The following is a 55,999-nucleotide window of genomic DNA, read 5'->3' as shown; positions in this document are numbered from 1 at the left end:
TGTAGTTTAGAAAAAGTCTAAACTACTGATATTATTGATATTTTTGCCTTCTCTCTCGCTCCGTGTCAATTCCTTGTGCCCTGCGGCAAGTCGCATCAGGGGATTGTCCGCAGTGCAGGCCGGAGCCGTGGCGGGCCTCAGTGGCCAGCTCCGTCCGGCGCGGCCTGACCCGGCTTGCGCATGAAGAGAGCGAGCACGACAAGGGTGGCGAAGACGAAGGTCAGGGCCAGGAAGATGTCGCCGAAGGCCATGACCAGCGCCTGCTTGTGGGCGCGCTGGTTCATCAATGCGAGCGCCATCGACTCGGCCGCGTCGCCATAATCGGCGAAGCGCTGGGTCAGCATGGCGAGGTTCTCCTCCGCCACCTGCCGGCCGGCGGCGACCGCCTCGTGCAGCCGGGCGATGTGCAGGTCTGTGCGGCTGTTGAGGAAGGTGTTGATCAGGGCCAGGCCGACGGCGCCGCCGAGATTGCGGGTCAGATTATAGAGCCCTGAGGCGTTCTTGAGCTGCTGCGGCGGCAAGGTGCCGAGCGCGAGGTTGTTGATCGGCACCATGCACAGCATCAGCGAGCAGCCGCGCAGGATCTGCGGCACGAGCAGCTCGTTGAAATCCCAGTCGGCGGTGACGAAGGAGGCGAGCCAGGTGCCGAGCGCGAAGCCGCCGAAGCCGATCATCATCATGATGCGCGGGTCGAGCTTGGCCGAGAGGCGCCCGGCGATCGGCGCGGTCAGGAACATGGCGAGGCCGGTGACGAACATGGTCTCGCCGATCATCAGCGCGTCATAGCCGCGGATGCGCCCGAGATAGACGGGGTAGAGATAGGTCAGCCCGTAGAGGCCGATGCCCATGGTGAAGGAGAACAGCGAACCGAAGGCGAAGTTGCGGTTCTGGAAGGCGTAGAGGTCGACCAGCGGATCGTCGCGCGTCAGCGCCCGCCAGAAGAACAGCACGCAGCCGACGAGCATCAGCCCGGTGAAGAAGACGATCTCATGACTCTGGAACCAGTCGAGCCTGGTGCCTTCCTCCAGCACGTATTCGAGGCTGCCGAGGAAGGCGGCCATGCTGGCGAGGCCGAGCCAGTCGAAGCGCTTGAGCAGGGAATGGTCGGGCTTGTCGAAGTCGATCAGCGTCCAGGCGGCGATCGAGACGCCGATGCCGGGCACGACATTGATCAGGAAGAGCCAGTGCCAGGAGAAGGCATGGCTGAGATAGCCGCCGATGGTCGGGCCGATGGTCGGGGCGAGCGTCGCGATCAGGCCGATCAGCGGCGAGACGATCGGCCGTTTGGAGGCCGGGAAGATGGTGAAGGCGGCGGCGAAGACGCCGGGGATCATGCCGCCGCCGATGAAGCCCTGCACGGCGCGCCACAGGATCATCTCGTTGATCGAGGTCGACATCGCGCAGAGCACGCTTGCGACGGTGAAACCGGCGGCGGCGATGGTGAAGAAGACGCGGGTGGACAGCGCCCGGCTGAGATAGCCGGACAAGGGGATCATGATCACTTCGGCGATCAGATAGGCGGTCTGGACCCAGGCGATCTCGTCGGCCGAGGCCGAGAGCCCGGCCTGGATCTCGGCGAGCGAGGCCGAGACGATCTGGATGTCCAGGATCGCCATGAACATGCCGAAGACCATGGCGAGGAAGGCGAAGATCCGCCTCGCCGGAATGGCGTCGGAGGCCGGCGGGGTACCGGCGGGGCTGGCAAGGGTCGCGGTGGCCATCAAGGCCTCCCTGGCTTCTTGTTTGCGCAGCCCTCTTCCTGAGGAGCGGCGTCAGCCGCGGCGCGAGGGATGGTTCCAGGGGGCGCTGGAACAGCCTTCGCGACGCCGTCCCTTACGGGACGGCTCCTCAGGATGAGGGCTCGCGGGCTGGCCGGCTCAGTGCGCCTGCGGTCGCGGATCGATCGAGACCACCACCGACATGCCCGGCCGCAGCGTGTGGCGGGCGATCGCCTCGGGCGCCAGCGCGATCCGCACCGGCACGCGCTGGACGATCTTGGTGAAATTGCCGGTCGCATTGTCGGCCGGCAGCAGCGAGAACACCGAGCCGGTGCCCCCGGCGATGCCGCTGACCGTGCCCTGGAAAACCTGGCCGGGCAGGGCGTCGACGGTGATCGTCGCCTTGTCGCCGATCTTCAGCGGGCCGACCTGGGTCTCCTTGAAGTTGGCGTCGACATAGACCTGGTCGAGCGGAACGATCGACATCAGCCGCTTGCCGGCGCTGACGAGGTCGCCGAGCTGGACATTGGTGTTGGCGACGAGGCCGTCGATCGGGGCGGTGATCCTGGTGAAGGAGAGGTCGCGCGCCGCCTTTTCCTCTGCGACCTTGAGCTCGTCGGCCTGGCGGGCGGCCTCGATGCGCTGCGCCTGCAGCACTTCGATATTGGCCTTGGCCTGGGCGACGCCGGCCTGGGCGCTGGCGAGCGCGGCGGCGGCCTGGTCGCGTGCGGCGGTGGCGGCGTCGAGGGTCGCCTGCGAGCCATAGGACTTGGCGGCGAGGCTGTTGGCGCGCTCGAAATCCGCGAGGCTGCGGGTCACCGCCGCCTCGGCCGAGGTCGCCTGTGCCTGTGCCTGCAGCAGGCTGGCCCGAGCCGCCTCGGTCTGGGCGTCGATGCGGGAGAGGGTGGCGGCAGCGGTGGCGCTCTTCGCCTGCGCACTTTCGAGGGCGATGCGCTGGTCGCCATCGTCGAGGCCGACCAGCGGGTCGCCGGCCTTGACCTCCTGGTTCCGGGTCACGGAGACGGTCGCGACATTGGCCGCGAGCTTGGTCGAGATCGTCGCCATCTCCGCCCCGACATAGGCGTCGTCGGTCGAGACGATGAAGCGGCCATTGCGCCACCAGTCGAGCCCGAACCAGCCGCCGGCGGCGAGCACGGTCCCGGCGACGAGGATCAGCGCCATGCGCTTGACCGGCTTGCGGCCGGCTGGGGGCCTGGCTGCGCTCTGCTCGCTACCCGGCGTCGCTTCCTCGGGCTTGCGGGCCTCGGAAGGCGGCTGCGCCGTCTCCAGCCGGGCATCGACCAGCTTCAGTCGGTCGCGACGGGGTTCGGCGTGCTTCTCGATGAGGGTGTCGGCCGACATGTGTTGCCCTGACGATTTCAATTCGAACCGATCGGTTCGATTAGGGCTTGAGATAGCGCCAGGAAAGAGGCATATCAAGGGAAAATCGAACTGCATGGTTCGATTATTTCGCAGGCGCGAAATGCGCCATGGATGGAACGCGATGACTGCCGGCCCGGAAACCCATGTTAAACCACGCTCGCGCAACAGGCGGGTCGCCGGCGCTGACCCCGACAAACGTCATCAGATCCTGGAAGGCGCGCATGCGGTCTTCACGGCGCGCGGCTTCGACGCCGCCAGCATGAGCGACATCGCCGCGGCGGCGAATGTCTCGAAGGGCACGCTCTATGTCTATTTCCAGGACAAGGAGCATCTGTTCATCGCGCTGATCGAGCGCGAGCGCGAAAAGCAGAAGCAGGGCATCTACGAGGCGCTGGCGGATGACCCCGATCTCGCCCATGCGCTGGCAAGCTTCGGTGAAAGACTGGTCAGGCTGATCACTGGCGGTTTTGCGCTCAGCGCCCAGCGCATCGTACTCGGCGTCGCCGAGCGCATGCCGGAACTCGGCCGGGAGTTTTTCGAGCGCGGCCCGATGCAGGGGACGCGGCGTCTCGCCGCTTTCCTGCAGCGGCGCGTCGAGGTCGGCGAACTCGCCATTGCGGATGCCGGGCTCGCAGCCGCACAGTTCATCGATCTCTGCCAGTCGACGCTGACGCGTCCACGACTCTTCAACGCCGTGCCCGTGCCGCCGGATGACGAGGAGATCGCCCGGGTGGTCGGTTCGGCCGTGACGATGTTCCTGGCGCAGTATGGGGTCAGGAAGCCGGGGTAGGCCCGGCTCTCCGTCCCGCGCTCAGCCGCGGCTTAGCGGGCCGCGGGCGCGCAGGCGTTCGCGATGGGCGATATAGAGGCCGGAGCCCGTGATGATGACCGCACCGAGCCAGGTGAAGCGGTCCGGCAGAACGGCGAACATCAGGAAGCCGAAGATCGAGGCCCAGAGCAGCTGCAAATAGGCGAAGGGCGCGAGCAGCGAGGCATCGGCATGCCGGAACGCCAGGATCACGAACCAGTGGCCGATGGTCGAGGCCACGCCGACGAAGACGCCGAGCCAGATCGCCTGCGCCGTCAGCGGCTGCCAGTCGAAGGGCTGCAGCAGGCTGAGCAGCAGGAAGCCGATGATCGCCGACCAGGTCAGGGTGGTCACCGGGTTCTCGGTCGCGCTCATCATCCTGGTGAAAATCAGCGCGAAGGCCCAGGCCGAGGCGGAGAGCATCGGCAGCAGAGCGGCGAGCTGGAAGCCGGCGCCGCCCGGGCGCACGACGATCAGAACGCCGATCAGCCCGATGATCGTCGCCGTCCAGCGCCGCCAGCCGATCTTCTCGCCGAGCAGCGGGATCGAAAGCGCGGTGACGAAGAGCGGCGAGATGAAGCTCGTCGCCGTGGCGTCGGCGATGGGCAGGTATTTCAGGCTCGAGACGAACAGGATCGAGGAGACGGTGACGGCGACGCCGCGCAGCAATTGCAGGCGAAGGCGATTTGGGACCAGCATCGGCCGACCGCCGGGCAGGGCGATGGCGAGCATGATCACGGCGAAGGCGGCATAGCGCAGCCAGGTGATCTGCAGCGGCGGCACGGTCTCGGCCATCAGCTTCGAGACGGCGTCGGCACTGGACAGGAAGGCGCCGCCGAGCAGCACGAGACCGATGCCGCGCAGCGAGTTCTCGCGGCGCGGAGACGGAGGCTGCCCGCCTTGAACGGGCTGCATGTCAGGGGAAGGAGATTGTCGCAAGCCGGCCGCTGCTGCACCAGGGAAGTTCAGGGACCCTAGCAGGTTCGCCGTGGGATGGTCGCGCTAAGAGGGAAAGGCGGGCATGCCCGGCGCGCGAGCTAGGGCGCCCGTCGACCTGCGCGATTGTTACATCATGTTGCAGCAGGGAACCGCGGCAGGCCGAAGGACTTGCCTGGGTAGGGGATAGCCCTTTCTCAGCAAGGAGACTGCTTATGCATACGAGTTCCGGCATGCAGGTTTGCATCGACCACTGCCTGCGTTGCTACCGCATCTGCCTCGACATGGCGTCCTCGCATTGCCTCGAACTCGGCCGGGAGCATACGAAGCCGGCTCATATCCGGCTGATGCTGGCCTGTTCAGAGGTCTGTCGCAGCGCGGCGCATCTGATGCTGCTCGGCACGCCGCATCATCGCGATCTCTGCGCGAAATGCGCCGAGATCTGCGAGGATTGTGCCCGCGACTGCGAGCGGGTCGGTAATATGGAGGAGTGCGTCAAGGCGTGCCGAGCCTGTGCCGAGAGCTGCCGGAAGATGGCCGCTTGAGCCCGGTGCGATCCAGCGCGTCGCGATGGGAGGTGTCGCAACGCGCTGTCTCTGGCAGACGGCCTTAGGCCGCCCGCTTGCGCGGCTGGATCAGCTTGCGGTTGACCAGAACCTCGGCGATCTGGACCGTGTTCAGGGCTGCGCCCTTGCGCAGATTGTCGGACACGCACCAGAAGGCGAGACCGTTCTCGACGGTGTTGTCCTCGCGGATGCGCGAGATATAGGTCGCGTCCTCGCCGGCCGCCTCATGCGGGGTGATGTAGCCACCGGGCTCGTGCTTGTCGATGACGAGGATGCCCGGGGCGGTGCGCAGGATCTCGCGCGCCTCCTCGGCGGTGACCGGCTTCTCGCACTCGATGTTGACGCTCTCGGAATGAGCGATGAAGACCGGCACGCGCACGCAGGTGGCGGTCAGCTTGATCTTCGGATCGAGGATCTTCTTGGTCTCCGCCATCATCTTCCACTCTTCCTTGGTGAAGCCGTCTTCCATGAAGACGTCGATCTGCGGGATGAGGTTGAAGGCGATGCGCTTGGGGAACTTCTTGGCCGCGACCTCGCCGGCCGAGAACACGGCACGGGTCTGGTTGAAGAGCTCGTCCATCGCCTCCTTGCCGGCGCCGGAGACCGACTGATAGGTCGAGACGACGACGCGCTTGATGCCGAAGCGCTCATGCAGCGGCTTCAGCGCCACGACGAGCTGCGCGGTCGAGCAGTTCGGATTGGCGATGATGTTCATCTTGCTGAAGCCGGCGGCCGCAGCGGCGTTGACCTCCGGCACGACCAGCGGCACGTCGGGGTGCATGCGCCAGGTCGAGGAGTTGTCGATGACGACGCAGCCCTGCGCGCCGATCTTCGGCGACCATTCCTTGGACACGGCGCCGCCGGCCGACATCAGGCAGATGTCGGTGTCTGAGAAGTCGTAATGCTCGAGCGCCTTCACCTTCAGCTTCTTGTCGCCGAAGGAGACCTCGGTGCCGACCGAACGCTGCGAGGCGAGCGCCACGACCTCGCTGACGGGGAAAGCCCGCTCGGCGAGGATGTCGAGCATCTCATGGCCCACATTGCCCGTGGCGCCGACTACCGCGACCTTGAAGCTCATGCTGGAATTCCTTCTGGCGAAACCGGTTCATCCTCCCCGGGAGGCCCTCGCCGCGCAGTTCGAGCGCGGTTCCGGCCTTTGACCCCGGCCGGGGGGGAGAACCCGGAATCGAGGCGAAGCGTCAGCGCAGCGTCCGGGTTTTCCCGGTCGCCGTTTTGGTCGTGCATTTCGTCGTCGGACGGAAGGTCACAGAGCCAATCCAGAGCTGAGCATCATCGCGAGGCCGGAAGGATAGCAGCTTCCAGCCGGCTTCCCAAACACCGCCGCCAGCGAAAAGTCAATTGGCGCGCTGCCGGGCAACCGCCCGATCCGCGTTAACCCTGCCTGCTTACCCGGCGTTGACCCTGTTTCGCGATCTCCTGCCATCGGTAACGGGCCGCTGACGGAGCCTGCCGAATCTACCCAGCGGGTGAGGAGCGGAAACGGGCGGCGTCGCGGCTGCCGGTGACCGCAGATTGTCGGGTTCGTGCCGTGTCCGGGGATATCAAGACAGTTGTTCGCGCGTGGCTGCGGAACGCGCTGCCGCGCCTGCAGAGACCGGCGCCGGCCGGTGATACCGGTCGCGTGCCGGCAAGACGGGTCGATCCGGTCGCGCGGCTGATCGATCTTGCGGACGCGCTCGAAGCCGGCTTCGCTGCCGTGGTCCGGACAGGCGGGCGGCTGTTGCGTGCCGGCGGCGCGGGCCTGACCGGCGGCCTGCTCTGGCGCGGCGTCGCGGCGGCCACCGGCATCGGCTTGACCGCGACGCTGGTCGCCGGGCTTTCCTCCGGCACGCCGGAGGAGGCGCTGCCGAGCCTGTCGAGCGTGGTGCCGGCCGAGCCGGTGGCCGCGCCGGCGATCCGCGATGTCCGGATCCAGGCGGTTCCCGCTGCCTTCGGCGAGGAAGGCTGGATCCATGTCGCACGGCCGATCGCGATGTTCGGGCTGGACGCGCCGGAGATCGGCAAGCGTGCCGGCTACGAGGCGCGGCGCAGCCAGGATGGGGGGCGGCGCGAGGACATGCTGAGCTTTGGCGAGTTCGGCGACGGGCAACCCTTCCTGGCACTCAAGTTCCAGGCCAATCGCGAGGCCGCGGAGCAGGGCGCTGCGGTGGGGCTGTCGCAGCCTTTCGTGATCACGCTGGTGCGCGAGAGCGCGGCGCGTGGGCTCTCCGTCGGCCGCAGCGACACCACGACGCTGATCGAAACCAAATTCGGCACGGTCGAGACCGCCGATATCGGCCTGAGCGATGGCAGCGCCGGCCGCGCCTGCATCGGCTTCCGTCATCTCGACGGGGCGGCGCATCTTTCCTTCTCCGGCTGGTTGTGCGGCGGCGAGACCAGGCCGGTCGACCGGACGCAGCTCGCCTGTCTGCTGGACCGGGTCGAGCTGCTCAGCGCCGGCGACGATCCCGGGTTGCGGGCCGTCTTCGCGAAGGCCGAGCCGCAGCGCAGGCCGGGCTGCTCGGTGCCGCGTACGGCTGCGGGCGGACGCAAGGGCGCCGATGCCGAGGCAAAGGCGCCGGCCCTGAAAACCGGCGCCGGAAGGCAAGGCGCCGCAAGGTAATGGCCTCGTTATGTCGCCTTACCTCTGGTAAGGCGCGGCAAAAGCATTAACTCAGTACTTGTATCCTGTTCCCATCGATCAGGCTTCCGCCGTTGACGGAAGTTGTCGCTCCAGGAGACTTCCATGCGTTCGCTTTCGCGTTTTGCCGCCGGCCTCGCCATCTCGCTCGCGGCCACGACCGTCGCCGTCTCGCTTACCGAAGCGCAGGAGCGGCGGCCGCTGCGCATCACCGTGCAGAAGCGCAGCTATTTCGACGCCGGCAACGTCGTCGCGGTCGGTAGCATGAACCGCTACGCGACCCAGAACATCATCGCCAGCCCGGTCTATTCGGCTGCTGGCGACCTCTATGGCGAAGGCACCTTGCCACCGCGCATCGGCGCTGGCCGCAACCCCTTCGCCAACAGCTTCTCGACGCCGGGCTTCTGAAGCGGCGCAAGGCTCCCGAACGAGAAAGGCCCGCCGGAAGGCGGGCCTTTTTGCTTTTCCACGTCATGGCCGGGTTTGACCCGGTCGTCTCGGGTCTCCCTGGGGTCGCCCGAGCATGACGTGCCTGCATCGTCAGCGCACCAGGATGTTGCGGAACTGCCAGGGATCGGACGTGTCGATGTCTTCCGGGAACAGGCCCGGGCGGCCGTCGAGCGGGGTCCAGTCGGTGTAGTAGCCGGCGAGAGGTCCAAGATAGGGCCGCTGGATCTCGAGGCAGCGATTGACGTCCATCTCCTCGACCTCGACGATGCCCGCATTCGGGTTTTCCAGCGCCCAGACCATGCCGGCGAGCACCGACGAGGTCACCTGCAGGCCGGTCGCGGTCTGATACGGGGCGAGCTTGCGCGCCTCCTCGGTCGAGAGCTGCGAGCCGAACCAGTAGGCGCCCTTGGCGTGGCCGTAGAGCAGCACGCCGAGCTCGTCGATGCCGTCGACGACCTCGTTCTCCTCGAGGATGTGGTGCTCGGTCTGGGCGCGGCCGGCATTGCCGAACATTTCGTGCAGCGAGAGCACCGCGTCATTGGCCGGGTGATAGGCGTAGTGGCAGGTCGGCCGATAGATCGCCTTGCCGCTGTCGTCGCGCACGGTGAAGTAGTCGGAGATCGAGATCGCCTCGTTATGCGTGACGAGGAAGCCGTATTGCGGGCCGGGCGTCGGGCACCAGCTCCGGACCTTGGTCTCGGCGCCGGCCTGCATCAGATAGATCGCGGCCTGCGACCCGGTTTCGTGCGTATGGGCGTTGTCAGGCATCCAGCGCTCATGGGTGCCCCAGCCCAGCTCGGAGGGCTGCACGGCTTCGGCGATGAAACCTTCGACCGACCAGGTGTTGACGAAGACGCCCGGCGGCTTGGGATTGCGCGAGCGCTGCGTGTCGCGCTCGGCGATATGAATGCCCTTGACGCCGGCATGTTGCATCAGCGCGGCCCATTCCTCGCGCGTGGTCGGCTCGGGCAGGTTCAGGCGCAGATCGGAGGCGAGGTTGAGCAGGGCCTTCTTGGCCAGCCAGGAGGCCATGCCGGGATTGGCGCCGCAGCAGGAGACGGAGGTCGTCGCGCCGGGCGCGCGGGCGCGCTTGGCGGCGAGCGTCATCTCGCGCAGCGCGTAGTTCGAGCGCTCGGCCGGGCCCTTGCTCTCATCGAAATAGAAGCCGAGCCAGGGCTCGTTGACCGTGTCGATATAGAGGGCACCGAGGCTGGAGCAGAATTCCATCAGGTCGCGCGAGCCGGTGTCGCAGGACAGGTTGACGCAAAAGCCCTGGCCGCCACCCGTGGTCAGCAGGGGCTCGAGCATGGTCTTGTAATTGTCGATCGTCACGGCTTCCTGGATGAAGCGGATGCCGCGTTCGTCCAGCAGGGCCCGGTTGTCGTCGTCGGGTGCGATCACCACGAAGCGGCTCTTGTCGAATTTGAAATGCCGCTCGATCAGCGGCAGCGTCCCGCGGCCGATCGAACCGAAACCGATCATCACGATCGGGCCGCTGATCTCGCCGTGTACGGGCCAATTCGTCATTCTTTTCAACTCCTGGGTCAGGTTTCGAGCCAAGCGTGGCTCGTATGGGGTTGGGGCGTTCACGTCAATGCTGAGTGGCAAAAACCCCGCTTTTGCAGGCGGTTGGCTTCGGTTTCCGGGGGCCGGCGCGTCACTGCTCGCGCATCGAGGTGACGGCCGGATGAAGCCTGACCGGAAACGTCCGGGAGGGCCGATCCCAAACGAAAACGGGCAGGCCTATGGCCTGCCCGTCGACGAGGATTGCGGCTCCCCGGTTTCAGGCGGCGCGACGTCGGAGACCATCCGTTCCCTCGGTCGCGACGAGCCTGCCGGTGGGCTTGAGCACGCCACTGGCGCCGGCGAGGGCGCCGTCGCGCAGTTCGAGGCCGAGGAAGCGCTCGCGCTCGACCGGGCCGGGCATGGCGAGTTCGGCCATCGGCGCGGCCGAGAAGCCGAAGCGCTGGTAATAGGGCGCGTCGCCGACGAGCAGGATGGCGTCGTGGCCGTGACGCGCGGCGCGGGAGATCGCCTCGCGCATCATCATGCCGCCGAGGCCTTCGCCATGCAGTTCAGGGGCGACCGCGAGCGGGCCGAGCAGCAGGGCCTGCCGGCCATCGGCCTCGACATGCCAGAGACGCACGGTCGCGACGAGGGCGCCGTCGCGCTCGGCGGTGAGCGCCAGGCCCGCGGCCGGCAGCCGGCCTTCGCGCAAGCGCTCGCTCGACTTGGCTGTGCGGCGCTCGCCGAAGCAGCGATCGAGCAGGAGCTCGCGGGCCGCGACATCGGCGGCGATTTCCTCGCGAATCGTGATCATGGGGCACCTCCGGCCGGAGCGCCCGCGCCTCCGCGGACCTTCCCGGCGCCGCGCGAACGCGGCTTCTACGTCAGGAAATGGGGAAATTGGGTCCGGCGGGAGCCACGCTTGCGCCCTCCATTCTGGAGGCGCAAGCGCTCCGCCCGGTTTCCCGGGCGGCCTGCCGATCCTGGCAGGGCGCTTCGCCGGACCCGATCCACAAGGGGCGGCGAGGCCGACCCCGGCGCGCTTTCCGTCCGGCTGATTTCAGCCGGACGAGAAGAATTCGCGCTTGCTAGAGTTGAGCATGTTCTGATCGCAAAAGTGGCAGCCACTTTTGCGGAACATGCTCCGCGTCAGATGACGTACTGCTTCAGCGGCGGGAAGCCGTTGAAGGCGACGGCCGAATAGGTCGTCGTATAGGCGCCCGTGCCCTCGATCAGCACCTTGTCGCCGATCTCGAGCGAGAAGGGCAGCATATAGGGCGTCTTCTCGTAGAGCACGTCGACCGAGTCGCAGGTCGGGCCGGCCAGCACGCAAGGCACCGTGGCGTCGCCGTCACGCTCCGTACGGATCGGATAGCGGATCGCCTCGTCCATCGTCTCGGCCAGCCCGTTGAACTTGCCGATGTCGAGATAGACCCAGCGAACCTGGTCGTCCTCGCTCTTCTTCGAGATCAGGACGACCTCGGCCTCGATCATGCCAGCTTCGCCGACCATGCCCCGGCCCGGCTCGATGATGGTCTCCGGCAGGCGGTTGCCGAAATGCTTCGACAGCGCCTGGAAGATCGCATCACCATAGGCCGGAACGCCCGGGATCGGACGCAGATAGCGCGCCGGGAAGCCGCCGCCGAGATTGACCATCGACAGCGAGATGCCGCGGGTGGCGCACTCCTTGAACACCGCCGAGGCCGAGGCCAGGGCGGAATCCCAAGCGTGCACATTCGCCTGCTGCGAGCCGACATGGAACGAGATGCCATAGGCGACGAGCCCGTTGCGATGGCCGTGCTCGAGCACGTCCGCGGCCATTTCGGGCACGCAGCCGAACTTGCGCGAGAGCGGCCAGTCGGCGCCGGCACCGTCGCAGAGGATGCGGCAGAAGATGTTCGCATCCTGCGTGCCGGTCGCCTTGGCGGCGCGGGCGATCTTGTCGGTCTCGGCGATGCAGTCGACGGCGAAGAGGCGCACGCCGAGCTCCATCGCACGGGCGATGTCGCGCTCCTTCTTGATGGTGTTGCCGAAGGAGATGCGGTCCGCCGTGGCGCCGGCCGAGAGCGCGAGCTCGATCTCGACGACCGAGGCGCAATCGAAGCAGGAGCCGAGCTTGGCCAGCAGGCGCAGCACTTCCGGCGCCGGGTTCGCCTTGACCGCGTAGAAGACGCGGGTGTCCGGCAGCGCCCGGGAGAAGGCGACATAGTTCTCGCGCACGACCTCGAGGTCGATCACGACGCAGGGACCATCCTCACGGCGGTCACGCAGAAATGCACGGATGCGCTCGGTCATCGGCGCGACTCCTCTTCGGCGCAAGCGGCGCCGATACGACGTGTAGCCGGTTGAAACGTTCGCGATCCGAGGCGCGATGGAGACGCCAAGGACAGCGGACGTCACGTCCGGACCCGAAAACACCGTCGATTGGGAGATTTATCCCCGCACGGCCGGCAATGAAGGACAAGCCTCTTCGGTGTTGACCTTTGGAGGGTCAACGAGACCAAAAAAGCCCGCTCCGTCGTTGCTTTAAGCTGCGTCCCCCGTGGAGATTCGGGGTTCGCCGGTTTCGCCTCCGGCTGCCAGTCGCTGTTCGGGAGCGGCCCTCTTGCGAGGACCGGGAGCGTGATTTGAGGGGATATCCATCCCCCTCCATCCGTTTCCCATCCCTGGCGGCTGTCCGGCCTCTTGTCCGGATGCCCACCGACCGGCACGCGGCCACAGGCACGTGCGAATTGGGTAAGGCCGATATACGGATGGGTGGCTCCGGCTTCAAGTTTTTTCTTACGCCCGGACGCGGTTTTTTTGGCGAACGCGGCGAGGGATGCGCCGCCGCTATGGCCGCGGCCGTGATGCGGGTGCCTTCCGGCCTCGCCGACGCCCTAGACCGGCCCCATTTCATCCCCTAAGTCATTGCCGGAATGCGCCTTCGCCGCGCGATGAGACTGGGACGAGCTTTCGCCATGATCGTGACCGACCGCCGCCGGGTTCTGGCCGGGCTGAGCGCCGCCCTGTGCGCCGCGGCCGCGCCGCAGGCATTGCTGGCCCAGCAGCCCGAGGCGTCGCCGCCGCAGCCGCGATTCGGCTTCGAGGAGGTGGTGCGCCGCGCCCGCGAGATTTCGATCGCGCCCTATGAGGCGGGGCCGAGCCTGCCGGAGGCGCTGACGCGGCTCGATTTCGACGCCTGGCGCGAGATCCGCTTCCGGCCCGAGCGTTCACTGCTGGCGCAGACCAATTCAGGTTTCCGCCTGCAGATGTTCCATCCCGGCTTCCTGTTCACGCGCCCGGTGACGGTGAACGTCATCCGCGAGGGCGTACCGACGCCGGTGCCCTATGCCACCAATCTCTTCGATTATGGCCGCACCAAGTTCGAGAAACCGCTGCCGGTCAATCTCGGCTTCGCCGGTTTCCGGCTGCATTATCCGCTGAACGATCCACGCGTTTTCGACGAGCTGATCTCCTTCATCGGCGCGAGCTATTTCCGCCTGCTCGGCCGTGGTCAGCGCTATGGGCTCTCGGCGCGCGGGCTCTCGATCGGCGCCGGCGTGCGCGATGGCGAGGAGTTCCCGGTCTTCCGCGAGTTCTGGGTCGAGTCGCCGGCGGCGAATGCCGAGCGCATCACGGTCTACGCCCTGCTCGATTCGCCTTCGGCGACCGGCGCCTATCGCTTCAACATCTATCCCGGCCAGGACAGTGTGATCGATGTCTCGGCGACCCTGTTCGCACGCCGCAAGATCGAGCGGCTCGGGCTGGCGCCGCTGACCTCGATGTTCTTCACCGGCGAGAATGACCGGCGTTTCCACGACGATTTCCGCAGCGAACTGCACGATTCCGACGGGCTGATGATCCATTCCGGCAGCGGCGAGTGGATCTGGCGGCCGCTGCGCAATCCGCGCGAGCAGGCCTCGTCCTATTTCGTCGAGCGCAATGTCCGCGGCTTCGGCCTGATCCAGCGCGACCGCGTCTTCGAGCACTACCAGGATCTCGACCTCGCCTATGAGCTGCGGCCCTCCTACTGGATTGAGCCGGAAGGCGAGTGGGGCGAGGGACATGTCGAGCTGATCGAGCTGCCGACCACCGACGAGACCAACGACAATGTGGTCGCGCTCTGGGCGCCGAAGAACCCGATCGAGCCCGGTCGCGAATTCAGCTTCCGCTACAAGCTCTCAGCCATGCTCGATGCCGACGAGCTGCATCCGGGCGGGCGGGCGATCAACACCTACCAGGCGCGGCCCAAGGCGCTGGGCTCGGGTGAGCCGGTGCCGGACGGGGCGCGGCGCTTCATCATCGACTTCTCCGGCGGCGATCTCGCCTTCCATCTCAACCAGCCGGAAAAGGTCGAGATCGTGCCCTCGATCTCGAACGGGCGGATCGTGCGCGCCTTCATCGTGCCGAACCGCAAGACCGAGGGGTTCCGCGCCTTCTTCGACATTGTGGTCGAGCCCGGCCAGCTCGCCGATCTGCGCGCCTTCCTGCGTTCCGGCGACAAGGCGCTGACCGAGACCTGGACCTATCCCTGGCGGGCGCCTGAGCCGGCCTGAGCCCGGCCCGCGGCCGTCAGAACTTCGGCGCGCTGGTGCTGCGCGCCGTCTTGCGCCGCTTTTCCGGTGCGGCGGCGACGACTTCGATCTCGACCTTGAACTCCGGCAAGGTGAAGCCGGAGACGATCATCAGCGTCGAGGCCGGCGGCGGCGTGCCGACATGGGCGTCGCGCGATTCCATATAGCCTTTCATATGGGCGCGATCGGTGACGTAGGCGTTGACCCGGACGATGTTCGCCAGGGTCATTCCGGCCTCGCCGAGGATCGCGGCGATGTTGGCAAAGCAGAGATCGGCCTGGTCGCGCGGGCTCTCGGGGATCGTGCCGTCGGCGGCGATGCCGAGCTGGCCGGAGCAGAACACCAGCCGCTGCCCGGCCGGCAGCTCGACGCCATGGCTGTAGCGGGCGAAGGGTGGGCGAATCGCGGCGGGGGTGAGCGGCTTCATCTTGTGGTCCCGTTTGTCGACTACAGCCGGTTCTGCCATGCCGCACCGGTCGGCGAAATGGCGGGATCGCTTGACCTGAGCTGCATTTACCGCCTTGAACTTGGTCATGGCGTGTTCAGGCGCCGCATTCACAATGCAGGGGAGGTCGGCCCGGCGATGGCGCCGCCGGCCGCGCGATTGAGATGATGAAGATGAAGCTGAACTATCTTCCTGCGACGCGTCTGCTGCGGCTGGCTGGCCTCGTTCCGCTGCTCGGGCTGGCGGCCTGTGCCGGTTCGCAGCGCTTTTCCGGCCCGGGCTCGGGTCCGGCGCGCGCGCCGGTCTATAGCGAGCCGCTCCAATCCGCGCCGCCGATCTCCTCGGCGCCGGTGATGTCCGAGCCGCTGCCGCCGCCGGGCGGCTACCCCGTCGCCTCCGCGCCCCCGGCCGGGGGTAGCGGCCTGCCGCCGCCGAGTGATCCGTTCTTCGACCCCCAGGCCGCGCCGCAAGGCCAGCAGCCGGTCGAGCGCGTGACCGAGGCGCCGCAGCTGCGCGGACAGGTCGCCAACGCCAATCCCAACCCAGCGCCGGCACCGGCTCGCAGCCCCGGCGCCTCGCGGGATGCCGTCGTCGGCAGCTGGACGGCGCAGGAGGCGACAGGAGGCTCCTGCCGGGTGCAGCTCTCGAGCGCGCCCTCGCTCGACCTCTACCGCGCCAGCGCCAATGGCTGCTCCAACCGCGAATTGCAGCAGGTCAATGCCTGGGATTACCGGGACGGGGAGGTCTATCTCTACCAGCGCGGCGGCTCGGTGGTGGCGCGGCTGCGCGTCTCCGGCGGCGGCGCAATGAACGGCGCCGTCACCAAATCGGGGGCGGCGCTCTCGCTCAATCGCTGAGTGTCGAACCGGGAAGCGGCTTCGCTTCCCGGACGAAGCCGCTGCTTTCACCGAGAGGCGGATCGCCGGCGGAAGTCCGGCGATCGCGTCCGGCTTTCAGTGAGGCCCGCCGGATGTGCTGAAAAGCGCCGGCTGCCAGAGCTTGCGCTGCAAGGCGAGCGACATCGCCGCGAAGCCCTGCGCATGGTTGAGCGCCTCGTCGAGCAAGGTGAACGGCGTCGGGGCGCCGGTGGCGATCCGGCATTCGACGTCATTGTAACCCGAGATCAGCTCGGCCTCGAACTTGCGGGCGAGATTGCGCATCGCGATGTTCTCGGGGAGATAGGTCATGTAGAGCGTCCGGATGCCGCGATTGCGGGCCGCGGTGATCAGGTGCCCGAACAGCGCCGCGCCGATGCCGCGCCGACGCCAGTCCCTTTCGACGCTGAAGGCGGCTTCACCAGTCTGGACGACGAGTTCCTCAAGCCCGCGCAGTTCGGCGGCGCCACGGACTTCGCCGGCCTCGACATAGGCATAGACCAGCCCGCCGATGCCGAAGGTGCTCTCGGCGTAGTCGGTGAGGAATTCGTCGTTGACCGCCGTGCCGAAGCGCTCGCGTCGCGAGGCGGCATCGAGGCGCAGAAGATGGGCGGTGAAGAGGTCGCGCTCGGTGGGCCAGAGACGCCTGACCTCGCCGTGCCTGGCTTTCGCGCCAGGTTTCATCGAACGATTCAATTGCAGCTCCTGATAAAGCGCTGTGACACGCTGCCGACCAGGAGGCGTATTCTTCCCTAACTCGGTCTTCAAAATGCGCTCGCGAGCGCCAATTGCAAGAGCGCGGATTGCGGCAAATTACCGCTAACGCTGCGATATTTGGACAGGTTTTCTCCAATCATACGCCAGCGCGCGGCAAATCTGTCCGGTGCAATCGCCGATCAGGCCGCGCCGTCGCCGTCTCCGGGCCATTGCCGGCCGGCGCTTGCGGGCGGGGCTGGCCTGCAATAACCCTCAGGCGCCTCGTCCCTTGCCTCCAGGTCATGTCCGCTACCCTTCCCGAACGCTATGCCGCCCTTGTCGCAACCGGCGCGATCGAACGCGATCCGGCGCAAGTCGCCGTGGTCAAGCGCCTGCAGGCGCTGACCGAGACGCTCGCCAGCCGTCAGCTTGCCAGGAAGAGCAGCGCGCTCGGCTGGCTGTTCGGCCGCAAGCAGCCGCCGCCGGAGAGCGTCAAGGGCCTCTACATCTGGGGCTCCGTCGGGCGCGGCAAGACCATGCTGATGGACATGTTCTACGAGGCGATGCCGCTGGCCTCGCGCCGGCGCGTGCATTTCCATGCCTTCATGGCCGATGTGCATGAGCGTATCCATGCCTATCGCCAGGATCTGAAAGCCGGCAAGGTCAAGGAGGCCGACCCGATCGGCCCGGTCGCCGCCGCGCTCGCCGCCGAGGCGACGCTGCTCTGCTTCGACGAGTTCACCGTCACCGACATCGCCGATGCGATGATCCTCGGCCGGCTGTTCACGGCGCTCTTCGCCGCGGGCGTCGTCGTGGTCGCGACCTCGAATGTCGAGCCGTCCCGGCTTTATGAGAACGGGCTCAACCGGGCGCTGTTCCTGCCCTTCATCGCCCTGCTGCAAGGCAAGGTCGAGGTCATCCGGCTCGACGCACGCACCGACTTCCGGCTCGAGAAGCTCGGCGGCGCACCGACCTATCACGTCCCGGCCGATGCGGCGGCGCGAGCCGCGCTCGACACGGCCTTCGCGCGCCTGTCCGGCGTCGCCCGGGGCGTGCCCGCGACGATCGCGATCAAGGGGCACGAGCTCAGGCTGCCGCAGGCGGCGGCCGGGGTGGCGCGGGCGAGCTTTTCCGATCTCTGCGCGCAGGCCTATGGCGCTTCCGACTATCTCGCTCTGGCCCAGGATTTCCATACGCTGGTGCTCGACGACATCCCGGTGATGGACATGGACCGGCGCAATGAGGCGAAGCGTTTCATCATTCTGATCGACACGCTCTATGAGAGCCATGTGAAGCTCGTCGCCTCGGCGGCGGCCGAGCCGACCGGGCTTTATGTCGCGCGTTCGGGACGCGAGGCGTTCGAGTTCGACCGCACCGTCTCGCGGCTGATCGAGATGCGCTCGGAGGAATATCTCGCCTTGCCGCATGGCCGTGCCGATTCCGCCGCCAGCGGCGAGACGACAGGGTTGGTGGAAACCTAGGCATGGGCACGCGCGAGCCGAGCGAGACCCGTATCCTCTCGGTCGCCAGCGAGCATCTGCGCCTGCACGGCCTGCGCCGCTTCACCGTCGTGGCGGTGGCGGAGGAGGCGGGCATGACCCATGCCAACGTCTATCGCTACTTCCCGTCGAAGACGGCGCTGATCGATGCGGTCGTCGATGCCTGGCTCAAGGCGACGGAGCGGCGCCTCGCCGACATCGCCGATGGTCCCGATCCGGCCGATGACAAGCTCGAACGGCTGATCCTGGCGCTGGCCAAGGCCAATCGCGACCTGCTGCACGAGGATCCTCATCTCTTCGCAGCCTTGTCGCAGGCGGTGGCGAAGCGCCATGCCATCAGCCGGCGCAACCGGTCCCGGGTCCGCGCCCTGTTCGACCGGGTGATCGACGAAGGCATCGCCGCCGGCGCCTTCGAGCCGCGCGACCGCGACCGGGCGATCGCCTTCGTGATCGACGCGACCCATCGTTTCATCCATCCGGCGGCGCTTGAACTGGAAGGCGATGTGCCGCAGGCTTCGGTCGATGCGCGGCTGGCGACGCTGATCAGGGTCGTGCTGCGGACTCTGGCGACCGGCGTGATCTAAAATCAGAGAAAAATGACATTTTTTGTAAAATGTCATTGTATTGTTCTCCGGTCGTATCGAGGGGTCGTTCCCGCCCTGGCACGGTAATTTGTTGATTTCCTTTGCTATTCGGCCCGAAATGGTTGATTTTGGCGCCGAAATTCACGGATTTGCCATAATTCGACGAGGGTTGAGCGTAAAGCCCGGTTGGGCCAAAGAACCCTCGATTTCCGGTTCACGTATCCAAAGACAAGGACTAGGCAATGGCCCGCAAGAAGATCGCCCTCATCGGCGCCGGACAGATCGGCGGCACCTTGGCTCACCTCGCCGGCCTGAAGGAGCTCGGTGACGTCGTCCTGTTCGACATCGCCGAAGGCACGCCGCAGGGCAAGGGTCTCGACATTGCCGAATCCGCCCCGGTCGACGGCTTCGATGCCGGCTACAAGGGCACCAACAGCTATGAGGACATCAAGGGCGCCGATGTGGTGATCGTCACCGCCGGCGTGCCGCGCAAGCCCGGCATGAGCCGCGACGACCTGATCGGCATCAACCTCAAGGTGATGAAGTCGGTCGGCGAGGGCATCAAGACCTACGCCCCCAAGGCCTTCGTGATCTGCATCACCAACCCGCTCGACGCGATGGTCTGGGCCCTGCAGAAGTTCTCGGGCGTCAAGCCCAACATGATCTGCGGCATGGCCGGCGTGCTCGATTCCGCCCGCTTCCGCCACTTCCTCGCCGATGAGTTCAAGGTCTCGGTCAAGGACGTCTCGGCCTTCGTGCTCGGCGGTCATGGCGACGACATGGTGCCGCTGGTCCGCTATTCCGGCGTCGCCGGCATCCCGCTGCCCGACCTCGTCAAGATGAAGTGGACGACGCAGGAGCGTCTCGACGCCATCGTCGAGCGCACCCGCAAGGGCGGCGGCGAGATCGTCAACCTGCTGAAGACCGGCTCGGCCTTCTACGCCCCGGCCGCCTCGGCGATCGCAATGGCCGAGAGCTATCTCAAGGATCAGAAGCGTGTCCTGCCGGCCGCCGCCGCGCTCAAGGGCCAGTATGGCGTCAAGGACATGTTCGTCGGCGTGCCGGTGGTGATCGGCGCCAAGGGCGTCGAGCGCGTCGTCAAGATCCGTCTCAACGTCGCCGAGAAGGAGATGCTGGCGAAGTCGATCGCGTCCGTGCAGGGCCTCATCGACGCCTGCAAGACCATCGATTCGTCACTGGCGTGAGATAGAGCCGGCGGCGAGGCCGCGAATGGCGGATGACAGGCTCGCCCTGCCGCCCGCCTCTCGGCCTTCCTCGCCCGCCATCTTTGCCATCGACCCCTTCCAGACAGGACATCAGGCATGAACATCCACGAATATCAGGGCAAGGCGGTCCTCAAGGAGTTCGGCGCGCCCGTCTCCGCCGGCTTCCCGGCGCTCACCGTGGCGGAAGCCGTCGCGGCGGCCAAGAAGCTGCCCGGCCCGCTCTATGTGGTGAAGAGCCAGATCCATGCCGGTGGCCGCGGCAAGGGCAAGTTCAAGGAACTGCCGGCTGACGCCAAGGGCGGCGTGCGCCTCGCCAAGTCGGTCGAAGAGGTCGAGGCCCATGCCAAGGAAATGCTCGGCAACACGCTGGTGACCGCGCAGACCGGCGAAGCAGGCAAGCAGGTCAACCGCCTCTATATCGAGGACGGCTCGGACATCGCCAAGGAGTTCTATCTCTCGGCGCTGGTCGACCGCGAGACCTCGCGCGTCGCCTTCGTGGTTTCGACCGAGGGCGGCATGGACATCGAGGCGGTCGCCCATGACACGCCCGAGAAGATCCTGACCTTCTCGGTCGACCCGGCGACCGGCATCATGCCGCATCATGGCCGCACCGTCGCCAAGGCGCTGGGCCTGTCCGGCGACCTCGCCAAGCAGGCGGGCACCGTGCTCAACCAGATCTATGCCGCCTTCGTCGCCAAGGACATGGCGATGCTCGAGATCAACCCGCTGATCGTCACGACGCAGGGGCAGATCAAGTGCCTCGACGCCAAGGTCTCGTTCGACTCGAACTCGCTCTACCGTCATCCCGAGCTGATGGAGCTGCGCGACGAGACCGAGGAGGACCCGAAGGAGATCGAGGCTTCCAAGTATGACCTCGCCTATATCGCGCTCGACGGCACGATCGGCTGCATGGTCAACGGCGCCGGCCTCGCCATGGCGACGCTCGACATCATCCAGCTCTATGGGGAGAGCCCTGCGAACTTCCTCGATGTCGGCGGCGGCGCTTCCGAAGAGAAGGTGACCGCGGCCTTCAAGATCATCACCGCCGACCCGAAGGTGAAGGGCATCCTGGTCAACATCTTCGGCGGCATCATGAAGTGCGACGTCATCGCGCGCGGCGTCATCGCCGCGGTCAAGGCGGTCGGCCTCGAGGTTCCGCTGGTGGTGCGTCTCGAGGGCACCAATGTCGAGGAAGGCAAGCAGATCATTCGCGATTCCGGGCTCAACGTCATCCCGGCTGATGATCTCGACGATGCGGCGCAGAAGATCGTGGCTGCGATCAAGAAGGCTTGAGGAAAACCGATGTCAATCCTGATCGACAAGAACACCAAGGTCATCTGCCAGGGCTTCACCGGCAAGAACGGCACCTTCCATTCCGAGCAGGCGATCGCCTACGGCACCAAGATGGTCGGCGGCACCTCGCCCGGTAAGGGTGGCAGCCTGCATCTCGGCCTGCCGGTCTTCGACACCGTCGCCGAGGCGCGCGACAAGACCGGCGCCGACGCTTCGGTCGTCTACGTGCCGCCCCCGGGCGCCGCGGACGCGATCTGCGAGGCGATCGACGCCGAGATCCCGCTGATCATCTGCATCACCGAGGGCATCCCGGTGCTCGACATGGTCCGCGTCAAGCGCTCGCTCTCGGGTTCGAAGTCGCGGCTGATCGGGCCGAACTGCCCGGGTGTCGTCACCGCCGGTGAGAGCAAGATCGGCATCATGCCGGCCAACATCTTCAAGCCGGGCTCGGTCGGCATCGTCTCGCGCTCGGGCACGCTGACCTATGAGGCGGTGTTCCAGACCACGAATGAGGGCCTCGGCCAGTCGACCGCGGTCGGCATCGGCGGCGACCCGGTCAAGGGCACCGAGTTCATCGACATGCTCGAAATGTTCCTCGCCGACCCCAAGACCGAGTCGATCGTGATGATCGGCGAGATCGGCGGCTCGGCCGAGGAAGACGCGGCGCAGTTCATCAAGGACGAGGCCCGCCGCGGCCGCAAGAAGCCGATGGTCGGCTTCATCGCCGGCCGCACGGCGCCTCCGGGCCGCCGCATGGGCCATGCCGGTGCGATCATCTCCGGCGGCAAGGGCGGCGCGGAAGACAAGATCGCCGCCATGGAAGCCGCCGGCATCCGGGTCTCGCCGTCGCCGGCGCGCCTTGGAAAGACCTTGGTGGACGTGTTGAAGGGCTGAGTGTCGCGATGAGCCGGCCGGGCAGGGGCCCGGCCGGCGCGTTGCGGCGCTGGAACGATCAGAGATGATCGGCTGCGGCCGATCCCGATGTGCTAGGCAGAAGAAGGCAGGACGACATGGCTCGCCAGGACATCAACGAGGCTCTCGCGCAGACGGGGTTCCTCTATGGCGGCAACGCGGCCTATATCGAGGACCTCTATGCCCGCTACCAGGCTGATCCCAAATCGGTCGACGAGCAGTGGCGGGGCTTCTTCGCCGGGCTGAACGACGAGCGCCAGGCGATCATCGACAACGCCAAGGGCGCCTCCTGGAAGCGCCCGAACTGGCCGATCCCGCCCGGCGGCGAGATCGTCTCGGCGCTCGACGGCAACTGGGCCGTGGTCGAGAAGGTGATCGGCGACAAGCTCGGCGCCAAGGCCAAGGCGGCCGGCACGACGCTTTCGGCTTCCGACGTCCAGCAGGCGACGCGCGATTCCGTGCGCGCCATTATGCTGATCCGCGCCTATCGCATGCGCGGCCATCTGCATGCCCAGCTCGACCCGCTGGGGATCGAGGGCATCAAGGATATCGAGGAGCTCTCGCCGGCCGCCTTCGGCTTCACCGAGGCCGATCTCGACCGCAAGATCTTCATCGATAACGTGCTCGGCCTGGAATTCGCCACCATCCGCGAGATGACGGCGATCCTGCAGCGGACCTATTGCGGCACGGTCGGCGTCGAGTTCATGCACATCTCCGACCCCGAGCAGAAGGCCTGGCTGCAGGAGCGCATCGAGGGGCCGGACAAGGAGATCGCCTTCACCCGCGAGGGCAAGCGCGCGATCCTCAACAAGCTCGTCGAGGCCGAGGGCTTCGAGAAGTTCCTCGATCTGAAGTTCACCGGCACCAAGCGCTTCGGCCTTGATGGCGGCGAGTCGCTGGTTCCGGCACTGGAGCAGATCATCAAGCGCGGCGGCGCGCTCGGCGTGCGCGACATCGTCTTCGGTATGGCTCATCGCGGCCGCCTCAACGTGCTGACCCAGGTGCTGGGCAAGCCGCATCGCGCGCTGTTCCACGAGTTCAAGGGCGGCTCCTTCGCGCCCGACGACGTCGAGGGCTCGGGCGACGTGAAGTACCATCTCGGTGCGTCTTCGGACCGCGAGTTCGACGGCAACAACGTCCATATCTCGCTGACCGCCAACCCCTCGCATCTCGAGATCGTCGATCCCGTGGTGCTCGGCAAGGTGCGGGCCAAGCAGGACCAGTTCGGCGACATCGTCGAGCGTTCCAAGGTGCTGCCGCTGCTGATCCATGGCGACGCGGCCTTCGCCGGCCAGGGCGTCGTGGCCGAGTGCCTCGGCCTGTCGGGCCTCAAGGGCCACCGCACCGGCGGCTCGCTGCACTTCATCATCAACAACCAGATCGGCTTCACCACCTATCCGCGCTATTCGCGCTCCTCGCCCTATCCGTCCGATGTGGCGAAGATGGTCGAGGCCCCGGTCTTCCATGTGAACGGCGACGATCCGGAGGCGGTGGTCTTCGCCGCGAAGGTCGCGATCGAGTTCCGGCAGAAATTCCACAAGCCGGTCGTGATCGACATGTTCTGCTATCGCCGCTTCGGCCATAACGAGGGCGACGAGCCGGGCTTCACCCAGCCGCTGATGTACCGCAAGATCCGCGGCCACAAGTCGACGCTCGAGCTCTACAGCACCAAGCTCGAGGCCGAGGGCGTGATCCAGCCGGGCGAGCTCGACCAGATGCGCGCCGCCTGGAAGGACAAGCTTGAGGTCGAGTTCGACGCCGGCCAGTCCTTCAAGCCGAACAAGGCAGACTGGCTCGACGGCCGCTGGGCCGGCATGAAGGCGATGCGCGCCGACGAGGACGATCCGCGCCGCGGCGCGACCGGCGTTCCCGAGGCGGTGCTGAAGGAGATCACGCAGAAGATCACCGAGGTTCCCGCGGGCTTCAACGTCCACAAGACGATCCAGCGCTTCCTCGACAACCGCCGCAAGGCGGTCGAGAGCGGGCAGGGTATCGACTGGGCGACGGCGGAAGCGCTGGCCTTCGGCTCGCTGCTGCTCGACGGCAACCCGGTGCGTCTCTCCGGCCAGGATTGCGAGCGCGGCACCTTCTCGCAGCGCCATTCGGTGCTGATCGACCAGGAGACCGAGGCGCGCCACACCTCGCTGAACCATATCCGCGAGGGCCAGTCGCGCTACGAGGTCATTAACTCGATGCTCTCGGAAGAGGCGGTGCTCGGCTTCGAATACGGCTACACCCTGTCGGAGCCGAACGCGCTGACGATGTGGGAGGCGCAGTTCGGCGATTTCGCCAATGGCGCGCAGGTGGTGTTCGACCAGTTCATCTCCTCGGGCGAGCGCAAATGGCTGCGCATGTCGGGCCTGGTCTGCCTCCTGCCGCACGGCTATGAGGGCCAGGGGCCGGAGCATTCCTCCGCCCGTCTCGAGCGCTTCCTGCAGATGTGCGCCGAGGACAATATGCAGGTGGCGAACTGCTCGACCCCGGCGAGCTATTTCCACATCCTGCGCCGCCAGTTGAAGCGCGACTTCCGCAAGCCGCTGATCCTGATGACGCCGAAGTCGCTGCTGCGCCACAAGCGCTGCGTCTCGACGCTCGACGAACTGGCCGAGGGCTCGACCTTCCACCGCGTGCTGCACGACGATGCCGAGCGTGGCAACTCGACGACCAAACTGGTCAAGGACTCGAAGATCCGCCGGGTCGTGCTCTGCTCCGGCAAGGTCTATTTCGACCTGCTCGAGGAGCGCGAGAAGCGCGGCATCGACGACGTCTATCTGATGCGCGTCGAGCAGCTCTATCCGTTCCCGCTGAAGTCGCTGGCGCAGGAGCTGGCGCGCTTCAAGAGCGCCGACGTGGTCTGGTGCCAGGAGGAACCGAAGAATCAGGGTTCCTGGACCTTCGTCGAGCCCTATCTGGAATGGGTACTGGGCCATGCCGGCTCGAAGTCGAAGCGGCCGCGCTATGTCGGGCGCCCGGCCTCGGCCGCGACGGCGACCGGCCTGATGTCCAAGCATCTCGCCCAGCTCAACGCATTCCTGGATGAGGCCTTCGCGGCCTGATCCGCTCCGCTATCGCCGGAGCCCGGTGTTCCCCGAAGACCGCCCCGTCTTTCGGCACCGGGTTCGAGACCAAGACACGAGAAGAGGCCTGACATGGCGACCGAAATCCGCGTACCCACCCTCGGCGAGTCCGTTTCCGAGGCGACCATCGGCAAGTGGTTCAAGAAGCCCGGCGATGCGGTGAAGGCCGACGAGCCCCTGGTCGAGCTCGAAACCGACAAGGTGACGCTCGAGGTCAACGCGCCGACCGCCGGCGTGCTTGGCGAGATCGTCGCCAAGGAAGGCGAGACGGTCGGCGTCAACGCCCTGCTGGGGTCGATCACCGCCGGCGGCGCTGTCGCCGCTGCGTCGCCGAAGCCGGCTGCCGAAGTTGCCAAGCCGGCTGCTGCCGCGCCCGCGCCGGCCGCTTCGGGCGCCGCGACCAAGGCCGCCGATTCCGGCCCGGCCGTCGCCCGCCTCGCCGCGGAGAGCGGCGTCGATCCGTCGAGCGTCGCGGCCTCGGGCAAGGATGGCCGCGTCACCAAGGGCGACATGCTCGCGGCGATCGCGACGGCTCCGGCCGCCGCTGCGGCCCCGGCGCCTGTCGCGCAGGTCCGCGCTCCCTCGGCGCCGGACGATGCCTCGCGCGAAGAGCGCGTCAAGATGACCAAGCTGCGCCAGACCATCGCGCGCCGTCTGAAGGAAGCCCAGAACACCGCGGCGATGCTGACCACCTTCAACGAGGTGGACATGTCGGCGGTGATGGCGCTGCGCAACCAGTACAAGGACGTCTTCGAGAAGAAGCACGGCGTCAAGCTCGGCTTCATGGGCTTCTTCGTGAAGGCCTGCGTGCAGGCGCTGAAGGAGATCCCCTCGGTCAACGCCGAGATCGACGGCACCGATATCGTCTACAAGAACTACTACCATGTCGCGGTCGCCGTCGGCACCGATAAGGGCCTGGTGGTGCCGGTGGTGCGCGATGCCGACCAGCTCTCGATCGCCGGTGTCGAGAAGGAGATCGGCGTCCTCGGCAAGAAGGCGCGCGACGGCTCGCTCAAGATCGAGGACATGCAGGGCGGCACCTTCACGATCTCGAATGGTGGCGTCTACGGCTCGCTGATGTCGACACCGATCCTCAACGCGCCGCAGTCGGCTATCCTCGGCATGCACAAGATCCAGGAGCGGCCGATGGTGGTCGGCGGCCAGATCGTCGTGCGTCCGATGATGTATCTGGCGGTTTCCTATGACCACCGCATCATCGACGGCAAGGAGGCCGTGACCTTCCTGGTGCGCATCAAGGAGGCGCTGGAAGACCCGGCGCGCCTCGTCCTCGACCTCTGAGACCTGCCACACCGTCATGCCCGGGCTTGTCCCGGGCATCCACGACTTACCCTCCGACCCCAGAGACGTGGATGGTCGGGACCAGCCCGACCAAGACGGGCGTTGAGAGGCCTGAGCAATGTCCTACGATCTCGTCGTCATCGGAACCGGCCCCGGCGGCTATGTCTGCGCCATCCGCGCCGCCCAGCTCGGCCTCAAGGTCGCGGTGGTCGAGAAGCGCAAGAGCCATGGCGGCACCTGCCTGAATGTCGGCTGCATCCCCTCCAAGGCGCTGCTGCACGCCTCCGAGATGTTCTCCGAAGCCGGCCACACCTTCGCCAGCCTCGGCATCGATGTCGGCACGCCCAAGCTCGACCTGAAGCAGATGCTGGTCCACAAGCAGGAGACGGTCGACGCCAATGTCAACGGCGTCGCCTTCCTGCTGAAAAAGAACAAGATCGAGCCCTTCCACGGCACGGCCTCGATCCCGGCTGCCGGCAAGGTCGTGGTCACCGCCGAGGACGGCAAGACCCAGGAGCTGACGACCAAGAACATCGTCATCGCCACCGGCTCGGAATCGGCGCCGCTGCCCGGCGTCACCACCGATGAGAAGACCATCGTCACCTCGACCGGCGCGCTCGAGCTGACCGCTGTTCCGAAGGAGCTGCTGGTCGTCGGCGCCGGCGTGATCGGGCTCGAGATCGGCTCTGTCTGGGCGCGTCTCGGCGCCAAGGTCACCGTGGTCGAATATCTCGACCGGATCCTGCCCGGCATGGATGACGAGGTCGCCAAGCAGTTCCAGCGCATCTTGCAGAAGCAGGGCTTCACCTTCCATCTCGGCTCGAAGGTCACCAAGGTCGAGACCGGCAAGAAGGGTGCGACCGTCACCGTCGAGCCCGCCGCCGGCGGCGAGGCCAAGACGCTGGGCGCCGATATCGTGCTGGTTGCGATCGGCCGCCGCCCGAACACGGACGGGCTCGGCCTCGACAAGGCCGGCGTCGCGACCGAGCGCGGCCGCGTCGTGATCGACGATCATTTCCGTACCAATGTGCCGGGCATCTACGCCATCGGCGACGTGGTGCGCGGGCCGATGCTGGCGCACAAGGCCGAGGATGAGGGCGTCGCGGCCGCCGAGATCATTGCCGGCAAGCATGGCCATGTGAACTACGACGCGATTCCCGGCATCGTCTACACTGCTCCCGAGGTCGCCGCGATCGGCAAGACCGAGGAGGAGCTCAAGGCTGCAGGGATCGCCTACAAGGTCGGCAAGTTCCCCTTCACCGCCAATGGCCGGGCCCGCGCCATGCGCCATACCGACGGTTTCGTGAAGGTCCTCGCCGACGCCGCGACCGACCGCGTGCTCGGCTGCCACATCATCGGCCCGCATGCCGGCGACCTGATCGCCGAGGTGACGGTGCTGATGGAGTTCGGCGGCTCGGCCGAGGACCTCGCCCGCACCTGCCATGCGCATCCGACGCTGGCCGAGGCGGTCAAGGAAGCGGCGCTCGCCGTCGACAAGCGCCCGATCCATATGTGATCGGCCTCGCTCGCCAAAGGAGCCCGGGCCTGTAGGCTTGCGCAGAACGAGAAACGCCCGGCGAAGAGCCGGGCGTCTTGCTTTCTGGGACGGTCGGAGCAGGGGCGCTTATGCGCCCCGCCGCGCGTGAAATGCGGTCAGCGTGTTGCGCAGCAGGCAGGCGATGGTCATCGGGCCGACGCCGCCCGGGACCGGCGTGATCGCGCCGGCGACCGTGACCGCCTCGGCGAAGTCGACATCGCCGGCGAGCTTGCCGTCGGGCATCCGGTTGATGCCGACATCGATCACGGTGGCGCCGGGTTTGATCCAGTCGCCCTTGATCATCAGCGGACGGCCGACGGCGGCGACGACGATGTCGGCACGCTTCACCACGGCGGGCAGGTCGCGTGTGCGCGAATGCGCGATGGTCACGGTGCAGTCGGCCTGAAGCAGGAGCTGCGCGACCGGCCGGCCGACCAGCTCCGAACGGCCAATGACGACGGCCTCCAGCCCGGACAGCGACGGCAGGGTCTGCTTCAGCAGCAGCATGCTGCCGAGCGGGGTGCAGGGCACGAGGCCGTTCTTGCCGCCGGCGAGCAGGCCGGCATTGATCGGGTGCAGCCCGTCGACATCCTTGGCCGGGTCGATCGCGTCGATGATCCGGCCGGTGTCGATATGCTTGGGCAGAGGCAACTGGACCAGGATGCCATCAACCGCAGCGTCAGCGTTCAGCGCCGCGATCTTGGCGAGGAGTTCGGCTTCGGTCGTCTCAGCAGGCAGGCGGTGTGCGGCGGAGTTCATGCCGACTTCGGCCGCGAGCTTCTCCTTGGAGGCGACGTAGACGCGGCTGGCGGGATCGTCACCGACGAGGACGACGTGGAGGCCGGGCACCAGACCCTTGGCCGCCTTGATGGCAGTGACCTCGCGACCGATCTCGGCCCGCAGCTCGGCTGCCGCCGCCTTGCCGTCGATGATGCGCGCTTGTCCCGGCATGTGCTCGTCCTTGCGTTCTCGCGAGCCGTTCTCATGCGCGATCGCTGCAGCGCAAACAAGGCCGCATGACCGGAAGGCCTTGACTTAGTTTGGTCTATGTCAAAATCATGCACGATCCATGATGCATGCCGAACCCACATTCCGTAAGCCGTCCCGGGTCGTTCTGGCCGGGCAGGTCTATGAGCTGATCAAGGAACGCATTCTCGACCAGGCCTATGTGCCGGGGGAACGGCTCAATATCGACGCGCTGGTGCGCGAGTTCGCCGTCAGCTCGACGCCGATCCGCGAGGCGCTGATGCGACTCGCCGCCGAGGGGCTGGTCCGCGCCGAGCCCTTCGTCGGTTTCGCGACGGCGCCGGTGCCGGACCAGCGCTATTATGAGGACGTCTACAGTTTTCGCGGCGTGATCGAGCCCTGGGCTGCGGCCGAGGCGGCGCGGCGCCGGCCGGCTCCCGAGGCGATCGCCGGGCTGCGCGACGCGGTCGCAGCGATGATGGCCGGGGAGCCTTCGCGCGAATACCGCAGCCATCGCGCTTTCACGGAAGCGGATGACCGCTTCCATCGCATCGTCCTGCAGCTGGCCGGCAACCAGGTCGCGCTGAAAAGCTATGACGACTTACGTTTCCATCTCCACATCTCGCGCCTCTACCTGACGCGCGAGCAGGATGTCGGTCCGACCCATCGCGAGCATCACGCCATCGTCGATGCGCTCGAGGCCGGCGATCCCGAAGCCGCCGCCGATGCGATGCGCCGGCATCTCCAGGGCTCCTATGAACGATTGATCAAATAGCCAACCGGCCGAGGCCGAAAACGGCCCGGCCTTCGACAGAGGGAGGAAAAGACATGCTGAAACGGATCGCCGCCGCCGCGCTGATCGCCGGAGGCTTCGTGGCGAGTGCGGCCCAGGCCCAGACGCTGCGCTTCGGCCACGCCAACACCACGAGCGAGATCGCCGGCGAACTCTTCGCCGAATTCGCTGACCGCGTGAACAAGGGCACCAAGGGCGCGGTCACCGTCCGCGTCTTCCCGGCCGAGCAACTCGGCAAGGAGATCGACCTGTTCAAGCAGGTCAAGGAAGGTGCGCTCGACATCTCGGCACCGTCCATGGCGGCGGCGTCCTCGCTCGTTCCGGCGCTCGAGATCCCGAGCGCGCCCTTCCTGTGGAAGGACTGGACCGAGGCCGAGGCGATCATCCGTTCCGACGCCTTCGACCCGATCTTCGACGAGCTGCGCGACAAGCACAATATCGTGCCGGTCAGCCGCATCTGGTACTGGGGCTGGCGCAACATGACGACGCTCGACCGGGCCGTGAAGAAGCCCGAGGACGTGCAGGGGCTGAAGATCCGTGTGCCGGAAAGCCCGGTCTGGGTCGAGATGATCAAGGCCTTCGGCGGCGCACCGACGCCCGTCCCGTTCGGCGAGGTCTACACCGCCCTGCAGCAGAAGACGGTCGACGGGCAGGAGAACCCGATCCCGACGATCTTCTCGCGCAAGTTCTACGAGGTGCAGGGCTATGTCGCGATGACCAAGCACATGCTCCAGAACAACATGATCGTCATCAACAAGGACAGCCTCGCCAAACTCAAGCCCGAGCATCGCGAGGTGCTGTTCGCGGAAGCCGCCCGCGCCTCGGCGATGAACACCTATCTGCAGCAGAAGCGCGAAGCCTCGATGCTGGAGGACATCCGCAAGTCCGGTCGTTCCAAGATCATCGAGGATGTCGACCGTGACGCCTTCGCGGCCAAGGCCAAGGTGGTGACGACGGCGATGGAAGGCCGCTGGGGCAAGCCCCAGGTCGAGCGGGTGCTGGCGGCGATCGAGGCCCAGCGCAAGCGCTAGTCCGATGCCCGCCATCGGTGTGGCGGGCTGGGAAACCTGACGGTCAGTCCGGGCGGGGCGTCGGCGCCGTGCCCGGAAACCAGGACCGATGCCGCCTCTGAATGGGGCGCATCGGCCATCCCGACTTTTCGACCAGACGCATCGGTTCCGGGGGCGGGGCTTCGGCCTGCTCCGGAATGGCGCAGGAGGTTCCATGAAGGCCTTGCAGCAGCACCAGTCGACGGCGCCGAGTCCACAATGATGACCGGCTTCGATTTGATCCGGCGGCTCGACGACTGGTCGAGCCGCCTGGAGAACCTCGCACTCGCGGCCCTGCACGGCATCATCGCCGCGCTGGTCTGCGCGGCCGTGGTGTTCCGCTACGTCCTCAACGATCCGCTGACCTGGTCGGAGGAGCTGATCCTGCTGCTCTTCGGCTGGATGATCTTCCTCGGTGTCGCCAACGCCTTCCATGCCCGCACGCACATCATCATCGACGTCGTCGTGCTGTTCGCGCCGCGCTGGCTCTGCTTCGCCTTCGGCGTGCTGGCCTTGGCTGTCACGGCGGCGGTGCTCGGCGTGCTGACCTGGTATTCCTGGCTCTATCTGCAGCGCGAGATGCCCAATCTCACCCCGATGCTCGGCATCTCCGCCGGCTGGGCGATCGCGCCGCTCTTCGTCGGCAGTCTTTTGTCGCTGCTGCATCTCCTGCGCAACCTGATCGACGAGGGCGTCACCGGCGCGCTCTGGTCCGACATCACCACGCGCGAGTGACCCGCCATGGTGCTTGTCCTCCTCCTCACCTTCGCAGCGCTGCTCGTCGTCGGCACGCCGATCTGGGTCGCCATGGCGGGCTCGGCCCTGCTCGCCATCTTCATGGAAGGCGTGCCGCTGACGGTCGCCGCCCAGCGCATGGTTGCCGGCGTGCAGTCCTTCCCGCTGCTGGCGATCCCGCTGTTCACGCTCGCGGGTTCGCTGATGAACGCGTCGGGGATTTCCGAGCGGCTGTTCAGCTTCACCAAGGCGCTGGTCGGTCATATCCGCGGCGGCCCGGCCCATACGCTCGTCGTCGGTGAGGTCTTCCTCTCCGGCATTTCCGGCTCGTCGGTGGCTGACACCGCCGCTGCGGCGCGGGTCTTCGTGCCGCAGCTCGAGAAGATGGGCTATCCGCGCGCCTTCGGCGCGGCGCTCTCGGCCGTCGCCGGCACGCTCGGGCCGATCATCCCGCCCTCGATCCTGATGGTGGTCTATGCCTGGCAGGCGAACGTCTCGCTCGGCCAGCTCTTCGTTGCCGGCATCATTCCCGGCCTCGTCATGGCCGGCTGCATCATGGGGACGATCGCGATCCAGGCGCTGCGGCGCGACTTCAGGCCGGCCGGCGCCTTCTCGCTCGCTACCCTGTGGAGCGAGTTCCGGCACGCTTCACTGGCGCTCCTGATGCCGGTCCTGATCATCGTCGGCTTCCGCGCGGGCCTGTTCACTGCGACCGAGATCGCCGGCGTCGCCGCCGCCTATTCGCTGGTCGTCGGCATGTTCATCTATCGCTCGATAAGGCTCGCCGATCTTCCGGCGATCCTGGTCGGCACGGCGCGCGAGACGGCGGTGATCATCGCCATCGTCGCGGCGGCCTCGCCGTTCAGCTGGATCCTGGCGATCGAGCAGGCACCGCAGCTCGTCACCGACTTCATGACCTCGATCTCCACCGATCCGCTGGTCGTGCTGCTGATCCTGAACGTCGCCCTGCTGATCGCAGGCATGTTCATGGAGACGATCGCGATCATGATCATCCTGGTGCCGATCCTGCTGCCGCTGCTGACCTCGCTGCAGATCGACCTCGTGCATTTCGGGATCATCCTCCTGGTCAATCTGGTGATCGGCCAGGTCACACCGCCGGTCGGCGTGCTCTGCTTCGTCGCAATGGCGATCACCAGGGAGAAGCTCGGGCCGCTGATCCGCGAGCTCTGGCCTTTCCTGATCGCGCTCATCGTTGCGCTGGCGATCATCACCTACGTCCCGGCCCTGAGCCTCTGGCTCCCAAAGGTCGCCGGCTTCTGAAGAGGACCCTCCATGGCCACCATCACCGAAGTCGAGATCACCGAGTTCTCGTTCACCGCGCGGAATCTCGGGGTCTCCTCCGACAAGCTGCGGGCGATCTACAATATGGGCTACAAGCCCAATTCCTCGCTGGAGCTGACCAAGTTCGCCATCGTCATCCGCAGCGATGACGGGGCGCAGGGCGAATATGTCATGCACTGGGGCGGCAGCCGCTCGACCATGGCGCAGACGCTTTCGCTGGCGCCGAGCCTGCTCGGCCGCGATCCCGATCATCGCGAGCTGATCTGGAACGAGATGAAGCGGGAGCTGCGCCAGCATGACGGCATGGGCATCGGCCCGATCGACATCGCGCTCTGGGACCTCGCCGGCAAGCGCTACGGCGCCTCGGTCTCGGCCCTGCTCGGCGGCTACCGCACACGGCTCAAATCCTATGCCTCGACCTATCATGGCGACCGCAATGGCGGGCTCGACTCGCCGCAGGCCTTCGCCGACTTCGCCGAGCGCTGCTACGAGCTCGGCTACCGTGCCTACAAGGTGCATGGCTGGCACGAGGGCGACGCCAAGGAAGAGGCGCGCAACGTGCTCCATGTCGCCAAGGCCGTCGGCGACCGGATGACGTTGATGCTCGACCCCGCCAACGAGCTGCGGACCTTCGCCGACGCGCTCTATGTCGGGCGGGCCTGCGACGAGGCGAACTACTTCTGGTACGAGGACCCGATGCGCGATTGCGGCGTCTCGGCCTTCGCCCACAAGAAGCTGCGCGAGATGCTGAAGACGCCGATCCTTCAGACCGAGTATCTGCGTGGCTTCGAGACCAAGGCCGACTTCCTGATCGCCGGCGGCACCGACATGCTGCGCTCCGACCCGGAATATGATCTCGGCATCACCGGAGCGATGAAGATCGCCCATCTCGCCGAGGCTTTCGGCGTCGATGTCGAGATCCACGCCTGCGGCCCGGCGCATCGTCACTGCATGGCGGCGACGCGCAACACCAATTTCTACGAGATCGCGCTGCTCGGCCCGGATTGTCCGAATGCGGTGCCGCCGGTCTATACCTGCGGCTATTCTGACCAGATCGACGCCGTCGACAAGGACGGCACCGTGCCGGTGCCGACCGGGCCGGGACTCGGCGTCAGCTATGATTGGGACTACATCCGGGCCCACAAGACGGCGCAGCAGGTCTTCAGGCTCTGATCGCCCCGGGGCTCGACGAGCCGCTTGATCGCGGCGCGCCGAGCCCTCATCTTCGCGCCTCCCGATTCAGGCGGCGTCTGGCGAGCCGGAGAGAACCACGTGACCACCGGCTTTGCAGCAATCCCGGCCTCGGGCAGCTATCGCTTGAACAAGGCCCGGGTGCCGGCCTGCCTGGTCTCGGCCGAGGCCGTTGCGAGCGACCGGGCCGGCTTTGTACTGCTCGACATCGCGATCGAGGACGGCGTCGTCGCCTCGCTCCTGCCGGCCGGCATGCCGAGTCTCGATGCCGGGCATGCCGTCGATCTCGACGGCGGCATCGTCTTGCCGCGCCTCGTCGATGTGCACACCCATCTCGACAAGGGCCATATCTGGCCGCGCAGCCCGAATCCGGACGGCAGCTTCATGGGGGCGCTGACCAGCGTCGGCGCCGATCGCGAGGCGAACTGGACGGCGCAGGACGTCAGGGCGCGCATGGAGTTCGGCCTGCGCTGCGCCTTCGCGCACGGCACGGCGGCGATCCGCACCCATATCGACTCGCTCGGTCCGCAGATCGGCATCTCCTGGCCGGTGCTGGCCGAGCTTCGGGCGGAATGGGCCGGGCGCATCGCCCTGCAGGGCTCGCCGCTGTTCGGCGTCGAGGCCGTCGCCGACGGCGCCCATATGCAGGCGATCACCCGAGCGGTGAGGGCGCATGGTGACGGGCTGCTCGGCTGCGTCACCTACATGATCCCGGAGCTCGAGGCGGCGCTGGATACGATCTTCCAGACCGCGATCGAGAACGGTTTCGACCTCGATTTCCATGTCGACGAGAGCAATGATCCGGCGGCGCGCTCGCTGGAAGCCATTGCCGACGCGGCGCTGCGCCATCGCTTCACCGGCAGGATCCTCGTCGGGCATTGCTGCTCGCTGGCCCTGCAGCAGCCGCGGGACGAGGCGCGCATCGTCGCCAAGGTCGCCGAGGCCGGCATCGCCGTGGTCTCGCTGCCGATGTGCAACATGTATCTGCAGGACCGGCAGGCCGGCCGCACGCCGCGCTGGCGCGGCGTCACCGCGCTGCATGAGCTGAAGGCTGTCGGCGTGCCGGTGATGATCGCCTCCGACAACACCCGCGATCCCTTCTACGCCTATGGCGATCTCGACCTCGTCGAGGTGCTGCGCGAGGGCACGCGCATCCTGCAACTGGACCATTCCGGCAATGACTGGGTAGAGAGCATCGCGACGACGCCGGCCGCGCTGATGGGCCTGCCTGGGCAGGGCCGGCTCAGTGTTGGCGGCCCCGCCGACCTGATCCTGACCCGGGCACGGAACTGGACCGAATTCTTCGCCCGGCCGCAGGCCGAGCGCACCGTCTTGATCTCAGGCAAGGCGATCGACCGCACGCTGCCCGATTATCGCGAACTCGACCATCTGATGAGCACCGACGCATGAGCACGAAATACGACATCGCCGCCCTCAAGGCCCGCCTCGGCAACATCAGGAGCGAGGACAATCCCGCGCTGGTGAAGCAGAAGAGCCGGGACTTCTTCTGGTACTCGCCGACGCTGAAGCGCCAGCTCGACCAGGTCACGGCCGATATCATCGTTTCGCCGACCAGCGAGGCGGAGGTGCTGGAGGTGCTCGCCGCCGCCCATGCGCTCGGCATCCCCGTGACGCCGCGCGGCACCGGCACCGGCAATTACGGCCAGGCCATGCCGCTCTCGGGCGGGGTGGTGCTCGATCTCTCCGGCTTCAACAAGGTCAAGGCGATCGAGGCGGGGCGCTATGTCGCCGAGCCCGGCGCGATCCTCTCGAAGATCGACGAGGAGACTCGGGCGCATTCGCGCCAGGAGATCCGCCTGCACCCCTCGACCTACCACACCGCTTCGGTCGGCGGCTTCATCGCTGGCGGCTCCGGCGGCGTCGGCTCGATCAAATGGGGCGGCCTGCGCGATTGGGGCAACATCATCCGCCTCAAGGTCGCGACCATGGAGGCGACTCCGCGCATCCTCGAGCTTCAGGGCGAGGACCTGCACAAGGTCTCGCACGCCTATGGCACCAACGGCATCATCACCGAGGTCGAGATGCCGCTCGGACCGGCCTATAACTGGGTCGACGTGATCATCGGCTTCGACAGCCTGCGCGGCGCGACCGAATTCGCCAATTCGCTCGGCGAGCAGGACGGGCTGGCGTTGAAGGAACTCGCCGTCGTCGCGGCGCCGGCGCCGCACGACTATTTCCTGCGCCATCGCAAATTCCTGCCGCGCGACAGCCATTGCGTCATCGCCATGATCGCGGATTTCGCGGTGGAATCGACGCTGGCCTATGCACGCCGCTTCCGGGGCGCGGAATTGCTGATGCGCTCGGACAAGCTGACGCCGGAAGAGGCGAAAGGCCTGCCGGCTTCCTTCGAGCTCGCCTGGAACCACACCACCTTGCGGGCGCTCAGGGTCGATCCGTCGATCACCTATCTGCAGGTGCTCTACCCGTTCCCCAACCAGGTCGAGCTGGTCGAGAAGATCCATCAGCGTTTCGGCGACGAGCTGACCTGCCATCTCGAATTCGTCCGCTTCGACGGCAAGATCACCTGCTTCGGCCTGCCGCTGGTGCGCTTCACCACGGAGGAGCGGCTTGAAGAGATCATGGCGATCCATGAGGAGATGGGCGCGCCGATCTTCAACCCGCATCGCTACACGCTGGAAGAGGGCGGCATGAAGCAGACCGACGAGGTCCAGCTCGCCTTCAAGCGCGAGGCCGATCCGCAAGGCCTGCTCAATCCCGGCAAGATGGTCGCCTGGGAGGACCCGGAATACGACTATCGCGCCGGAAAGACCTTCCTGTTCCGCAGCCTGGGTGAAGCGGCCGGCGGCTGAGCATGCGCGTCCTCGTCGTCTACGCGCATCCCAACCCCGAGAGCTTCGGCGCGGCGCTGCACGCTGCGACCGTGGCCGGGCTGCGCCGGCACGGCCATGAGGTCGATGATTGCGACCTCTATGCCGAGGGCTTCGAGCCGGTGCTGAGCCGACAGGAGCGGCTCGACTATCTCGACCTTGCGAAGAATGGCTGTTCGGTAGCCGGCTATGTCGAGCGGCTGCGCGCGGCGGAAGCGCTGGTCCTGTGCTTCCCGGTCTGGAATTTCGGTTATCCCGCCATGCTGAAAGGCTATTTCGACCGGGTCTTCCTGCCCGGCGTGTCGTTCAAGCTGGTCGAGGGGCAGGCACAGCCGAGCCTCTGGAATATTCGCCGGCTTGCTGCGGTAACGACCTATGGCGCCACGCGCTGGCGGGCCATGCTGATGGGCGACCCGCCGCGCAAGCTGGTCGGCCGGTCCTTGCGGGCAGTCTGCCACCCAACCGCTCGCCTCAGCTATCAGGCCCATTACGACATGAACCGCTCGACGCCGGAGAGCCGGACGGCATTTCTGCGCAGGATCGAGGCGATGACCGCACAATTCTAGGTGATTGTCGCACCATTGTCATTTGCCTGTCATGTTGGCAGGCGATTCCAGAGCCGGCGAAAAGTATGGGCAATCTTTTCGAGGGGCCGGCTCATGACCAAGACGATCGAGAAAAGCGTCGGCCGCGCCTTGCTGCTCGCCGCGAGATTGCATCGCGGCCGGATGGGCGAGCGGCTGAATGCGCTCGGGCTCTTCCCGGGCCAGGAGCAGGCCCTGAAGGCGCTGCAGGCCGCGCCGATGACCATGGGCGAGCTCGCTACCTTGCTGCGGGTCAAGCCGCCGACGGTTTCCAAGACGATCGGTCGGCTTTCGCTGCAGGGCCTGGTCAGCCGCGAGGGCGGCGGCAAGGACGGCAGGCTGGTTCAGGTCGCGCTGACCGAACATGGCCAGAAGACTGCCACGGCCCTCGACGCGGTCTGGATCCAGGTCGAGGAGGAGCTGCTCGAGAAGCTCGACTCCAAGGAACGCAAGCAATTGCGCAAGCTGCTGCGCAAGGTCGCCAAGGGACTTTCGCAGGCCGGCGCCGAGCTCGACGATCCCGAAGACGAGGTTGAGGACGCAGCCTGAGCTAGGCCGGCGCCTTCCCGGCATGGCGTGCATGCGTCACCGGACTGGTCTCGGCCTTTAAATCGGTTCATTGATCTCAGGCCATTCCGCAGAAGCATGCCGAGACCCGTCGCTTGTCGGCCGCCCCCGCTCCGCACCCGGATACGCGCCGGACGCGCCTGACCGCCATCTTGCTGATGTGCGCGGCGGTGCTGTGCTTTGCGCTGCTCGATGCCTCGGCGAAATGGCTCGGCGGCTCGATGCATGCGATGCAGGTCGTCGCGGCCCGTTATCTGATCAGCGTGGCGCTGGTCTCGACCCTGCTCAATCCATGGTCGCGGCCAGGCATCCTGCGGACGCGCCGCCCCTGGCTGCAGGGCTTTCGTTCGCTCCTGCTCCTGACCTCGACGGGGCTGAACTTCATCGCGCTGAAATATCTGCAACTGGCCGAGAGCGTCTCGATCATGTTCGCGACGCCCTTCCTCGTCGCGCTTCTGGCCGGGCCGATCCTCGGCGAATGGGCCGGGCCGCGCCGGCTGGCGGCGATCGGCGTCGGCTTCATCGGCGTGCTGATCATCTTGCGCCCCGGCTTCGGCGGGCTGCCCCCGGCGGCGCTGCTCACCGTCTGCGGCTGCTTCTGCTACGCCTTCTACAGCATCTCGACACGGATGCTCGCCGCCAGCGACGCCCCGGAGACGACGATGTTCTATTCCGGCATCGTCGGGGCGGTGGTGATGCTGCCGCTGGTGCCGCTGTTCTGGTCCTGGCCGGCCGACGGGGCGAGCTGGCTCTTGATGCTGAGCGTCGGGCTTTTCGGGGCCCTCGGCCACTGGCTGCTGATCCTGGCGCATCAGCGCGCGCCGGCGAGCATGCTCTCGCCGTTCAATTACTCGCAGATCGTCTGGATGGTGGCGCTCGGCTGGTTCGTCTTCGGCCAGATTCCTGACGGCTACACCTTCATCGGTGCGAGCATCGTCATCGGCTCCGGGCTCTACCTGCTCTATCGCGAGCGGGTCCGGGCCGTGCCCGAAGGCTCGGCCCGGCTGGATTGAGGCTGCGCGCCGCTCAGCCCTTGTCGGTGAGCGAGAGGCGGCTCTGCGACGCCACGAAATCCGACAGCATCGGCACGAAATCGTCGCCCTTCCCGGCCGCGACGGCCTGGGCATAGACGTTCTTGACGGCATTGCCGACCGGGTTGGGAATGCCGGCATCGTTGGCGACCGCTTCGAGATAGCGGACATCCTTCAGCGCGTTCGACAAGGTGAACTTGTGGGCGTCGCGATCGCGCTGCAGCACGTACTGCATGAAGGTCTGGTAGAAGCCGCAATCCATCCGGCCGCCCGAGATCACGCTGTCGAAGGTCTGCGGCGTGATGCCGATCTTCTGCGCCAGCGTCAGCGCCTCCGAATAGATCGCGCCATAGCCCATCGACAGGAAGTTATTGAGAAGCTTCATCTTGTGGCCGTCTCCGACCGGGCCGAGATGCACCACCTTCTGTGCCCATGCGTCACAGACCGGCTTGATCCGGGCGAAAACCTCTCTGTCGGCGCCAATCATGGTCGAGAGTTGGCCAAGAGCCGCTTGCGCGGGCGTTCCGCCGAGCGGGGCATCGCAAAGGTGGAGACCGATGGCCGCGAGCTGGGCCGCAAATCTGACCGTCGAGCCGGGATCGGAGGTCGAGCAATCGACGATGACCGTGCCGGGCTTCGCGCCGGCTGCGATGCCGTCCGGTCCATTGATCACGGCCTCCACCTGCGGTGTGCCGGTGACGCAAAGGAAGATGATCGAGGCCTTCTCGGCGAGCTCCCGCGGCGTCCGGGCCTCCTGGGCGCCGGCTGCCTTGAGCTCTTCGACGGGCTTGCGGTTCCTGTGCCCCATGACGGTCAAGGGAAAACCTTTGGCGAGGATGCAGGAGGCCATGCCCTGGCCCATGAAGCCGACGCCGATGAAGCCGATCGCTTCTTTATGAGCGGTCATCTTTAGTTCCTCTGGATTATATGAGATGGACGGTGAGCATGCGGAACGATTTGACCAAGAACTGGTTGAAGGCCGTGGGTAACCCGCTTCAGGAGAAGCGCTTTATGGCTGGCGACGGAAACCTGCGGGACCCCTCCTCCGTCGGAAAGGGCGCCGCAATCACTCGGGAACGCTTGGGCGGGCGAGGGCGTGTTACCTTGCAGATCATCGCCGATCACCTCGACGTCTCGACGGCGACAGTCTCGCTCGCGCTGCGCGGCAGTCCGCTCGTCGCCGACGCGACCAAGCATCGCGTGCAGAAGATCGCCCGCGAGATGGGATACAGCTACAACCGCAGCGCCGCCTCGCTGCGGACCGACCGGACCAATATTCTCGGCGTCGGCTTCCACGACATCACCAACCCCTATTTCGCCGAGCTCCTGGCGGCGATCGAGGAAACGGCTGCCGCCCATGGCCGCTCGATCCTTCTCGGAACCTATGCGGAGAACCTGGAACGTCAGGACCGCGTGCTCAACACGCTGAAGGAATACCGGCCCGACGGGATGATCATCTGCCCGGCCGGCGGCAGCACGGCGGAGACGCTGGCCCATCTGATGGCGGCGCAGGTGCCGCTCGTCCAGCTTTCGCGCGAGATCGAGGGCGTCGATCTCGACTTCGTCGGTTCCGACGACCGGCACGGCACCATGCTGGCGATGGAGCATCTGCTGGAGCTCGGCCATCGCCGCATTGCCTTCCTCGGCGAGAGCAAGCTGATTTCGACCGGCTGCAATCGCTATCGTGGCTATCGCGACATGCTCGCCAAACACGGTCTGCCGCTCGACCCGGCACTGGTCTATTCCGCCTGGGGAACGCGCGAGAACGGGCTGAAAGGCGTCCAGAAGGTGCTTTCGGTGGAGGACCCGCCGACGGCTGCGGTCTGCTTCAACGACCTCACCGCCTTCGGGGCGATGCTCGGCCTGCGCCATTGCGGGCTCGAGGCCGGCGAAGACTTCTCGCTGGTCGGCTGCGACGATGTCCAGGAAGCGGCGCAATGGTATCCGGCGCTGACGACGATCAAGAATTTTCAGGACGATATGGGGCGCCAATCGGCCGAGATGCTGCTGCGCCGCATCGCCGAGCCGGCCGCACCGGCGCGCAGGGTCGTGCTGAAGCCGGATCTCGTGGTGCGCGGCACCACGGCTCCGCCCCGCAGGAAATAGGGCAGGGCACCCCGGCCTCGCGCCGGCGAGCGGTTGCCCCGCCTGCGGACGAGCCCGTGCGAAGGCGGCGTCATCCAGTCCGGTTTCAGGCATCGTTGGCAGCTTTGGGGTTCAGCGCGCGATAGGCGCGGACGACCTGCGAGTCGTCGCGCCCGCCATGGCCGAGGCCCGAAGCTGCAAGGAACATCTGGTGTGCCGTGGCCGCCAGCGGCAGCGCGGCCTTCGCGGCCCGGCCGGCATCGAGCACGATGCCGAGATCCTTGACGAAGATGTCGACCGCGCTGGCGACCGGCGGCTCGTCGTCGAGCATGCGCGGGCCGCGATCCCTGAGCATCCAGGAGGAGGCGGCCGAGCCGCCCATGATCTCGAACAGCAGCTTGCCGTCGATCCCGGCTTTCTGGGCCAGCGAGAGGGCCTCGGCGGCAACGGCGATATGGACGCCGCAGAGCAGCTGGTTGACGGTCTTCACGGTCGCGCCCTGGCCGGGCTTCAGGCCAACGTGGAAGACCTTGTCGCCCATCGCGTCGAGCATCGGCTTGCCGGCGTCGAAACTCTCCTGCGAGGCGCCGGCCATGATCGTCAGCGTGCCGTTGCGGGCGCCGTTGACGCCGCCGGAGACCGGCGCGTCGACGAAGCGGCGGCCGCTCTTCTCGACTTCGGCGGCGATCGCCTCGACCTCGCCGGGCGGGCAGGTCGCCATCAGGATGACGCTCGCCGCGGGCGCGAGGGCGGCGAGCGCCCCGGCCTCGAACAGCACGGAGCGGGCCTGAGCGGCATTGACGACCATCAGGATCAGGGCATCCGCACCTTGCGCCGCTTCGCCGGCGCTCGCCGCGGCATGACCGCCGGCTGCGGCTAGGGCGTCGCGCGCCTGCTGGCGCATGTCGAAACCGGTGACGCGGAACTGCTTCTTGACGAGATTCTCGGCCATCGGCGCACCCATGGCGCCGAGACCGACGAAGGCGATCGAACTCACAAAACCAACCTTTTTGCTGACAATGGGCCCGTCCCTGGACGGGCCCGGCAGGGGCTCATTCCTTCACCGCGCCGGTGAGCGAGGCGACGTAATAGTCGACGAAGAAGGAATAGAGCAGGGCGACCGGGATCGAGCCGAGCAGGGCGCCGGCCATCAGCGAGCCCCAATGGTAGACGTCGCCCTCGACGAGCTGGGTCAGGACGGCGACGGGCACGGTCTTCTTTTCGGCCGACTGGATGAAGGCCAGCGCGTAGATGAACTCGTTCCAGGACAGGGTGAAGGCGAAGATGCCGGCCGAGATCAGCCCGGGCAGCGCCAGCGGCAAGGTGATCTTCCAGAGCGTCTGCAAACGGGTCGCGCCGTCGATCATGGCGCATTCCTCAAGCTCGAAGGGGATCGACTTGAAATAGCCGATCAGCAGCCAGGTGCAGAACGGGATCAGAAAGGTCGGATAGGTCAGGATCAGCGCCCATTGCGAGTCGAACAGACCGAGCTGGAAGATCAACGTCGCCATGGGGATGAACAGGATCGAGGGCGGCACCAGATAGGCGAGATAGATCCCGAGCCCGACATATTGCGAGCCCTTGAACTTCAGGCGCTGGATCGCATAGGCGGCGAGCACGCTGGAGAACAAGGAGAGGGCCGTCGCGACCGTGGCGACGGTCATCGTCGTCAGCAGCCATTGCGGGTAATCGGTCTGGAAAAGCAGCTTGTTGATGTTCTCCAGCGTCGGCGACTTCACCCAGAACGGGTTGTTGTTCTTGTAGTCGTAGAGTTCCGAGTTCGGTTTGATCGCGGTGATCGCCATCCAGTAGAATGGGAAGAGCAGCACGATCACGAAGAGCGAAAGCGGCAGATAGAGGGTGATGAAGCGGCGCGGCCCCGACGACCAGTCGATGACGCCGGCCTGCTCCTTCTCGACCAGATGCGGGCGCTCCGCGGCAGCGTGATCAGTCATTGTCTTCTCCCTGCTGCCATTTGCGGCGGGCGAGCGCGAAGTAGCTGAACAGCGTCGCCATCACGAGGAAGGGGATCATCGCGACCGCGATCGCCGCGCCCTCGCCGAGCTGGCCGCCGGGGATGCCGCGCTGGAAGGCGAGCGTCGCCATCAGATGGGTGGAGTTGATCGGCCCGCCGCGCGTGATGGCGTAGACGAGCTGGAAATCGGTGAAGGTGAACAGCACCGAGAAGGTCAGCACCACCGCCAGGATCGGCATCAGCATCGGCAGCGTCACATGCCGGAAGCGCTGCCAGGCATTGGCGCCGTCGAGCATCGCCGCTTCGTAGAGCGCCGGCGAGATGGTCTGCAGGCCGGCGAGCAGCGAGATCGCGACGAAGGGGATGCCGCGCCAGATGTTGGCGGCGATCAGGGAGAAGCGTGCCGGCCAGGGGGCGCCGAGGAAGTCGATATAGGTTTCGCGCCAGCCGAGCACATCGACCAGGATATAGGAGATGATCGAGAACTGCGGATCGTAGATCCACCAGAAGGCGATCGCCGAGAGCACGGTCGGGACGATCCAGGGCACCAGGATCAGCGCGCGCAGCAGCGATTTGAACGGCAGGTGGTTGTTGAGCAGCAGCGCCAGCCAGAGGCCGAGCCCGAACTTCCCGATGGTCGCGACGCCCGTATAGAGCAGCGTGTTCCAGACCGATGTGATGAAGACCGGATCGTGCCAGAGCGACTGGAAGTTCTCGAAGCCGATGAAATAGCCGGCGCGGCCGATGCGGGTGTCGGTGAAGGCAAGCCAGACGCCGAGGCCGAGCGGATAGCTCAGAAAGACCAGCAGCAGGCCCAGTGCCGGCAGCAGGCAGATGAAAACCAGAAATGGCTTGTAGTCGAACAGGCGCGTCAACCAGCCCTGGGAGAACTGGTGGCCGGCCCGAGCCTCGGCCGCGATCGTCATGGCGCGATTTCCCGTGAGAAGCCGCGCCGCCGCGGTGGCGGCGGCGCGGTCGTGACGGATCAGGTGCGGTAGTAGCGCTTGGCGCGGCGCTCGGCTTCCGCAGCGGCCTGTTCGGGCGTCGCCTGGCCGGCGCAGACCGAGGCGACCATCTGCACCATGACGTATTCGGCGTTGACGGTGCCGGCGGCCTCGGTGATCGCGCCCTTGTAGCCGCTCCACAGAGCGCGCTCCCAGGTGTCGCGATAGACCAGGATCTTCGGATCGCTCTCCCAGACCTTGCTGTTGGCGTAGGCCTTGAGCGGCTGGGTCCAGTAGCCGAAGCAGCCGGTCAGCCACTTATCGTACTGTTCCTTCTCCATCATGAAGCGGAGATATTCCTTGGCCGCGTTCGGGAACTTGGTGTGCTTGAACACCATGGCGTTGATGACCAGCGCCGTCTCGGTCGCCCGTCCGACGCCGGCACCGACCGGCATCTGGGCATGGTTGAGGTCCTTGCCGATCGCCGCGATCTTCTCGTCCTTCGAGTTCTTGATCGAGAAGTAGAGCGAGACGCCGTTCTGCGTCAGGCCGACTTCACCGGCCGTCAGCGCCTTGTTGTTGCTGATGTCGAGCCAGGAAAGCGTACCCGGAATGAAGGTCTCGTAGAGCGCCTTGGCGTATTTCAGCGCCTCGATCGTCTCTTTCGAGTTGATCGCGACCTTGTTGTTCTCGTCGACCATGTAGCCGCCATGCGACCAGACGAGCCAGTTGCAGAAGGCATTACCGTCGCCGACGGCATTGCCGAGGGCAAAGCCCGCCGGGTGGCCATTGGCCTTGAGCTTGCGGCAGAGGTCGAGGAAACCGGCATGGTCGGTCGGGAACTTGTCGAAGCCCGCTTCCTTGACCCAGGATTCGCGATAGACCGCCGGGCCGCCCGAGCCGCCCATCGGGATCGAGATCCAGGTGTTGGTCTTGTCCTTCTTGCCGTATTTCTCGGCGATCGGGTACCAGCCGCCGTATTTCTTGCCGAGGTCCTCGGCGATACCAGTCAGGTCGACCAGCTTGTCGGCAAAGATGTGAGGGTCGTCGGCCCAGCCGACGACGACGTCGGGGCCAGCGCCGGTGTTCGCGGTCACCGCCGTCTGCGGGCGCAGGTCTTCCCAACTCGCATAGTCGACGCGGACCTGGACGCCAGTCGCCTTGGTGAAGGCGGCGGTGTTCTCGTCGAAGATCGCTTGGTCGGGATCGACGAACTTGGTCGGACGCAGGACGCGCAGGGTCGCGCCCTTCTCGATATTGGCGGTCTGGGCGATCGAGGGTGCGGCAAGCGTTGCGCCGGCGGCGAGTCCGGCGCCGCCGATCAATACGTCACGTCTGGAAATCGTCATGGGTCAGCTCCTCCGTTGGACCGCGAGGCCCTACATGGGAGCCTCGTCAGGGTTTGTAGTCGGCGGATGCGCGACGCCGCCCCGGGGGCGGCGCCCCCATTGGGCGGAGCAGCGGATGATCAGATGCGCTTGCCGGTCGCGGCGTCGAAGAGATGCGTGACCGAGGTGTCGGGCCGGATGTGGATGTTCTCGCCCGGCTTGGCGGTGATGCGCTCGCGGAAGATGCAGGTCAGATCCTGGCCGCCGCAGCGGACGACCACCTGCGTCTCCGAGCCCATCGGTTCGATCACCACGACTTCGGCCGGCAGGCCGGCCGGGTCGAGCAGGATGTGCTCGGGGCGGATGCCCATCACGGCGGCGCGCCCGTTCGAATCGGCCGGATGCTGGCCGACCGGCCAGATCACGCCGCCCTCGGTCTCGAAGCCGTTGGCGCGGATCGTGCCCTTCAGCAGATTCATCGAGGGCGAGCCGATGAAGGCGGCGACGAAGAGGTTGGCCGGGTTGTCGTAGAGGTCGAGCGGCGCGCCCATCTGCTCGACGATGCCGTCATGCATCACCACGATCTTGTCGGCCATGGTCATGGCCTCGATCTGGTCGTGGGTGACGTAGACTGTCGTGGTCTTGAGGCGCTGGTGCAGCTCCTTGATCTCGGTGCGCATCTGGACGCGCAGCTTGGCGTCGAGATTTGAGAGTGGCTCGTCGAACAGGAAGACCTGCGGGTCGCGGACGATGGCGCGGCCCATGGCGACGCGCTGGCGCTGGCCGCCCGAGAGCTGGCGCGGATAGCGGTCGAGCAGCTTGTCGAGGCCGAGAATGCCGGCGGCCTTGTTGACGCGCTCGTCGATCTCGGCCTGCGGCGCCTTCCGCAGCTTCATCGAGAAGGCCATGTTGTCGGCCACCGTCATATGCGGATAGAGCGCATAGTTCTGGAAGACCATGGCGATGTCGCGCTCTTTCGGCGGCACGTCGTTGACGACGCGCGGGCCGATGCGGATCTCGCCGCCGGTGATGTTCTCTAGCCCGGCGATCATGCGCAAAAGGGTTGACTTGCCGCAGCCGGAGGGACCGACCAGGATGACGAACTCGCCGTCGTCGATGTCGATGTCTACACCGTGGATGACCTGCGTCGAGCCATAGGCCTTGCGCACATCGGCGATCTGGACTGAGGCCATCTTGGCGTCTCCCGGTCTTAGTTTCCTTCGGGGACGAGTGATCGCACCCCGGCGGCATAGCCGCAATCCCATTGGTCTCGGCTTCTCCGGGCCGATGACCAAGGCGCGCCGCAATGCAGGCAAATCCTCGCCTGTTGCGTAGCTCCCGTTCCCGGATAAAGTCATACGATACGAACGGGCGTGTCAAGCGCTCGGCCAGAAGAGCGCCGACGTCGCCGGAAGGCGGCGTGGCGCGGAGGAAAGCCGAAGCGGATGCGGATGCGCGACACTTCGCGGGCGAGGATGCTGAGTCCCGACCGGCTGTTCGGACAGGTCGCCCATAAGCTGGCGGTCTCGATCATCAGCGGCGCCTCGCGGGCTGGTGATCTGTTGCCGAACGAGGACGGCATCCGCGGCGAGATCTCCGTGTCGCGCACGGCCTATCGCGAGGCCGTGAAATTCCTGACCGGCAAGGGGATGGTCGAGGCGAGGCCGAAAAGCGGCACCCGCGTCGCGCCTCGCGAATCCTGGAACCTGCTCGATCCCGATGTCCTGGCCTGGCATTTCGAGGCCGACCCGAACGAGAAATTCATTCGCGATCTCTTCGAGTTGCGACTTTTCGTCGAGCCTAGCGCAGCGCGGTTGGCGGCACAGCGGCGCAGCGAGGACGACCTCGCACGGATCGAGGCTGCCTATCGCGGCATGACGGTGAATCCTCCCTATGCCGAGCCGACCGTGCAGGCCGATCTCGCTTTCCACGAGGCGATCTTCGAGGCGACGCGCAACCCGCCGCTGCAATGCCTCGCGCCGGCCGTCTGCGCCACGATCCAGTGGTCGCTGTTCCTGAAGGCGCCGGACGACCGCTTCTTCTTCACGGCGTCACTGGTGGATCACGAGCGGGTGCTGGATGCGATCAGCCAGCGCGATGGGGATCTCGCCGCGGCCCGGATGAGCGGGCTGGTGATCGACAGCCTGAACAGCACCCTGCGATTGCTGGCCGGCCGCTCGTCGGAAAAAGGCGAGCCGGGCCGTGAATAAGTCATACTATAAATGCCGGGATTGGTGGCTCGGCAGGGAAGCGGCGCCTCGGGCCGTCTCTGCTCTGCGGGCGACCCGGCGATGCATCCGCCCCGGTGGGCGGATCGAGCTGGAGCCACTACGCTTCATTTAATCGTTTTAATATTTTGAAATCAACCCGGATACGCGTATCCGTTCACGTCCACGAGAGCACAGGCCCCATGACCGCGCAGAACAAGATCGAGATCATCATGACCGGGCCGCTGATGGCCTATGCCGCCGACCAGCTCAAGGCACGCTTCATCGTGCACGAACTCTGGAAGGCCGAGGACAAGGCCGCCGCGCTCGCCGAGCTCAGGGACCGGGTGCGCGGCGTCGCCGGCGGTGGCGCGCATATCAAGATCGACGGCGCCCTGTTCGATGCGCTGCCCAAGCTCGAGATCGTCTCGAATTTCGGCGTCGGCTACGACAATGTCGACGCTGCCGAGGCCGGAAGGCGCGGGCTCGTCGTCACCAACACGCCGGACGTGCTGACCGACGAGGTCGCCGACCTCGCTCTCGGGCTCCTGCTTTCGACCGTCCGGCAATTGCCGCAGGTCGACCGCTATCTGCGCGAGGGCAAGTGGCTCGCCGGCGCCTATCCGCTGACCACCTCGCTGCGCAAGCGCAAGATCGGCATCGTCGGGCTCGGGCGGATCGGCAAGGCGGTGGCGCATCGCCTCGAGGCCTTCGGGGTCGAGATCGCCTATCATGGCCGCTCGCGCCAAGCCGATGTCGCCTATCGCTATTACCCCTCGCTGGTCGAGATGGCACAGGATGTCGACACGCTCGTCTCGGTCGCCCCGGGGGGTGACTCGACCTATCACATCATCAATGCCGAGGTGCTGAAGGCGCTTGGGCCGAACGGCATCGTCGTCAATGTCGGCCGAGGCACGGTGATCGACGAGCAGGCGCTGATCAAGGCGCTGCAGGACAAGACCATCCTCTCCGCCGGCCTCGACGTGTTCGAGGACGAGCCGCGCGTGCCGGCCGAACTGATCGCGCTCGACCATGTCGTGCTGCTGCCGCATGTCGGCTCGGCCTCGGTGCACACCCGCGAGCAGATGGGCCAGCTCCTGGTCGACAATCTGAATTCGTGGTTCGACGGCAAGGGGCCGCTGACCCCGGTCGTCGAGACGCCATGGATGAAGGCCTGATCTCCACCCGCCAAGCGAAGGGGCTCGCGGCGCTCGCCGCCGGGCTCCTTCTGCTCGCCGGCCCGGTTTTCGCGCAGGGGCAACCCGCGGGCAGGCCGGCAACCGCGCCGCGCGCGCTGGCCGGAGCCTGGGAGATCGAGAAGATCGGCGCGCCGCGCAGCTGCACCGTCACTTTTGGCACGGAGCCTGCGGCGAAAGGCTGGCAATTGCGCTTTCCGGCGACCTGCCGGCGGGCGCTGCCGATCCTGAACGAGGCCGCCGGCTGGGATCTGGGCTCGGCCGGCGCTCCGCGCCTGATCGATGGGGCGGGCAAGGTGCTGATCGCCTTCGACGAGAAGGCCGGCGCGGCCGGGCGGCGCGGCAAGGGGAGCGACGGCGCGCAATACGGGCTCGACCCCAAGGGCCATGCCCGCGTCGCGGCGCGCCCGGCGCCGAGCGCCGCCGAACTGGCGGCGACCGCCGCGAGCCGGCGTACCCCGGTCGATCCGGCGCAGGCGCCGGCGATCGAGAGCGTGCCGGGCCGATATGCGGCGATGCGCCAGCCGGGGCGGGAGGTCTGCAGGCTTTCCCTGACAGCGGCGGCCTCCGAGACCGCAGGCGCGACCGTCGCGAGCTTCGAAGGCGCTTGCACCGACACTGGCCTGACGATCTTCTCGCCCGTGGCCTGGCGCTATGTCGCCGGCCGGCTCGAGCTGATCGCCCGCAAGGGCCACAAGGTCGAGCTCGTCTTCGAGGACGGGCAATGGCGCAAGGACCCGGCGGTCGGTGCACCACTGATGCTGAAGAAGCTGCCTTAGGACAGGTTAGCTTTCTGCCTGAAGGCCTCTCTCGTCATGCTCGGCACAAGGCCGAGCATGACGGTGGAGGCATTCGACCTTCGGTCCTTACGCGACGAACTTGCCGCCGAGCTCATCCTCGATATGGACGCGGATGATCTCCTCGAAATTCGCCTCGGCCTTGAAGCCGAGCGCGGTCGCGCGCTGGGCGTTAAAGTTCCGCGGCCAGCCGGCGACGATCTTGTCGATCACCGGATCGATCTCGCGGCGGATGCGCTTGACGACGTTCTCGCCGGCGACCTTGCGCAGGGTCTCGATCTGCTCGGCGACCGTGCAGGAATAGCCCGGCATGGTCAGGGCGCGGCGCGGGCCGATCGCGGCGGTGTCCATGGTCGCGGCATGGACGAGGAAGCCGACGGCCGAGCGCGGCGAGGCATGCCAGTGGCGGACCTGGTCGGAGACGGGCAGCACCGCTTCCTGGCCGTTCAGCGGCTCGCGGATGATGTTGGAGAAGAAGCCGGAGGCGGCCTTGTTCGGCGTACCCGGGCGCACGCAGATGGTCGGCAGGCGGATGCCGACGCCGTCGAAGAAGCCGCGGCGGCTATAGTCGCAGAGCAGGAGCTCGCCGATCGCCTTCTGGGTGCCGTAGCTGGTCAGCGGCGTGGTGAAGAACTCGTCCTCGATCTTGTCATGGAAGGGCGCGCCGAAGACGGCGACCGAGGAGGTGAAGACCACGCGCGGCTTGTAGCCGTCGCCGGCCTGGCGGATCGCCTCGAAGAGATAGCGCGTGCCGTCGAGATTGATGCGGTAGCCCTTGTCGAAATCGGCCTCGGCCTCGCCGGAGACGACGGCGGCGAGATGGATGATCAGCTCGGGGCGCGAGGCGATCAGCTTCTCGGCCTCGCCGGGCTGCGACAGGTCGGAAGTCAGCGTCTCGAAGGCGAAGGGGGCGTTGGCCGGCGGGCTGGCCGGGAAGATGTCCTGCGCCGTGACCTTGTCGACCGGCTTGCCTCCGAGCTGCTTGTCGCGTGCCAGCCGCTCGATGAACTTGCGGCCGACCATGCCGGCGCCGCCGAGAACGAGAATATGCATGGGTGTTTCCTCGATTGTCTGATTGATCAGTTGGGGAGATGGCCGCCGAGGTCGTCCTCGATATGGATGCGGATGATCTCGTCGAAATCCTTCTCGGCCTTGAAGCCGAGAGCGATGGCGCGGGCGGCGTCGAAGCGGGTCGGCCAGCCCTTGACGATATCGGAGGCCGCCTTGTCGGGCGCGCGCCGGATCAGCTTCACCGCCTTGTCGCCGGCGATCCGGCGCAGCGCTTCGATCTGCTCGCCGACGGTGACGCAGACGCCGGGCATGCTCAGATTGATGCGCGGGCCGAGCTGTTCGCGGCCGAGGCCGGCGGCATGGATCAGGAAGCCCACGGCCGAACGCGGGCTGGCATGGCTGAAGAGCACGCTGTCCTCGACCGGCAGCAGCGCCTCCAGCCCCTGCAGCGGCTCGCGGATGATGCCGGAGAAGAAGCCGCCGGCCGAGGCATTGGGCTTGCCCGGACGGATCACGATCGAGGGGAAGCGGACGCCGACGCCCTCAACGAGCCCGCGGCGTGCATAGTCGGCGAGCAGGAGTTCGCCGATCGCCTTCTGGGTGCCGTAGCTGGTCAGCGGCGTGACGTGGAATTCGTCCGAGATCGAAGCCGGGAAGGGGGCGCCGAAGATCCCGCTCGACGAGGAGAAGACCAGCTTGGGGACGTAAGGCCCGTTGCGGATGCCCTCCTGCCGGATCGCCTCCAAGAGGTTGCGCATGCCGTCGAGGTTGATGCGATAGCCCTTGTCGAAATCGCGTTCCGCCTCGCCGGAGATGATCGCGGCGAGGTGGAAGACGAGGTCGGGCCGCAGAGCCGCGAGCGCAGCAGCGACTGCTGGGTCGCCGGCATCCTCGGTACGGGTCTCGATCTCTCCGGAAAAGCCGGTCGGCCTTGGTGGAGCGACGACATCGGTCAGGGTCAGGCGCGAGATCGGCCGATCATTGCAGGCGCCTTCGCGCGCCAGGCGCGCGGCAAGGCGCTGGCCGATCATGCCGCTGGCGCCGGTGATCAGGACATGCATGGCGTCGCTCCGATTGCCGGAGCCTGTTCGGCAAAGAGGAAAGCTACTCTCAGCGATCCGAACAGGCTCGACTTATTGACCTGGCAGGAGTGATTTCCGCTCGGCTGTTTCCAGCCGAGTGGAAGGCGCCTCAGAGCGCGAAGCCGCCATCGGCGAGGTGGATCTGGCCGGTGGTGTAGCTCGCCTCGTCGGAAGCGAGATAGACGGCGAGCCAGGCGATCTCCTCGGCGGTGCCGAGACGGGCCATGGGCTGGCGATCGATGAAGGCCTGGCGCGCCTGGGCCTCGGTCGTGTTCGTAACCTTGGCGAGCTCGATGATGCGCTGGTCGAGCGAGGGCGACTGGATCGTGCCGGGGCAGATCGCGTTCGAGCGGATGCCCTTCTTGATGTAGTCCGCCGCGACCGCCTTGGTCAGGCCGATCACCGCCGCCTTGGTCGCGCCGTAGACATAGCGGTTCGGGATGCCGCGCACCGAGCCGGCGCCCGAGGCGATGTTGACGATCGAGCCCTTGCCGGCGGCGAGCATGCCGGGGACGAAGGCCTTGATCGTGCGGTGCATCGACTTGACGTTGAGGTCGAAGGAGAACTCCCAGGCCTTGTCGTCGCATTCCAGCACGGTGCCGTGATGCACGAAGCCGGCGGCGTTGACGAGGATGTCGATGGTGCCGACCTTTTCGGCGAAGGCCTCGACCGCCTTGGTCGAGAGCACGTCGAGCTTGCGCTTCTTGGCCTTCGGAATGCCCTCGAGCAAGGCGACGTCCTTGTCGGTCGCCCAGACGGTCGCGCCCTCGGCGACGAAGGCCTCGGCGATCGCGCGGCCAATGCCCTGTCCAGCCGCGGTGACGACCGCAACCTTGCCCTTCAAACGTCCAGCCATTGTGCTTCTTCCTTGTACTTTCCGACTATCGGAGGTTCTTGCGCATATGGATCAGCCGGCGGTCCGGCAGATCCTCGAAATGTGTGGTCTGGTAGCCCAGCCGCTCATACCAGCCGATGCGCTCGGCAAGCCTGGCATGGGTATAGAGGTGGATGGCGTCGTGGCCGAGCGCTCGGGCCCTCTCCTCAGCGAAATTCATCAAGGTCGAGCCGATCTTCCGGCCTGCGGCGGCCGGCGCCACGGCGATGCTCCAGAGCGTGAACTTCGCCGGCTCCTCCTCGAGCACCAGGACGCCGTCGAGCTCTGCGCCGGTTTCGGCGAGCCAGACTTCATGCCCCGCCAGCACCTGATGATAGTCGGCGATGCGCGGCAGCGAGGGCACGCCGATGATGCTCTCATTCGGCAGATAGGCAGCCTCGGTCAGCGCGGCGATCGCCGGGATATCGTCCGTCGAGGCGCGGCGCAGCGACATGTCAGGCTGCTTTCGCCTGCTTCATGAAATCCGTCAGCGAGGTCTTCTGCCGGCCTTCCGCATCGAAATTCTCCGGCGCCAGCCAGCGCTCGAAGGCTTCGGCCCGTTTCGGCCATTCGCCATCGGTGATCGAGAACCAGGCGGTGTCGCGGTTGCGGCCCTTGACCACCATGTGCTGGCGGAAAAGCCCCTCATACTGGAAGCCGAAGCGCAGAGCGGCGCGCTTGGAGGGCTCGTTGAGATTGTTGCACTTCCACTCATAGCGGCGATAGCCGAGCGAGAAGCCATAGGCGCCGCAGAGATAGATCGCCTCGCTCGCCACCCGGGTGCGCTGCAAGGACGGCGAGTAGGTGATGTAGCCGACCTCGAAGACGCCCTGCTCGGGGCGGATCTCCATCAGCCAGAGATGGCCCTTGGCCTTGCCGTCGGCCTTGTCGATTACGGCGAAGGGCACGATGCCGGGCTTGGCGACCATGGTCGCCAGCAACTCGCCATAGGCCGCCTTGTCCTCGGGCGGATGGGCCGGCATCCACTCCCAGAGCGCGTCATGGCCGGCCATTGCCGTCCAGATCTCGTCGAAATGGCGGGTCGGATCGATCGGTTCGAGCCGGCAATAGCGGCCATCAAGGACCTTGGCGGGCGGGAAGGGCGGGGGAGTCCAGTCCAGAACCGGGTTCATTTCGTCGCCTTTTCGCGCCAGCCGTTCAGGTCCTGGGTGACGTCCCAGTCCGGTCCGAGCTCGTCGATGATGGCCTGCGCCAAAGCGGCGCCTTCGGCTTCCCAGGCGAGCCGCTCGACCGGGTTGCCGAAATCGGAGGCGGCTTCATCGGCCTCGTCATAGATCGCGTCGAAGGAATCCATCCAGCTTTCGAGCCGGTCGGCAAGATCGTCGGAGAGGCCGACATCCTCGGCGTCGACCGGCTTGCGCTTGCCCTTGGCGTCGACCAGCCAGAGGCCGCTGCAGCCGAGCCATTCCGGCGCGATGAGGAGTTGTCCGCTCACGAGCGTGCCTTCAGATCATCGCGGAAGAACGGGTTGAGCGGGGCGGAGGCGCCATTGCCGGCAAAGCCCCGAAAACTGCCCTCGTCCTTGATCAGGCGGGTGGCCTCGATGAAGGCTGCCCAGGCGGCGCGGGCGAGCGCTCCGCCGATCGAGATCCGGCGGGTGCCGGCCGCGGCGATGTCGGAAACGCTGAGGCCGAAATCGCCATAGACCAGTGTATTGACCGGCTTGCCGCCGGCCGCGGCGACGATGGTGCCGATATCGGCCACAGTCTTCGGGCCGGGGGCATAGAGCACGTCGGCGCCCGCCTCCGCATAGGCGCTGATGCGGCGCGCCGACTCGTTCAGCGGATCGGGGTGGCCGGTCAGGAAGCACTCGGCCCGGGCGGTCAGCAGCGCGCCGGAGCCGGTCTCGTCGATGGCGCGGCGGGCGGCACGGACGCGCTCGACCGCGAGCTCGAACGGATAGAGCGGGTCCTCGGTGCGGCCGGTCGCATCCTCGATCGAGAGGCCGGCTACGCCGGTCGCGATACAGAGCTTGACGTTGGCGGCGACGCCGTCGGGCGTGTCGGCATAGCCGTTCTCGAAATCGGCATTGATCGGCAGGTCCGGCACGGCCTTCACCAGCTCGGCGAGATGCGCCAGCATCATGTCGCGCGGCACGTCCTGGTCGGCGCGGGCCCTGGTGAAGGCGAAGCCGGCGCTGGTCGAGGCCAGGGCCGGAAAGCCCTGTCCGCGCAGCCAACGCGCCGAGCCTTCGTCCCAGGGATTGGGCATGACGAAGCAGCCGGCTTCATGAAGCCTACGGAAGATCTCGACCTGCGGGCTGTACGCCATTTTAAATCGTTTCAAAACGGTCTAGGGGCGCCATACTGTCGTTCTTGCGCCGATTTGTCAGCCCCGCAGCCCCGCATCGGGGGGCAAGCCGGGATGCGCCATGCGAATGCCGTGTCCTGAGGCGGGCCGGATGGCGCCGCGAGCGGCCCGGGCCCGTATCCCGACGACGCATCCTTCGCGGCTGAAAGAGCATCGCCCCGCGGCGCTGTGGCGCGGGCGGGGCGATGTCGTAGACGCTGTATGGCGTCGCGATCGTTGCGGGCGCGATCAGTGGTTGTCGCGCGGCACGCCGAACTTCTTGTGGATCTTCTGGTACTTGACCGCCGGCTTGAGAACCATGCCCTCGGACAGCTCGCCGACGATCTTGCGCTGGATCTCCTGCCAGGGGGTCTGGCTCTTCGGATACTTGTAGCCGCCATTGGCCTTGAACTCGGCCCGGCGCTGCGCCAGCTCCTCATCCGAGATCAGGATGTTGGCCGTGCGCTTCTTCAGGTCGATGCGGACCTTGTCGCCGGTGATGAGCAGAGCCAGCCCGCCGCCGGTCGCCGCTTCCGGCGAGGCGTTGAGGATCGAGGGCGAGCCCGAGGTGCCGGACTGGCGGCCATCGCCGACGCAGGCCAGCGCGGAAACGCCCTTCTTGATCAGGTAATCCGGCGGCCGCATGTTCACCACCTCTGCCGCGCCCGGATAGCCGATCGGCCCGACGCCGCGGATGAACAGGATGCAGTGCTCGTCGATGGCGAGCGCCGGATCGTCGATGCGGTGGTGATAGTCCTCCGGCCCGTCGAAGACGATGGCGCGGCCCTCGAAGGCCATCGGGTCCTTCGGGTTCTCGAGATAGCGCTTGCGGAACTCCGGCGTGATCACCGAGGTCTTCATGATCGCCGAGTCGAACAGGTTGCCGGAGAGGTTGAGGAACCCGGCCTCCTTCTTCATCGGCTCGTCATAGCTCTTGATGACGTCGCGGTTGATCGCGAAGAAGCCCTTGCAGTTTTCTTCGTGGGTGCGGCCATTGGCGGTGATCGCCGGCTTGAGCTTGCCCTTCTCGAGCAGCTCGGCGATCACGGCGGGCAGGCCGCCGGCGCGATAATAGTCCTCGCCGAGATACTCGCCGGCCGGCTGCATGTTGACCAG

General features: G+C 66.5%; 52 protein-coding genes (1 of these 52 only partly in view). 28 read left to right on the top strand and 24 right to left on the bottom strand.

All coding sequences use genetic code 11. The annotated features are described in order from the left end of the window. Positions 1–137: 137 nt before the first annotated feature. Together J0J10_RS06815 and J0J10_RS06810 are read right to left on the bottom strand one after the other, a co-directional pair. Positions 138–1,721 (bottom strand): DHA2 family efflux MFS transporter permease subunit, encoded by a 1,584-nt coding sequence (locus J0J10_RS06815; RefSeq protein ID WP_291645820.1) that lies wholly within the window; start codon positions 1,719–1,721, stop codon positions 138–140. A 156-nt stretch (positions 1,722–1,877) separates the two neighbouring features. After that, the gene (locus J0J10_RS06810) at positions 1,878–3,080 is read right to left on the bottom strand and encodes an HlyD family secretion protein (RefSeq protein WP_291645819.1); all 1,203 of its coding nucleotides are present in this window, start codon (positions 3,078–3,080) and stop codon (positions 1,878–1,880) included. Positions 3,081–3,222: 142 nt separating this feature from the next. On the opposite strand from J0J10_RS06810, the gene J0J10_RS06805 reads away from it, so the two are divergent. Then, positions 3,223–3,891 carry a TetR/AcrR family transcriptional regulator gene (locus J0J10_RS06805; protein WP_291645818.1) on the top strand — a complete coding sequence of 223 codons (669 nt, stop codon included), beginning with the start codon at positions 3,223–3,225 and terminating at the stop codon, positions 3,889–3,891. A 21-nt stretch (positions 3,892–3,912) separates the two neighbouring features. Here the strand turns inward: J0J10_RS06805 and J0J10_RS06800 are convergent, their stop codons facing one another. After that, entirely contained in the window at positions 3,913–4,824 is a 912-nt protein-coding gene (locus J0J10_RS06800) for a DMT family transporter (protein WP_291645817.1), read from the bottom strand. 236 nt (positions 4,825–5,060) lie between these two features. Here J0J10_RS06800 and J0J10_RS06795 point away from each other — a divergent pair, with 236 nt between their 5' ends. After that, positions 5,061–5,390 (top strand): four-helix bundle copper-binding protein, encoded by a 330-nt coding sequence (locus J0J10_RS06795; RefSeq protein WP_291645816.1) that lies wholly within the window; start codon positions 5,061–5,063, stop codon positions 5,388–5,390. 64 nt (positions 5,391–5,454) lie between these two features. Here J0J10_RS06795 and J0J10_RS06790 read toward each other — a convergent pair whose 3' ends face one another. After that, positions 5,455–6,489: an aspartate-semialdehyde dehydrogenase gene (locus J0J10_RS06790; RefSeq protein WP_291638100.1), complete on the bottom strand. Its 1,035-nt coding sequence runs from the start codon at positions 6,487–6,489 to the stop codon at positions 5,455–5,457. Between the two features lie 564 nt (positions 6,490–7,053). On the opposite strand from J0J10_RS06790, the gene J0J10_RS06785 reads away from it, so the two are divergent. Then, positions 7,054–8,034 carry a hypothetical protein gene (locus J0J10_RS06785; RefSeq protein ID WP_291645815.1) on the top strand — a complete coding sequence of 327 codons (981 nt, stop codon included), beginning with the start codon at positions 7,054–7,056 and terminating at the stop codon, positions 8,032–8,034. A 123-nt stretch (positions 8,035–8,157) separates the two neighbouring features. Further along, entirely contained in the window at positions 8,158–8,460 is a 303-nt protein-coding gene (locus J0J10_RS06780; RefSeq protein ID WP_291645814.1) for a hypothetical protein, read from the top strand. A 132-nt stretch (positions 8,461–8,592) separates the two neighbouring features. Here the strand turns inward: J0J10_RS06780 and J0J10_RS06775 are convergent, their stop codons facing one another. From J0J10_RS06775 to J0J10_RS06765, 3 genes are all read right to left on the bottom strand, one after another. Further along, a complete protein-coding gene (locus tag J0J10_RS06775; RefSeq protein ID WP_291645813.1) occupies positions 8,593–10,029 on the bottom strand; it encodes a homospermidine synthase in 1,437 nt (478 codons plus the stop codon). Positions 10,030–10,285: 256 nt separating this feature from the next. Beyond that, positions 10,286–10,822 (bottom strand): GNAT family N-acetyltransferase, encoded by a 537-nt coding sequence (locus tag J0J10_RS06770; RefSeq protein WP_291638096.1) that lies wholly within the window; start codon positions 10,820–10,822, stop codon positions 10,286–10,288. Between the two features lie 335 nt (positions 10,823–11,157). Beyond that, on the bottom strand, positions 11,158–12,303 hold the full coding sequence (locus J0J10_RS06765; RefSeq protein ID WP_291645812.1) for a type III PLP-dependent enzyme: 1,146 nt from the start codon (positions 12,301–12,303) through the stop codon (positions 11,158–11,160). 665 nt (positions 12,304–12,968) lie between these two features. Here J0J10_RS06765 and J0J10_RS06760 point away from each other — a divergent pair. Continuing rightward, the gene (locus tag J0J10_RS06760) at positions 12,969–14,546 is read left to right on the top strand and encodes an OpgD/OpgG family glucan biosynthesis protein (RefSeq protein WP_291645811.1); all 1,578 of its coding nucleotides are present in this window, start codon (positions 12,969–12,971) and stop codon (positions 14,544–14,546) included. A 16-nt stretch (positions 14,547–14,562) separates the two neighbouring features. On the opposite strand, the gene J0J10_RS06755 is transcribed toward J0J10_RS06760, so the two are convergent. After that, positions 14,563–14,991 carry a RidA family protein gene (locus J0J10_RS06755; protein ID WP_291645810.1) on the bottom strand — a complete coding sequence of 143 codons (429 nt, stop codon included), beginning with the start codon at positions 14,989–14,991 and terminating at the stop codon, positions 14,563–14,565. Between the two features lie 191 nt (positions 14,992–15,182). Between J0J10_RS06755 and J0J10_RS06750 the strand changes: the two genes are divergently transcribed. Next, positions 15,183–15,866, top strand: a complete 684-nt coding sequence (locus J0J10_RS06750) for an AprI/Inh family metalloprotease inhibitor (protein WP_291638092.1) — start codon at positions 15,183–15,185, stop codon at positions 15,864–15,866. 96 nt (positions 15,867–15,962) lie between these two features. Here the strand turns inward: J0J10_RS06750 and J0J10_RS06745 are convergent, their stop codons facing one another. Then, positions 15,963–16,580, bottom strand: coding sequence for a GNAT family N-acetyltransferase (locus J0J10_RS06745; RefSeq protein ID WP_291645808.1), 618 nt, complete (start codon positions 16,578–16,580; stop codon positions 15,963–15,965). Between the two features lie 302 nt (positions 16,581–16,882). Here J0J10_RS06745 and zapE point away from each other — a divergent pair, with 302 nt between their 5' ends. From zapE to lpdA, 8 genes are all read left to right on the top strand, one after another. Continuing rightward, complete coding sequence (gene zapE / locus J0J10_RS06740) at positions 16,883–18,061, top strand: cell division protein ZapE (RefSeq protein ID WP_291638090.1); 1,179 nt, start codon at positions 16,883–16,885, stop codon at positions 18,059–18,061. A gap of 2 nt (positions 18,062–18,063) precedes the next feature. Continuing rightward, on the top strand, positions 18,064–18,663 hold the full coding sequence (locus J0J10_RS06735; protein ID WP_291638089.1) for a TetR/AcrR family transcriptional regulator: 600 nt from the start codon (positions 18,064–18,066) through the stop codon (positions 18,661–18,663). A gap of 242 nt (positions 18,664–18,905) precedes the next feature. Beyond that, complete coding sequence (gene mdh / locus J0J10_RS06730; RefSeq protein WP_291645807.1) at positions 18,906–19,868, top strand: malate dehydrogenase; 963 nt, start codon at positions 18,906–18,908, stop codon at positions 19,866–19,868. 117 nt (positions 19,869–19,985) lie between these two features. After that, positions 19,986–21,182 (top strand): ADP-forming succinate--CoA ligase subunit beta, encoded by a 1,197-nt coding sequence (gene sucC, locus J0J10_RS06725; RefSeq protein WP_291638087.1) that lies wholly within the window; start codon positions 19,986–19,988, stop codon positions 21,180–21,182. 9 nt (positions 21,183–21,191) lie between these two features. Beyond that, complete coding sequence (gene sucD / locus J0J10_RS06720) at positions 21,192–22,076, top strand: succinate--CoA ligase subunit alpha (protein ID WP_291638086.1); 885 nt, start codon at positions 21,192–21,194, stop codon at positions 22,074–22,076. 116 nt (positions 22,077–22,192) lie between these two features. After that, entirely contained in the window at positions 22,193–25,150 is a 2,958-nt protein-coding gene (locus tag J0J10_RS06715) for a 2-oxoglutarate dehydrogenase E1 component (protein WP_291645806.1), read from the top strand. 93 nt (positions 25,151–25,243) lie between these two features. Then, entirely contained in the window at positions 25,244–26,470 is a 1,227-nt protein-coding gene (gene odhB / locus J0J10_RS06710) for a 2-oxoglutarate dehydrogenase complex dihydrolipoyllysine-residue succinyltransferase (protein ID WP_291645805.1), read from the top strand. Positions 26,471–26,588: 118 nt separating this feature from the next. Then, positions 26,589–27,986 (top strand): dihydrolipoyl dehydrogenase, encoded by a 1,398-nt coding sequence (gene lpdA / locus J0J10_RS06705; RefSeq protein WP_291645804.1) that lies wholly within the window; start codon positions 26,589–26,591, stop codon positions 27,984–27,986. A gap of 108 nt (positions 27,987–28,094) precedes the next feature. On the opposite strand, the gene folD is transcribed toward lpdA, so the two are convergent. Beyond that, positions 28,095–28,958 (bottom strand): bifunctional methylenetetrahydrofolate dehydrogenase/methenyltetrahydrofolate cyclohydrolase FolD, encoded by an 864-nt coding sequence (gene folD / locus J0J10_RS06700; RefSeq protein WP_291645803.1) that lies wholly within the window; start codon positions 28,956–28,958, stop codon positions 28,095–28,097. A 121-nt stretch (positions 28,959–29,079) separates the two neighbouring features. Here folD and J0J10_RS06695 point away from each other — a divergent pair, with 121 nt between their 5' ends. The 10 genes from J0J10_RS06695 to J0J10_RS06650 all read left to right on the top strand — a co-directional run bounded on the left by J0J10_RS06695 (position 29,080) and on the right by J0J10_RS06650 (position 39,056). After that, entirely contained in the window at positions 29,080–29,748 is a 669-nt protein-coding gene (locus tag J0J10_RS06695) for a GntR family transcriptional regulator (RefSeq protein WP_291641361.1), read from the top strand. A gap of 53 nt (positions 29,749–29,801) precedes the next feature. Further along, the gene (locus tag J0J10_RS06690; RefSeq protein WP_291645802.1) at positions 29,802–30,797 is read left to right on the top strand and encodes a TRAP transporter substrate-binding protein; all 996 of its coding nucleotides are present in this window, start codon (positions 29,802–29,804) and stop codon (positions 30,795–30,797) included. A gap of 240 nt (positions 30,798–31,037) precedes the next feature. Further along, positions 31,038–31,550 carry a TRAP transporter small permease gene (locus J0J10_RS06685; RefSeq protein WP_291645801.1) on the top strand — a complete coding sequence of 171 codons (513 nt, stop codon included), beginning with the start codon at positions 31,038–31,040 and terminating at the stop codon, positions 31,548–31,550. Between the two features lie 6 nt (positions 31,551–31,556). Next, complete coding sequence (locus J0J10_RS06680) at positions 31,557–32,831, top strand: TRAP transporter large permease (RefSeq protein WP_291641367.1); 1,275 nt, start codon at positions 31,557–31,559, stop codon at positions 32,829–32,831. A gap of 12 nt (positions 32,832–32,843) precedes the next feature. Further along, positions 32,844–34,025, top strand: a complete 1,182-nt coding sequence (locus tag J0J10_RS06675) for an enolase C-terminal domain-like protein (protein ID WP_291641369.1) — start codon at positions 32,844–32,846, stop codon at positions 34,023–34,025. Between the two features lie 99 nt (positions 34,026–34,124). Continuing rightward, on the top strand, positions 34,125–35,453 hold the full coding sequence (locus tag J0J10_RS06670) for a cytosine deaminase (protein ID WP_291645800.1): 1,329 nt from the start codon (positions 34,125–34,127) through the stop codon (positions 35,451–35,453). Beyond that, entirely contained in the window at positions 35,450–36,874 is a 1,425-nt protein-coding gene (locus J0J10_RS06665; protein WP_291645799.1) for an FAD-binding oxidoreductase, read from the top strand. Before J0J10_RS06670 ends, J0J10_RS06665 begins: the two co-directional genes overlap by 4 nt. Positions 36,875–36,876: 2 nt before the next feature. Beyond that, positions 36,877–37,458 (top strand): NAD(P)H-dependent oxidoreductase, encoded by a 582-nt coding sequence (locus J0J10_RS06660; protein ID WP_291641375.1) that lies wholly within the window; start codon positions 36,877–36,879, stop codon positions 37,456–37,458. A 93-nt stretch (positions 37,459–37,551) separates the two neighbouring features. Beyond that, on the top strand, positions 37,552–38,025 hold the full coding sequence (locus J0J10_RS06655; protein ID WP_291645798.1) for a MarR family winged helix-turn-helix transcriptional regulator: 474 nt from the start codon (positions 37,552–37,554) through the stop codon (positions 38,023–38,025). Between the two features lie 113 nt (positions 38,026–38,138). Next, the gene (locus J0J10_RS06650) at positions 38,139–39,056 is read left to right on the top strand and encodes a DMT family transporter (RefSeq protein ID WP_291645797.1); all 918 of its coding nucleotides are present in this window, start codon (positions 38,139–38,141) and stop codon (positions 39,054–39,056) included. 13 nt (positions 39,057–39,069) lie between these two features. Here the strand turns inward: J0J10_RS06650 and J0J10_RS06645 are convergent, their stop codons facing one another. Beyond that, complete coding sequence (locus tag J0J10_RS06645; RefSeq protein ID WP_291645796.1) at positions 39,070–39,981, bottom strand: NAD(P)-dependent oxidoreductase; 912 nt, start codon at positions 39,979–39,981, stop codon at positions 39,070–39,072. Between the two features lie 197 nt (positions 39,982–40,178). On the opposite strand from J0J10_RS06645, the gene J0J10_RS06640 reads away from it, so the two are divergent. Further along, the gene (locus J0J10_RS06640; RefSeq protein WP_291645795.1) at positions 40,179–41,180 is read left to right on the top strand and encodes a LacI family DNA-binding transcriptional regulator; all 1,002 of its coding nucleotides are present in this window, start codon (positions 40,179–40,181) and stop codon (positions 41,178–41,180) included. Between the two features lie 85 nt (positions 41,181–41,265). Here the strand turns inward: J0J10_RS06640 and J0J10_RS06635 are convergent, their stop codons facing one another. The 5 genes from J0J10_RS06635 to J0J10_RS06615 all read right to left on the bottom strand — a co-directional run bounded on the left by J0J10_RS06635 (position 41,266) and on the right by J0J10_RS06615 (position 46,599). After that, on the bottom strand, positions 41,266–42,156 hold the full coding sequence (locus J0J10_RS06635) for an NAD(P)-dependent oxidoreductase (protein WP_291645794.1): 891 nt from the start codon (positions 42,154–42,156) through the stop codon (positions 41,266–41,268). 55 nt (positions 42,157–42,211) lie between these two features. Beyond that, positions 42,212–43,114, bottom strand: a complete 903-nt coding sequence (locus tag J0J10_RS06630) for a carbohydrate ABC transporter permease (protein WP_291645793.1) — start codon at positions 43,112–43,114, stop codon at positions 42,212–42,214. Beyond that, positions 43,107–44,060, bottom strand: a complete 954-nt coding sequence (locus J0J10_RS06625; protein ID WP_291645792.1) for a carbohydrate ABC transporter permease — start codon at positions 44,058–44,060, stop codon at positions 43,107–43,109. The genes J0J10_RS06630 and J0J10_RS06625 overlap by 8 nt, the downstream gene beginning before the upstream one ends. Positions 44,061–44,119: 59 nt before the next feature. Next, on the bottom strand, positions 44,120–45,427 hold the full coding sequence (locus J0J10_RS06620) for an ABC transporter substrate-binding protein (protein WP_291645791.1): 1,308 nt from the start codon (positions 45,425–45,427) through the stop codon (positions 44,120–44,122). A 119-nt stretch (positions 45,428–45,546) separates the two neighbouring features. Beyond that, the gene (locus tag J0J10_RS06615) at positions 45,547–46,599 is read right to left on the bottom strand and encodes an ABC transporter ATP-binding protein (RefSeq protein WP_291641394.1); all 1,053 of its coding nucleotides are present in this window, start codon (positions 46,597–46,599) and stop codon (positions 45,547–45,549) included. A gap of 258 nt (positions 46,600–46,857) precedes the next feature. Here J0J10_RS06615 and J0J10_RS06610 point away from each other — a divergent pair, with 258 nt between their 5' ends. The 3 genes from J0J10_RS06610 (at position 46,858) to J0J10_RS06600 (ending at position 49,588) form a co-directional block, all read left to right on the top strand. Further along, positions 46,858–47,616 carry a FadR/GntR family transcriptional regulator gene (locus tag J0J10_RS06610; protein WP_291645790.1) on the top strand — a complete coding sequence of 253 codons (759 nt, stop codon included), beginning with the start codon at positions 46,858–46,860 and terminating at the stop codon, positions 47,614–47,616. A gap of 200 nt (positions 47,617–47,816) precedes the next feature. Beyond that, entirely contained in the window at positions 47,817–48,791 is a 975-nt protein-coding gene (locus tag J0J10_RS06605; protein ID WP_291645789.1) for a 2-hydroxyacid dehydrogenase, read from the top strand. Beyond that, positions 48,776–49,588 carry an AprI/Inh family metalloprotease inhibitor gene (locus tag J0J10_RS06600; protein WP_291645788.1) on the top strand — a complete coding sequence of 271 codons (813 nt, stop codon included), beginning with the start codon at positions 48,776–48,778 and terminating at the stop codon, positions 49,586–49,588. The genes J0J10_RS06605 and J0J10_RS06600 overlap by 16 nt, the downstream gene beginning before the upstream one ends. Positions 49,589–49,675: 87 nt before the next feature. Here the strand turns inward: J0J10_RS06600 and denD (J0J10_RS06595) are convergent, their stop codons facing one another. The 8 genes from denD (J0J10_RS06595) to J0J10_RS06560 all read right to left on the bottom strand — a co-directional run. Then, a complete protein-coding gene (gene denD, locus J0J10_RS06595) occupies positions 49,676–50,659 on the bottom strand; it encodes a D-erythronate dehydrogenase (RefSeq protein WP_291645787.1) in 984 nt (327 codons plus the stop codon). Between the two features lie 26 nt (positions 50,660–50,685). Then, positions 50,686–51,678, bottom strand: a complete 993-nt coding sequence (gene denD, locus J0J10_RS06590; protein WP_291645786.1) for a D-erythronate dehydrogenase — start codon at positions 51,676–51,678, stop codon at positions 50,686–50,688. A 130-nt stretch (positions 51,679–51,808) separates the two neighbouring features. Next, a complete protein-coding gene (locus tag J0J10_RS06585) occupies positions 51,809–52,555 on the bottom strand; it encodes an SDR family oxidoreductase (protein WP_066477402.1) in 747 nt (248 codons plus the stop codon). A gap of 25 nt (positions 52,556–52,580) precedes the next feature. Beyond that, positions 52,581–53,027, bottom strand: coding sequence for a GNAT family N-acetyltransferase (locus J0J10_RS06580; protein ID WP_291645785.1), 447 nt, complete (start codon positions 53,025–53,027; stop codon positions 52,581–52,583). Between the two features lies 1 nt (position 53,028). Further along, the gene (locus J0J10_RS06575; protein WP_291645784.1) at positions 53,029–53,706 is read right to left on the bottom strand and encodes a GNAT family N-acetyltransferase; all 678 of its coding nucleotides are present in this window, start codon (positions 53,704–53,706) and stop codon (positions 53,029–53,031) included. Next, positions 53,703–54,029: a hypothetical protein gene (locus J0J10_RS06570; RefSeq protein ID WP_291645783.1), complete on the bottom strand. Its 327-nt coding sequence runs from the start codon at positions 54,027–54,029 to the stop codon at positions 53,703–53,705. The genes J0J10_RS06575 and J0J10_RS06570 overlap by 4 nt, the downstream gene beginning before the upstream one ends. Next, positions 54,026–54,865 carry an isocitrate lyase/PEP mutase family protein gene (locus tag J0J10_RS06565; protein WP_291645782.1) on the bottom strand — a complete coding sequence of 280 codons (840 nt, stop codon included), beginning with the start codon at positions 54,863–54,865 and terminating at the stop codon, positions 54,026–54,028. Before J0J10_RS06565 ends, J0J10_RS06570 begins: the two co-directional genes overlap by 4 nt. Positions 54,866–55,132: 267 nt before the next feature. Continuing rightward, positions 55,133–55,999 carry the end of an IlvD/Edd family dehydratase gene (locus tag J0J10_RS06560; protein WP_291637602.1) on the bottom strand. Its footprint extends 984 nt past the window's final position, so 867 of the gene's 1,851 nt are visible here — the last part of the coding sequence; its start codon lies beyond the right edge, outside the window — the gene reads right to left on this strand; it ends in the stop codon at positions 55,133–55,135.

Origin of the sequence: Allobosea sp. (assembly GCF_017308075.1) — a bacterium.
Classification (GTDB): Bacteria; Pseudomonadota; Alphaproteobacteria; order Rhizobiales; family Beijerinckiaceae; genus Allobosea.
Note: the sequence above shows the minus strand (reverse complement) of the source record. Positions and strands in the feature narration are given on the sequence as shown.

Excerpts from the sequence above, each read along its gene's own strand:
- J0J10_RS06815 (WP_291645820.1), bottom strand. The coding sequence starts at position 1,721 with ATGGCCACCGCGACCCTTGCCAGCCCCGCCGGTACCCCGCCGGCCTCC.
- J0J10_RS06810 (WP_291645819.1), bottom strand. The coding sequence starts at position 3,080 with ATGTCGGCCGACACCCTCATCGAGAAGCACGCCGAACCCCGTCGCGAC.
- J0J10_RS06805 (WP_291645818.1), top strand. The coding sequence starts at position 3,223 with ATGACTGCCGGCCCGGAAACCCATGTTAAACCACGCTCGCGCAACAGG.
- J0J10_RS06800 (WP_291645817.1), bottom strand. The coding sequence starts at position 4,824 with ATGCAGCCCGTTCAAGGCGGGCAGCCTCCGTCTCCGCGCCGCGAGAAC.
- J0J10_RS06795 (WP_291645816.1), top strand. The coding sequence starts at position 5,061 with ATGCATACGAGTTCCGGCATGCAGGTTTGCATCGACCACTGCCTGCGT.
- J0J10_RS06790 (WP_291638100.1), bottom strand. The coding sequence starts at position 6,489 with ATGAGCTTCAAGGTCGCGGTAGTCGGCGCCACGGGCAATGTGGGCCAT.
- J0J10_RS06780 (WP_291645814.1), top strand. The coding sequence starts at position 8,158 with ATGCGTTCGCTTTCGCGTTTTGCCGCCGGCCTCGCCATCTCGCTCGCG.
- J0J10_RS06775 (WP_291645813.1), bottom strand. The coding sequence starts at position 10,029 with ATGACGAATTGGCCCGTACACGGCGAGATCAGCGGCCCGATCGTGATG.
- J0J10_RS06770 (WP_291638096.1), bottom strand. The coding sequence starts at position 10,822 with ATGATCACGATTCGCGAGGAAATCGCCGCCGATGTCGCGGCCCGCGAG.
- J0J10_RS06765 (WP_291645812.1), bottom strand. The coding sequence starts at position 12,303 with ATGACCGAGCGCATCCGTGCATTTCTGCGTGACCGCCGTGAGGATGGT.
- J0J10_RS06760 (WP_291645811.1), top strand. The coding sequence starts at position 12,969 with ATGATCGTGACCGACCGCCGCCGGGTTCTGGCCGGGCTGAGCGCCGCC.
- J0J10_RS06755 (WP_291645810.1), bottom strand. The coding sequence starts at position 14,991 with ATGAAGCCGCTCACCCCCGCCGCGATTCGCCCACCCTTCGCCCGCTAC.
- J0J10_RS06750 (WP_291638092.1), top strand. The coding sequence starts at position 15,183 with ATGAAGCTGAACTATCTTCCTGCGACGCGTCTGCTGCGGCTGGCTGGC.
- zapE (WP_291638090.1), top strand. The coding sequence starts at position 16,883 with ATGTCCGCTACCCTTCCCGAACGCTATGCCGCCCTTGTCGCAACCGGC.
- J0J10_RS06735 (WP_291638089.1), top strand. The coding sequence starts at position 18,064 with ATGGGCACGCGCGAGCCGAGCGAGACCCGTATCCTCTCGGTCGCCAGC.
- mdh (WP_291645807.1), top strand. The coding sequence starts at position 18,906 with ATGGCCCGCAAGAAGATCGCCCTCATCGGCGCCGGACAGATCGGCGGC.
- sucC (WP_291638087.1), top strand. The coding sequence starts at position 19,986 with ATGAACATCCACGAATATCAGGGCAAGGCGGTCCTCAAGGAGTTCGGC.
- sucD (WP_291638086.1), top strand. The coding sequence starts at position 21,192 with ATGTCAATCCTGATCGACAAGAACACCAAGGTCATCTGCCAGGGCTTC.
- J0J10_RS06715 (WP_291645806.1), top strand. The coding sequence starts at position 22,193 with ATGGCTCGCCAGGACATCAACGAGGCTCTCGCGCAGACGGGGTTCCTC.
- odhB (WP_291645805.1), top strand. The coding sequence starts at position 25,244 with ATGGCGACCGAAATCCGCGTACCCACCCTCGGCGAGTCCGTTTCCGAG.
- lpdA (WP_291645804.1), top strand. The coding sequence starts at position 26,589 with ATGTCCTACGATCTCGTCGTCATCGGAACCGGCCCCGGCGGCTATGTC.
- folD (WP_291645803.1), bottom strand. The coding sequence starts at position 28,958 with ATGCCGGGACAAGCGCGCATCATCGACGGCAAGGCGGCGGCAGCCGAG.
- J0J10_RS06695 (WP_291641361.1), top strand. The coding sequence starts at position 29,080 with ATGCATGCCGAACCCACATTCCGTAAGCCGTCCCGGGTCGTTCTGGCC.
- J0J10_RS06690 (WP_291645802.1), top strand. The coding sequence starts at position 29,802 with ATGCTGAAACGGATCGCCGCCGCCGCGCTGATCGCCGGAGGCTTCGTG.
- J0J10_RS06685 (WP_291645801.1), top strand. The coding sequence starts at position 31,038 with ATGACCGGCTTCGATTTGATCCGGCGGCTCGACGACTGGTCGAGCCGC.
- J0J10_RS06680 (WP_291641367.1), top strand. The coding sequence starts at position 31,557 with ATGGTGCTTGTCCTCCTCCTCACCTTCGCAGCGCTGCTCGTCGTCGGC.
- J0J10_RS06675 (WP_291641369.1), top strand. The coding sequence starts at position 32,844 with ATGGCCACCATCACCGAAGTCGAGATCACCGAGTTCTCGTTCACCGCG.
- J0J10_RS06665 (WP_291645799.1), top strand. The coding sequence starts at position 35,450 with ATGAGCACGAAATACGACATCGCCGCCCTCAAGGCCCGCCTCGGCAAC.
- J0J10_RS06660 (WP_291641375.1), top strand. The coding sequence starts at position 36,877 with ATGCGCGTCCTCGTCGTCTACGCGCATCCCAACCCCGAGAGCTTCGGC.
- J0J10_RS06655 (WP_291645798.1), top strand. The coding sequence starts at position 37,552 with ATGACCAAGACGATCGAGAAAAGCGTCGGCCGCGCCTTGCTGCTCGCC.
- J0J10_RS06645 (WP_291645796.1), bottom strand. The coding sequence starts at position 39,981 with ATGACCGCTCATAAAGAAGCGATCGGCTTCATCGGCGTCGGCTTCATG.
- J0J10_RS06630 (WP_291645793.1), bottom strand. The coding sequence starts at position 43,114 with ATGACTGATCACGCTGCCGCGGAGCGCCCGCATCTGGTCGAGAAGGAG.
- J0J10_RS06625 (WP_291645792.1), bottom strand. The coding sequence starts at position 44,060 with ATGACGATCGCGGCCGAGGCTCGGGCCGGCCACCAGTTCTCCCAGGGC.
- J0J10_RS06620 (WP_291645791.1), bottom strand. The coding sequence starts at position 45,427 with ATGACGATTTCCAGACGTGACGTATTGATCGGCGGCGCCGGACTCGCC.
- J0J10_RS06615 (WP_291641394.1), bottom strand. The coding sequence starts at position 46,599 with ATGGCCTCAGTCCAGATCGCCGATGTGCGCAAGGCCTATGGCTCGACG.
- J0J10_RS06610 (WP_291645790.1), top strand. The coding sequence starts at position 46,858 with ATGCGCGACACTTCGCGGGCGAGGATGCTGAGTCCCGACCGGCTGTTC.
- J0J10_RS06605 (WP_291645789.1), top strand. The coding sequence starts at position 47,817 with ATGACCGCGCAGAACAAGATCGAGATCATCATGACCGGGCCGCTGATG.
- J0J10_RS06600 (WP_291645788.1), top strand. The coding sequence starts at position 48,776 with ATGGATGAAGGCCTGATCTCCACCCGCCAAGCGAAGGGGCTCGCGGCG.
- denD (WP_291645787.1), bottom strand. The coding sequence starts at position 50,659 with ATGCATATTCTCGTTCTCGGCGGCGCCGGCATGGTCGGCCGCAAGTTC.
- denD (WP_291645786.1), bottom strand. The coding sequence starts at position 51,678 with ATGCATGTCCTGATCACCGGCGCCAGCGGCATGATCGGCCAGCGCCTT.
- J0J10_RS06585 (WP_066477402.1), bottom strand. The coding sequence starts at position 52,555 with ATGGCTGGACGTTTGAAGGGCAAGGTTGCGGTCGTCACCGCGGCTGGA.
- J0J10_RS06580 (WP_291645785.1), bottom strand. The coding sequence starts at position 53,027 with ATGTCGCTGCGCCGCGCCTCGACGGACGATATCCCGGCGATCGCCGCG.
- J0J10_RS06575 (WP_291645784.1), bottom strand. The coding sequence starts at position 53,706 with ATGAACCCGGTTCTGGACTGGACTCCCCCGCCCTTCCCGCCCGCCAAG.
- J0J10_RS06565 (WP_291645782.1), bottom strand. The coding sequence starts at position 54,865 with ATGGCGTACAGCCCGCAGGTCGAGATCTTCCGTAGGCTTCATGAAGCC.